Annotated in this window: 51 protein-coding genes and 1 pseudogene (2 of these 52 only partly in view); 18 read left to right on the forward strand and 34 right to left on the reverse strand. The window is 72.5% G+C overall.

The features are described from left to right. A protein-coding gene (locus ACFU3E_RS00875) for an SDR family NAD(P)-dependent oxidoreductase (RefSeq protein WP_384149943.1) crosses the window boundary here: on the reverse strand, positions 1-392 show its 5' portion. 523 nt of this gene lie to the left of the window's left edge; only the first 392 of its 915 coding nucleotides appear in the window; the start codon lies at positions 390-392; its stop codon lies beyond the left edge, outside the window. Between the two features lie 104 nt (positions 393-496). On the opposite strand from ACFU3E_RS00875, the gene ACFU3E_RS00880 reads away from it, so the two are divergent. Further along, on the forward strand, positions 497-1,423 hold the full coding sequence (locus ACFU3E_RS00880; protein ID WP_384149946.1) for a cyclase family protein: 927 nt from the start codon (positions 497-499) through the stop codon (positions 1,421-1,423). Positions 1,424-1,895: 472 nt separating this feature from the next. On the opposite strand, the gene ACFU3E_RS00885 is transcribed toward ACFU3E_RS00880, so the two are convergent. The 4 genes from ACFU3E_RS00885 to ACFU3E_RS00900 form a co-directional block, all read right to left on the reverse strand. Then, the gene (locus ACFU3E_RS00885) at positions 1,896-2,375 is read right to left on the reverse strand and encodes an ATP-binding protein (protein WP_384150597.1); all 480 of its coding nucleotides are present in this window, start codon (positions 2,373-2,375) and stop codon (positions 1,896-1,898) included. A 443-nt stretch (positions 2,376-2,818) separates the two neighbouring features. Continuing rightward, entirely contained in the window at positions 2,819-3,640 is an 822-nt protein-coding gene (locus tag ACFU3E_RS00890; RefSeq protein WP_384150600.1) for an acyl-CoA dehydrogenase family protein, read from the reverse strand. A 441-nt stretch (positions 3,641-4,081) separates the two neighbouring features. Further along, positions 4,082-5,215: an acyl-CoA dehydrogenase gene (locus ACFU3E_RS00895; protein WP_384149949.1), complete on the reverse strand. Its 1,134-nt coding sequence runs from the start codon at positions 5,213-5,215 to the stop codon at positions 4,082-4,084. Then, positions 5,215-6,411 carry an amidohydrolase family protein gene (locus ACFU3E_RS00900; protein WP_384149952.1) on the reverse strand — a complete coding sequence of 399 codons (1,197 nt, stop codon included), beginning with the start codon at positions 6,409-6,411 and terminating at the stop codon, positions 5,215-5,217. The genes ACFU3E_RS00895 and ACFU3E_RS00900 overlap by 1 nt, the downstream gene beginning before the upstream one ends. An 89-nt stretch (positions 6,412-6,500) precedes the next feature. On the opposite strand from ACFU3E_RS00900, the gene ACFU3E_RS00905 reads away from it, so the two are divergent. Continuing rightward, positions 6,501-8,009, forward strand: a complete 1,509-nt coding sequence (locus tag ACFU3E_RS00905; protein WP_384149955.1) for a class I adenylate-forming enzyme family protein — start codon at positions 6,501-6,503, stop codon at positions 8,007-8,009. Here the strand turns inward: ACFU3E_RS00905 and ACFU3E_RS00910 are convergent. Together ACFU3E_RS00910 and ACFU3E_RS00915 are read right to left on the reverse strand one after the other, a co-directional pair. After that, complete coding sequence (locus tag ACFU3E_RS00910; protein WP_384149958.1) at positions 7,988-8,500, reverse strand: EF-hand domain-containing protein; 513 nt, start codon at positions 8,498-8,500, stop codon at positions 7,988-7,990. The two genes, ACFU3E_RS00905 and ACFU3E_RS00910, sit on opposite strands and share 22 nt — an antisense overlap. Before the next feature lie 168 nt (positions 8,501-8,668). Then, positions 8,669-9,049 carry an STAS domain-containing protein gene (locus ACFU3E_RS00915; RefSeq protein ID WP_030849533.1) on the reverse strand — a complete coding sequence of 127 codons (381 nt, stop codon included), beginning with the start codon at positions 9,047-9,049 and terminating at the stop codon, positions 8,669-8,671. Positions 9,050-9,413: 364 nt separating this feature from the next. Here ACFU3E_RS00915 and ACFU3E_RS00920 point away from each other — a divergent pair, with 364 nt between their 5' ends. Beyond that, the gene (locus ACFU3E_RS00920) at positions 9,414-9,995 is read left to right on the forward strand and encodes a sigma-70 family RNA polymerase sigma factor (RefSeq protein WP_384149963.1); all 582 of its coding nucleotides are present in this window, start codon (positions 9,414-9,416) and stop codon (positions 9,993-9,995) included. Then, a complete protein-coding gene (locus tag ACFU3E_RS00925) occupies positions 9,992-11,422 on the forward strand; it encodes a zf-HC2 domain-containing protein (protein ID WP_384149966.1) in 1,431 nt (476 codons plus the stop codon). Before ACFU3E_RS00920 ends, ACFU3E_RS00925 begins: the two co-directional genes overlap by 4 nt. 103 nt (positions 11,423-11,525) lie before the next feature. On the opposite strand, the gene purU is transcribed toward ACFU3E_RS00925, so the two are convergent. Beyond that, positions 11,526-12,407 (reverse strand): formyltetrahydrofolate deformylase, encoded by an 882-nt coding sequence (gene purU / locus ACFU3E_RS00930; RefSeq protein WP_384149969.1) that lies wholly within the window; start codon positions 12,405-12,407, stop codon positions 11,526-11,528. Between the two features lie 46 nt (positions 12,408-12,453). Then, positions 12,454-12,954, reverse strand: a complete 501-nt coding sequence (locus ACFU3E_RS00935) for a hypothetical protein (RefSeq protein WP_384149972.1) — start codon at positions 12,952-12,954, stop codon at positions 12,454-12,456. Positions 12,955-13,071: 117 nt separating this feature from the next. Between ACFU3E_RS00935 and ACFU3E_RS00940 the strand changes: the two genes are divergently transcribed. Then, positions 13,072-14,382 (forward strand): ABC transporter substrate-binding protein, encoded by a 1,311-nt coding sequence (locus ACFU3E_RS00940; protein WP_384149975.1) that lies wholly within the window; start codon positions 13,072-13,074, stop codon positions 14,380-14,382. A 46-nt stretch (positions 14,383-14,428) separates the two neighbouring features. On the opposite strand, the gene ACFU3E_RS00945 is transcribed toward ACFU3E_RS00940, so the two are convergent. Both ACFU3E_RS00945 and ACFU3E_RS00950 read right to left on the reverse strand, forming a co-directional pair. Next, complete coding sequence (locus tag ACFU3E_RS00945; RefSeq protein ID WP_384149978.1) at positions 14,429-16,243, reverse strand: hypothetical protein; 1,815 nt, start codon at positions 16,241-16,243, stop codon at positions 14,429-14,431. A 201-nt stretch (positions 16,244-16,444) separates the two neighbouring features. Then, positions 16,445-17,830: a transcriptional regulator gene (locus tag ACFU3E_RS00950; protein WP_384149981.1), complete on the reverse strand. Its 1,386-nt coding sequence runs from the start codon at positions 17,828-17,830 to the stop codon at positions 16,445-16,447. A 431-nt stretch (positions 17,831-18,261) separates the two neighbouring features. On the opposite strand from ACFU3E_RS00950, the gene ACFU3E_RS00955 reads away from it, so the two are divergent. The 3 genes from ACFU3E_RS00955 (at position 18,262) to ACFU3E_RS00965 (ending at position 21,441) form a co-directional block, all read left to right on the forward strand. Next, positions 18,262-18,924, forward strand: a complete 663-nt coding sequence (locus ACFU3E_RS00955; RefSeq protein ID WP_384149984.1) for a bifunctional DNA primase/polymerase — start codon at positions 18,262-18,264, stop codon at positions 18,922-18,924. A gap of 136 nt (positions 18,925-19,060) precedes the next feature. Continuing rightward, complete coding sequence (locus ACFU3E_RS00960; protein ID WP_384149988.1) at positions 19,061-19,852, forward strand: ABC transporter ATP-binding protein; 792 nt, start codon at positions 19,061-19,063, stop codon at positions 19,850-19,852. Then, positions 19,849-21,441 (forward strand): transporter, encoded by a 1,593-nt coding sequence (locus ACFU3E_RS00965; RefSeq protein WP_384149991.1) that lies wholly within the window; start codon positions 19,849-19,851, stop codon positions 21,439-21,441. The genes ACFU3E_RS00960 and ACFU3E_RS00965 overlap by 4 nt, the downstream gene beginning before the upstream one ends. 9 nt (positions 21,442-21,450) lie before the next feature. Here ACFU3E_RS00965 and ACFU3E_RS00970 read toward each other — a convergent pair whose 3' ends face one another. Then, positions 21,451-22,350, reverse strand: a complete 900-nt coding sequence (locus ACFU3E_RS00970) for an alpha/beta fold hydrolase (RefSeq protein WP_384149994.1) — start codon at positions 22,348-22,350, stop codon at positions 21,451-21,453. Between the two features lie 575 nt (positions 22,351-22,925). Then, a complete protein-coding gene (locus ACFU3E_RS00975; RefSeq protein ID WP_020276329.1) occupies positions 22,926-23,618 on the reverse strand; it encodes a metal-dependent transcriptional regulator in 693 nt (230 codons plus the stop codon). 271 nt (positions 23,619-23,889) lie between these two features. On the opposite strand from ACFU3E_RS00975, the gene ACFU3E_RS00980 reads away from it, so the two are divergent. Beyond that, positions 23,890-24,645 (forward strand): SIS domain-containing protein, encoded by a 756-nt coding sequence (locus ACFU3E_RS00980; RefSeq protein WP_384149997.1) that lies wholly within the window; start codon positions 23,890-23,892, stop codon positions 24,643-24,645. A 17-nt stretch (positions 24,646-24,662) separates the two neighbouring features. On the opposite strand, the gene ACFU3E_RS00985 is transcribed toward ACFU3E_RS00980, so the two are convergent. Next, entirely contained in the window at positions 24,663-26,120 is a 1,458-nt protein-coding gene (locus ACFU3E_RS00985; RefSeq protein ID WP_384150000.1) for a PAS domain-containing protein, read from the reverse strand. A 128-nt stretch (positions 26,121-26,248) separates the two neighbouring features. Beyond that, positions 26,249-26,665 (reverse strand): RidA family protein, encoded by a 417-nt coding sequence (locus ACFU3E_RS00990; RefSeq protein ID WP_384150003.1) that lies wholly within the window; start codon positions 26,663-26,665, stop codon positions 26,249-26,251. 416 nt (positions 26,666-27,081) lie between these two features. Here ACFU3E_RS00990 and ACFU3E_RS00995 point away from each other — a divergent pair, with 416 nt between their 5' ends. Further along, positions 27,082-27,492, forward strand: a complete 411-nt coding sequence (locus ACFU3E_RS00995) for a diadenosine tetraphosphate hydrolase (RefSeq protein WP_384150603.1) — start codon at positions 27,082-27,084, stop codon at positions 27,490-27,492. 51 nt (positions 27,493-27,543) lie between these two features. Here ACFU3E_RS00995 and ACFU3E_RS01000 read toward each other — a convergent pair whose 3' ends face one another. Next, a complete protein-coding gene (locus ACFU3E_RS01000; protein WP_384150006.1) occupies positions 27,544-28,644 on the reverse strand; it encodes a citrate synthase 2 in 1,101 nt (366 codons plus the stop codon). 285 nt (positions 28,645-28,929) lie between these two features. Here ACFU3E_RS01000 and pdxH point away from each other — a divergent pair, with 285 nt between their 5' ends. Then, positions 28,930-29,598, forward strand: coding sequence for a pyridoxamine 5'-phosphate oxidase (pdxH, locus tag ACFU3E_RS01005; RefSeq protein WP_384150009.1), 669 nt, complete (start codon positions 28,930-28,932; stop codon positions 29,596-29,598). A gap of 15 nt (positions 29,599-29,613) precedes the next feature. On the opposite strand, the gene ACFU3E_RS01010 is transcribed toward pdxH, so the two are convergent. From ACFU3E_RS01010 to ACFU3E_RS01070, 13 genes and pseudogenes are all read right to left on the reverse strand, one after another. Beyond that, positions 29,614-30,171 carry a hypothetical protein gene (locus ACFU3E_RS01010; protein ID WP_384150012.1) on the reverse strand — a complete coding sequence of 186 codons (558 nt, stop codon included), beginning with the start codon at positions 30,169-30,171 and terminating at the stop codon, positions 29,614-29,616. A gap of 2 nt (positions 30,172-30,173) precedes the next feature. Next, entirely contained in the window at positions 30,174-30,785 is a 612-nt protein-coding gene (locus ACFU3E_RS01015) for a TetR/AcrR family transcriptional regulator (RefSeq protein ID WP_384150015.1), read from the reverse strand. Beyond that, positions 30,773-31,507 (reverse strand): enoyl-CoA hydratase family protein, encoded by a 735-nt coding sequence (locus tag ACFU3E_RS01020; protein WP_384150018.1) that lies wholly within the window; start codon positions 31,505-31,507, stop codon positions 30,773-30,775. Before ACFU3E_RS01020 ends, ACFU3E_RS01015 begins: the two co-directional genes overlap by 13 nt. After that, positions 31,504-33,075, reverse strand: a complete 1,572-nt coding sequence (locus ACFU3E_RS01025) for a 4-coumarate--CoA ligase family protein (protein ID WP_384150021.1) — start codon at positions 33,073-33,075, stop codon at positions 31,504-31,506. Before ACFU3E_RS01025 ends, ACFU3E_RS01020 begins: the two co-directional genes overlap by 4 nt. A 52-nt stretch (positions 33,076-33,127) precedes the next feature. Beyond that, positions 33,128-34,249: an acyl-CoA dehydrogenase family protein gene (locus ACFU3E_RS01030; protein WP_384150024.1), complete on the reverse strand. Its 1,122-nt coding sequence runs from the start codon at positions 34,247-34,249 to the stop codon at positions 33,128-33,130. A gap of 55 nt (positions 34,250-34,304) precedes the next feature. Beyond that, positions 34,305-36,149 carry an acetyl/propionyl/methylcrotonyl-CoA carboxylase subunit alpha gene (locus ACFU3E_RS01035; protein WP_384150027.1) on the reverse strand — a complete coding sequence of 615 codons (1,845 nt, stop codon included), beginning with the start codon at positions 36,147-36,149 and terminating at the stop codon, positions 34,305-34,307. 11 nt (positions 36,150-36,160) lie between these two features. After that, the gene (locus ACFU3E_RS01040; RefSeq protein WP_384150030.1) at positions 36,161-37,759 is read right to left on the reverse strand and encodes an acyl-CoA carboxylase subunit beta; all 1,599 of its coding nucleotides are present in this window, start codon (positions 37,757-37,759) and stop codon (positions 36,161-36,163) included. After that, positions 37,756-39,423 (reverse strand): acyclic terpene utilization AtuA family protein, encoded by a 1,668-nt coding sequence (locus ACFU3E_RS01045; protein ID WP_384150033.1) that lies wholly within the window; start codon positions 39,421-39,423, stop codon positions 37,756-37,758. The genes ACFU3E_RS01040 and ACFU3E_RS01045 overlap by 4 nt, the downstream gene beginning before the upstream one ends. Continuing rightward, positions 39,420-40,214, reverse strand: coding sequence for a TIGR03084 family metal-binding protein (locus ACFU3E_RS01050; protein ID WP_384150036.1), 795 nt, complete (start codon positions 40,212-40,214; stop codon positions 39,420-39,422). Before ACFU3E_RS01050 ends, ACFU3E_RS01045 begins: the two co-directional genes overlap by 4 nt. 155 nt (positions 40,215-40,369) lie before the next feature. Then, positions 40,370-40,913, reverse strand: a pseudogene (locus ACFU3E_RS01055) (DinB family protein). Between the two features lie 256 nt (positions 40,914-41,169). Next, on the reverse strand, positions 41,170-42,129 hold the full coding sequence (locus tag ACFU3E_RS01060) for a DMT family transporter (protein ID WP_384150039.1): 960 nt from the start codon (positions 42,127-42,129) through the stop codon (positions 41,170-41,172). A 162-nt stretch (positions 42,130-42,291) separates the two neighbouring features. Further along, positions 42,292-43,428 carry a lipid II:glycine glycyltransferase FemX gene (locus tag ACFU3E_RS01065; RefSeq protein WP_384150042.1) on the reverse strand — a complete coding sequence of 379 codons (1,137 nt, stop codon included), beginning with the start codon at positions 43,426-43,428 and terminating at the stop codon, positions 42,292-42,294. 120 nt (positions 43,429-43,548) lie between these two features. Continuing rightward, positions 43,549-46,437: an FAD-binding and (Fe-S)-binding domain-containing protein gene (locus tag ACFU3E_RS01070; protein ID WP_384150045.1), complete on the reverse strand. Its 2,889-nt coding sequence runs from the start codon at positions 46,435-46,437 to the stop codon at positions 43,549-43,551. 74 nt (positions 46,438-46,511) lie between these two features. On the opposite strand from ACFU3E_RS01070, the gene serC reads away from it, so the two are divergent. Continuing rightward, entirely contained in the window at positions 46,512-47,630 is a 1,119-nt protein-coding gene (gene serC / locus ACFU3E_RS01075; protein WP_384150048.1) for a phosphoserine transaminase, read from the forward strand. Between the two features lie 60 nt (positions 47,631-47,690). Here serC and ACFU3E_RS01080 read toward each other — a convergent pair whose 3' ends face one another. Then, positions 47,691-48,389 (reverse strand): formylglycine-generating enzyme family protein, encoded by a 699-nt coding sequence (locus tag ACFU3E_RS01080; protein WP_384150051.1) that lies wholly within the window; start codon positions 48,387-48,389, stop codon positions 47,691-47,693. An 11-nt stretch (positions 48,390-48,400) separates the two neighbouring features. Further along, positions 48,401-49,168: a TetR/AcrR family transcriptional regulator gene (locus tag ACFU3E_RS01085; RefSeq protein ID WP_384150054.1), complete on the reverse strand. Its 768-nt coding sequence runs from the start codon at positions 49,166-49,168 to the stop codon at positions 48,401-48,403. A gap of 109 nt (positions 49,169-49,277) precedes the next feature. Here ACFU3E_RS01085 and ACFU3E_RS01090 point away from each other — a divergent pair, with 109 nt between their 5' ends. Further along, positions 49,278-50,237, forward strand: a complete 960-nt coding sequence (locus ACFU3E_RS01090) for an ATP-binding cassette domain-containing protein (RefSeq protein WP_384150057.1) — start codon at positions 49,278-49,280, stop codon at positions 50,235-50,237. Further along, positions 50,234-51,049 (forward strand): ABC transporter permease, encoded by an 816-nt coding sequence (locus ACFU3E_RS01095; RefSeq protein WP_384150060.1) that lies wholly within the window; start codon positions 50,234-50,236, stop codon positions 51,047-51,049. The genes ACFU3E_RS01090 and ACFU3E_RS01095 overlap by 4 nt, the downstream gene beginning before the upstream one ends. A gap of 356 nt (positions 51,050-51,405) precedes the next feature. Here ACFU3E_RS01095 and ACFU3E_RS01100 read toward each other — a convergent pair whose 3' ends face one another. Then, positions 51,406-52,380 carry a WD40 repeat domain-containing protein gene (locus tag ACFU3E_RS01100; protein ID WP_384150063.1) on the reverse strand — a complete coding sequence of 325 codons (975 nt, stop codon included), beginning with the start codon at positions 52,378-52,380 and terminating at the stop codon, positions 51,406-51,408. A gap of 124 nt (positions 52,381-52,504) precedes the next feature. On the opposite strand from ACFU3E_RS01100, the gene ACFU3E_RS01105 reads away from it, so the two are divergent. Together ACFU3E_RS01105 and ACFU3E_RS01110 are read left to right on the forward strand one after the other, a co-directional pair. Continuing rightward, positions 52,505-53,179 (forward strand): GDSL-type esterase/lipase family protein, encoded by a 675-nt coding sequence (locus tag ACFU3E_RS01105; RefSeq protein ID WP_384150066.1) that lies wholly within the window; start codon positions 52,505-52,507, stop codon positions 53,177-53,179. Positions 53,180-53,262: 83 nt separating this feature from the next. Then, the gene (locus tag ACFU3E_RS01110; protein ID WP_384150069.1) at positions 53,263-54,255 is read left to right on the forward strand and encodes an aldo/keto reductase; all 993 of its coding nucleotides are present in this window, start codon (positions 53,263-53,265) and stop codon (positions 54,253-54,255) included. A 186-nt stretch (positions 54,256-54,441) separates the two neighbouring features. Here the strand turns inward: ACFU3E_RS01110 and thpR are convergent, their stop codons facing one another. Then, the gene (gene thpR / locus ACFU3E_RS01115) at positions 54,442-55,014 is read right to left on the reverse strand and encodes an RNA 2',3'-cyclic phosphodiesterase (protein WP_384150072.1); all 573 of its coding nucleotides are present in this window, start codon (positions 55,012-55,014) and stop codon (positions 54,442-54,444) included. Positions 55,015-55,039: 25 nt separating this feature from the next. Between thpR and ACFU3E_RS01120 the strand changes: the two genes are divergently transcribed. Both ACFU3E_RS01120 and ACFU3E_RS01125 read left to right on the forward strand, forming a co-directional pair. Next, positions 55,040-55,561 carry a GNAT family N-acetyltransferase gene (locus tag ACFU3E_RS01120; RefSeq protein WP_384150074.1) on the forward strand — a complete coding sequence of 174 codons (522 nt, stop codon included), beginning with the start codon at positions 55,040-55,042 and terminating at the stop codon, positions 55,559-55,561. A 43-nt stretch (positions 55,562-55,604) separates the two neighbouring features. Further along, entirely contained in the window at positions 55,605-56,057 is a 453-nt protein-coding gene (locus tag ACFU3E_RS01125; RefSeq protein WP_384150077.1) for a Uma2 family endonuclease, read from the forward strand. 7 nt (positions 56,058-56,064) lie between these two features. On the opposite strand, the gene ACFU3E_RS01130 is transcribed toward ACFU3E_RS01125, so the two are convergent. Then, positions 56,065-56,467, reverse strand: partial view of an MFS transporter gene (locus ACFU3E_RS01130; RefSeq protein ID WP_384150080.1) — the 3' portion only. It continues 971 nt past the right edge of the window; only the last 403 of its 1,374 coding nucleotides appear in the window; its start codon lies off the right edge, out of view; the stop codon is at positions 56,065-56,067.

Raw genomic sequence — 56,467 nt, forward strand, 5'->3', positions numbered from 1 at the left:
ACCGTGAACGTGCCCTTGAGGTGCGTCGCGACGACCGGGTCCCACTCCTCCTCGGCCATGTTGAACAGCATCCGCTCGCGCAGGATCCCGGCCACGCAGACCACACCGTCCAGGCGCCCGTACGACGCCAGCGCCACGTCGACCACCCGCTGTCCGCCCGCCATGGTGGAGATGTCGTCGGCGACGGCCACGGCCTCCCCGCCCGCCGCCTCGATCTCCTTGACCACGGCCTGGGCGATCTCACTGGCCGGTGAGGCACCGTCGACCGAGACTCCGTAGTCGTTGACGACGACCTTCGCCCCCTCGGCCGCCGCCGCGAGCGCGACCGCCCGGCCGATGCCCCGCCCGGCGCCCGTGACGGCGACGACCTTGCCTGCCAAGAAGTTCCCCACGCCCGGCCCCTTCCCGTCCCACGGTTTCTGACGGACCGTTAGATTATCGGTTCCCGAATTCTACGGCCCGTCAGATACGGGAAGACAAGCCCCGGGGAGGACCCATGTCGCTGCCGGACGCGTTCCAGGACATCGCCAAGCGCGTGAACAACTGGGGACGTTGGGGATCCGGCGACGAGATCGGCACGCTGAACCTGATCACCGACGAGGTCGTCACGGAAGCCGCGGCGACCGTCCGCACCGGCCACCGCGTCCCGCTCGCACTGCCCCTCCAGCAGGACGGCGTGCAGACCGGCGTGATCCCCGGCCGCGTCAACCCCCTGCACACCATGGTGCAGATCAACCAGGAGATCTTCGGCCCGGGCACGGTCGCGTGCAGTGACGACGTCGTGACCATGGGACTCCAGGCGGCCACCCACTGGGACGCCCTGCCCCACGTGTCACACTCGGGCCGGCTCTACAACGGCCGCCCGGCCCACACCGTCACCCCGCACGGCGGCGCCGGGTTCAGCGGCATCGGCACGGTCCGGCACATCGTCTCGCGCGGGGTGCTGCTGGACGTCGCCCGGGCCCGCGGCACGGACCGGCTCGACGGCGGGTACGCCGTGACGCCCGAGGACCTGGACGCCGCCGAGGAGCTGGCCGGGACGCGGGTGCGGGCGGGCGACATCGTGCTCGTCCGGACCGGGCAGATCCAGGCCTTCCTGGCCGGGGACCGGCACGGCTACGCGTATCCGTCGCCGGGGCTGTCGATCCGGACGCCGGAGTGGTTCCACGCGCGCGATGTCGCGGCCGTCGCCAACGACACCCTGACCTTCGAGGTGTTCCCGCCGGAGGTGGAGGACCTCTGGCTGCCGGTGCACGCCCTCCATCTCGTGGAGATGGGCATGCCGCAGGGGCAGAACTGGAATCTCGAAAAGTTGTCCACAGCCTGTGGAGAAGCGGGCCGGTACGCGTTCCTGCTGACGGCGACCCCCGAGCCGTTCACCGGGGCGACCGGCTCTCCGGTGGCACCCGTCGCCGTTCTGTAGGCCGGCGGGCCGCAAGACCCGTCGTCGAACCGGACGTCCGGCAGACCGGCACGGCCGAGCCGCCACCCACTGCAGCTGGATGGCGGCGCCGCGCTGCTCGCCCCGAGCACGGCAGCGCGCGCCGCCACCCGACTCCGGCGCTCCCGCCCCGGCTTCCTGGCCCTGAAGGAAGCCGACGCCGAATCGCGACTCGCACTCGACGAGGGCTGCCGTCCACCGAAGCCCTCGTCGTCCCCTCACGGCGAATCACTGCCCACCAGCGTGAGCACACGGTCACGACGCGTCAACACCGGTTCGGGTAAATGTCACTTCTGCGGCTTTTGCCGCGGGCGCGCACGGAAGCACGTCCCGGCGCATCGCCGCATGCCCCGGCGAAATCTGCCGACCCGCCGTGCATCCACGCTCCGGCCCCGCCGCACAAACCCGCGGCATGTGCCGTGGTACACCACACCCGGCGGGCAGGGCGGCGACGCTACACCGCCTCGTACGCCAGACCCCCGAAAGCCGCCCCGCCGCCGCAGGCCACCGCACCGCCTCCGCACGACGCCGCGAGGTCGGGGGACTTCGCGCACCGGTCCAGTTCGCACCAGATGCGCTTACCGGTGGCCTCGACGCTCCAGCCCCACCGGTCGGCGAGGCCGTCGACGAGCGCAAGGCCCCGGCCGCCGGTCGCGTCGTCGCCGGCGCACCGGGGCACGGGGGCCCGGCCGCTGCGGTCCGCGACCTCGAGGCGGACGGTGGACTCCTCCGTCACCACGTGCGGCAGGGCCAGCCGCAGGACGGCGGGACGGCCGGTGTGCACCACGGCGTTGGTGACGAGTTCGGAGACGAGCAGGATCAGCGTCTCGGCGAGGGGTTCGTCGGCCTGTATGCCGGACCCGGCCAGGCGCGAACGGGCCCACCGCCGGGCTCGCCCCACTTCTGCGGGGTCGGGCCGGATCTCCAGCTGCACTTGAAGCACCTGCACCGCTCACACCATCCGAACCGGCGGACACTTAGGCTCGCGCCTCACGAGGGCCACGATCGTAGCCATTTTCTGCATGGCCAGAACAACGGCCGGGACAGGGATCACGGAACGTGAATCCCTTGTGGGACAGCATGGTTGACGTACAGTCACGTCAACAAGCGCTTCGGGCATATTCCAGCGCGAAGGAGTACCCGTGCGGCATACTGTGCGACGCTCGCCACGGGCAGTCGAACAGGCGGCGCCACGGGGTCGCACTGCGCTCGGAGCCACTCGCATCTCACACAAGGTACCGGAGCGGGCAATCGACTCCAGGCCGTGACGAGTCACGCTGAGGACACAAGCCGATATCAACGCTCCGTGATTCCGGTATGCCACGATCCGCGACATCCCAGGAGGCGCGCACGGCGATACCGCAGCCAGACGGACCGTCAGGCCGATTCGGACGCCAGGGCCACCGCGAGCACTTCCTCACTCTCCGTGACACCACCCGCACGTTGGGTTCGAACCCATGCGCGTTTCAGATGCAGATGGACCTCGGACTCCCAGGTGAAGCCCATGCCACCGTGCACCTGGAGACAGTCGCGGGCGCCGCGCACTGCGGCCTCGTCGGCGAGGATCCGGGCCGCGGCGATGTCGGCCGGGTCGGCGGTGACGGCGGCCGCGTACACCGCGGCGCGGGCCGTCTCCGCCCGGACCAAGATCCCCGCGCACAGATGCGCCACCGCCTGGAAGGCCCCGACGGGCCGTCCGAACTGTTGGCGCGCCCGGGCGTGTTGCGCCGCCAGTTCGCAGACGCGGGTGGCCGTGCCGAGTTGCTCGGCGGCGGTGAGGAGGATCCCGACGGGGTCGGGGGCGGGCCCTCGCGCGGGCACACGGTGCAGGGGCGTCAACGGGTCGAGCGAGCGCAGGGGGACGGCCCCGGCGGCGTCCCCGCGTACGACGTCCGCCTCCGCCAGCCACTCCACGAGCCCGCCGTCCACGGCCGCCACCACCGTCTCCCCGGTGGCCGCGCCCTGTACGGCACCGGCCGCGAGGTGGGTGGCGACGAGCGGCCCGGGCAGCAGCACCCGCCCCGCCTCCTCGAACAGCAACACGGCCTCCGCAAGCCCGAGTCCGACCCCACCGTCCGCTTCCGGCACCCGCAGCGCGAAGAACCCGAGGTCACCGAGGAACCTCCACAGCCCCCGGTCGAGCCGCAGCGGTCCGGCACCACACCCCTCCCCCACACCACCGCCCCCGGCGACACCCACCCGCTCACCCCCGGTACCGCCACCGCCGGAACGACCCGCCACACCGTCACCCGAGCCCGAACCGCCCGCCGCAGAACGGCGCGCCCGCTCACCGGCCGCCTCGGAACGGCCCCTCCGCACACCACCCGTCCCGGGACCGTCCGTCACATCACCGCCCGCACCGTCACCCCTGCCCCGGGAAGGGCGCACCCGTGCAGCGCCGGTACCGCCGCCCTCGCCCCCGGCAGGGCCCGCTCCCTCACGGCCCGTATCCGCGCCGCCCGCTCCGGAACGGCCCCTCCCCCCACCGCCGATGCCGCTCCGTCCCACCCCGGCACCGCCCCCGGCGGCGTCCTCCACCGCCGCCCGCGGGGGCTGCCCGCCGAATCGACGTGCCAGTGCCTCGCGCAACCCGTCCCGCAGTGCCCGCTGGTCGTCCGTCAGGCGGAACCGCACGGCGCCTCACCGTCCCCTGGGCAGGCCGAGGATGCGCTCGGCGATGATGTTGTGCTGGATCTGCGAGGTGCCGGCCGCGATGGTGTACGAGAGGGAGGAGAGCCGGTCGAGGGTCCACGACCGGTCCAGGTCGAGGCAGTCGGGGCCCAGCACCTCGGCGGCGGCGTCGTAGAGCTCCTGGCGGGCGTGCGAGTAGCGGAGCTTGAAGACCGAGCCGCCCGCGCCCGGTACCCCGCCCGAGGCCTCCGCCGCGCTCACGTTCCACTGCGTGAGCCGCCACAGCGCCCGGAACTCGGCGTTGAGCCTGCCCAGCCGGCGCCGCAGTGCCGGGTCGTCCCACCGGCCGTTCTTGCGGGCCTCGACGGCCAGTTCGGCCAGCACGCGCCGGCAGGCGACGACCTCACCGGCGAAGGCCGTGCCCCGTTCGAAGGACAGCGTCACCATGGTCACGCGCCAGCCGTCGTTCTCGTCCCCGACCCGGTTCGCCACCGGGACCCGCACCTCGTCGAGGAACACCTCGGCGAACTCGGCCGACCCGGCGAGCGTGCGCAGCGGCCGTACGGTGATGCCGGGCGCGTCCATGGGCAGGGCGAGCCAGGTGATGCCCCGGTGCCTGGGCGCCGCGGGGTCGGTGCGGACCAACAGCTCGCACCAGTCGGCGACTTCCGCGTGGGAGGTCCAGATCTTGGAGCCGGTCACCACGTAGTCGTCGCCGTCGCGCCACGCGCGCGTGCGCAGCGCCGCGAGGTCGGAGCCGGCCTCCGGTTCGCTGAAGCCCTGGCACCAGACCTCCGCACCGCGCAGGATCGGCGGCAGCCAGCGCGCCCGCTGCTCCGGCGTGCCCTCGGCGGCGATGGTCGGACCGGCGTGCAGCAGGCCCACGAAGTTGGCACCCACGTAGGGCGCGCCCGCCTTCTCGGTCTCCTCCAGGAAGATCAGGCGGACGCTCGGTGTGCGGTCCCAGTGGACGTCGGCGTATCCGGCGTCGTACAGCCGTCGCTGCCAGCCGAGGTCGTACGCCCGCCGCCCGGGCCAGTCGTCGGGGGACGGCCTGGGCGGGAGACCGGGGAGCACCTCCGCGAGCCAGTTCCGCAGCCGGGCCCGGAAGTCCTCCTCCTCGGGCGTGTACGACAGGTCCATCAGCGGTCGAGGTCCAGGTCCAGCATCCGGATGGCGTTGCCCCGCATCAGCTTGTACACCGTCTCGTCGTCGAGGCCCTTGACGTGGTCGAGGGCGACCTCCTTGGTGTGCGGGAAGGTCGAGTCGACGTGCGGGTAGTCGGTCTCGAAGGTGGCGTTGTCCCGGCCCACCACGTCCAGCGACGCCACCCCGTGCTTGTCGCGGAAGAAGCAGCAGAACATCTGCCGGTAGTAGTACGTCGACGGCGGCTCGGGGATCGTGTCGCGCACGCCGCCCCAGGCGCGGTGCTCCTCCCAGACGTCGTCGGCGCGCTCCAGGGCGTACGGGACCCAGCCCATCTGGCCTTCGGAGTAGGCGAGTTTGAGGCGCGGGAACCGCACCAGGACCCCGCTGAAGAGGAAGTCCATCATCGAGGCCATCGCGTTGTTGAAGCTGAGTGAGGCCTGGACGGCGGGCGGCGCGTCCGGGGAGGCGGCCGGCATCTGCGAGGACGAGCCGATGTGCATGTTGACGACCGTCCCGGTCTCCTGGCAGACCGCGAAGAAGGGGTCCCAGTAGCCGGAGTGGATGGACGGCAGCCCGAGGTGGGTGGGGATCTCGGAGAACGTCACCGCCTTCACCCCGCGCGCGGCGTTGCGGCGGATCTCCCCGACCGCCAGGCCCACGTCCCACAGCGGGATCAGGCAGAGCGGGATGAGCCGCCCGCCACTGTCGCCGCACCACTCCTCGACCATCCAGTCGTTGTAGGCGCGCACGCAGGCGAGGGCGACCTCCTTGTCGTGCGCCTCGGCGAAGGTCTGGCCGCAGAACCGCGGGAAGCTGGGGAAGCACAGACTCGCCTCGACGTGGTTGAGGTCCATGTCCTTCAGGCGTTCCTTCGGGTCCCAGCAGCCGGGCCGCATCTCCTCGCGGGTGATGCCCTCCAGGGTCATCTGGTCCCGGTCGAAGCCGACGGCGGCGATGTTGCGCTTGTACGGGAACTTCAGGTCCTCGTAGATCCACCAGTCGGTGGGCTGGCCGTCCGGGTCCATGGTGATCCGGTACGTGCCGCCGATGTAGGCGAGTTCACCGATCCCGGCGGTCAGCGCCTTCGGGCCGCGCTCGCGGTACCTGGCCGGCAGCCAGGTGTCGAACAGGTGGGCGGGCTCGATCACGTGGTCGTCGACGCTGATGATGCGGGGCAGTTCGGTCGCCATGGGTCCCCTCCGCCGGACGGTACTTATCTGATGCAGCGTCAGATAGCATCGCACCTGACGACCCGTCAGCCAAGGAGCAGGGGGAATCCGTGAACGAGACCCCGCACGCCCTGAGTTCGTCCCGCACCCTGTGGGACCTGGTCACCCGCCGTGCCGCCCTCACTCCGGACCGGCCGCTCTTCCTGCAGGACGGCCGCACGCTCACCTTCGGCGCCCTGCGCACGCGCGCCGAGCGGGTCGCGGCGGGGCTGTACGGCCGGGGCGTACGCCCCGGCACGGTGGTCGCCTGGCAGCTGCCCACCCGCATCGAGACCGCCGTACTGTCCTTCGCCCTGGCCCGCCTCGGCGCCGTGCAGACCCCGGTGATCCCCTTCTACCGGGACCGCGAGGTCGGCTTCGCGCTACGGGAGTCGAAGGCGGAGTTCTTCGCGGTGCCGGGCACCTGGCGCGGCTTCGACCACACGGAGATGGCCCGGCGGCTCGGCGCGAAGGGCGTCCTCGAGGCCTACGACGACCTGCCCGACGGCGATCCGTCCCTGTTGCCTCCCCCGCCCCGCGACGGCACCGCCGTGCGCTGGATCTACTGGACGTCCGGCACGACCTCCGACCCCAAGGGCGTGCTGCACACGGACCGTTCGCTGCTGGCGGGCGGCTCCTGCCTGGCGCACGCGCTGCGGCCCTCGGCGGACGACGTCGGGTCGATCGCCTTTCCGTACGCCCACATCGGCGGGCCCGACTACACGGTGATGCTGCTGCTGTACGGCTTCCCGGCGGTGCTGTTCGAGCAGTTCGCGATGCCGGACGCGCTGGAGGCGTACCGCGCGCACGGGGTGACGATGGCGGGCGGGTCGACGGCGTTCTACTCGATGTTCCTGGCGGAGCAGCGCAAGCGGCCGGGAACGCCCGTGGCGCCGGCCCTGCGGCTGCTGGCGGGCGGCGGGGCGCCCAAGCCGCCGGAGCTGTACCACGCCGTCGTGCGGGAGATGGGCGTGCAGCTCACCCACGGGTACGGCATGACCGAGGTCCCGATGATCACCATGGGTTCGCCGGACGACAGCGCCGAGCTGCTGGCGACGACCGAGGGACGGCCGCCGGAGGGCATGGAGATCCGGATCGTGGGCGGGGAGGTGCGGCTTCGCGGGGAGGCCGTGTGCCGGGGCTATCTGGACCCGGGGCAGACGGCGGAGGCCTTCGACGAGGACGGGTTCCTGCGCACCGGCGACCTGGGGCGGCTCACGGAGAGCGGGCACCTGGTCCTCACCGGCCGGCTGAAGGACGTGATCATCCGCAAGGGCGAGAACATCTCGGCCCAGGAGATCGAGGACCTGCTGCACCGGCATCCGGCGGTCGGGGACGTCGCGGTGGTCGGCCTGCCGGACGCGGCGCGCGGCGAGCTGGTGTGCGCGGTGGTGGAACAGCCCCCGGGGGCCGAGAGGCTGACGCTCGCCGCTGCGACCGCCTTCCTGCGCACCGAGGGACTGTCCGTCCACAAGCTGCCGGAGCGGCTGGAGGTGGTGGACGCCCTTCCGCGGGGCGAGACCCTGCGGAAGGTGCTGAAGTACAAGCTCCGCGAGCGCTATTCGGGCACGGTGAAGTAGCGGGCGAAGGCCGGGACGACCTCGGCCTCGCCGACTTTGCCGTCACCGTCCGCGTCGAGCGTGGCGGCGGCCGGGCCCGCGGCGTCCTCGGGGACACCGAGGCACTTCAGGACGCGGGCCGCCTCCTCGACCGTCGCGGCGCCGTCACCGTCGGCGTCGGCGACGTCCAGGGCCGCGTGCAGGAAGGGGCGGGCGATCTCGGCGAACCGGTCGGGGTTGTCGCGCAGGCGCTTGACCGCGCCGTTGACGAACTCCTCGCGCGTGATGCGCTGGTCGCCGTCGCGGTCCGCTATCCCCGCCATGCCCTGCCAGAAGGCCTCGGCGCCGCCGTACAGCGTCTGTCCCTTGTCGGAGCGGGCCTTCACGCCGAACTCCCCGAGCAGCGCCTTGGCCGCCCCGTAGAAGTCCTCGCGGTCGATGTAGCCGTTGCCGTCCTGGTCGAAGGTGGCGAACCGGTCGGCGATCCTGCGCTCGTACTCGCTGCTGACCATGTCTCTTTCGGGCCGCCTTACGTCGGGTGGGGTGCGTCTCGGTCGGAGCGTACGACGGAGGGAGCCGTCCGGGCGCGGAAAAACTCCACTTGTGCCAAGACCGGGGGAATTCTGGGACAACGGCGTGCCGGAACGACGACACTCTGCCTACCGTGCGTCATCGGGCCGTCACGCGGACAGGGGTTCGCCCTCGTCGCCGAGGGCGGCGTCCACGTCGCCGTACACGTCGAACAGCCTGCGCACGCCCAGCGCGCCGAGAACCCGGTTGACGTGGGAGCCGTCGGCCGCGCCCCGGGCGGGCAGCACGAGGCGCAGCCGGCCCTGGCAGGAACGGATCAGACGGCGGGCCGCGATCAGCACGCCGACGCCGCTGGAGTCGCAGAAGAACACCTCGGACAGATCCAGGACGAGACAGTGGTGCCCCTCGGCCACCACGTCGTGCACGCGCTGACGCAGCACCGGTGACGTCACCAGATCCAGCTCGCCCGACACCTGGAGCACGGCCCATTCGCCCTGCTCGCCGCCGGTCACTTTGAAGGTCACCACCACGCCCTTCGATCGCCAAAACGGAAGCAGTCCCTACGCTTCCTTGCAGCGCGGCTGCCCAGCGGCCGTTCCCTGAAACGCAACCCGAAAAACGGATCCCCCGCGGAAGAGGCTTGTTTTAGTCGGCTTCGATCCTGTTCGATCCTCTTCAGTCAGGTCTGATCAGCGGGCAGGGGGGTAGGCGTGAGCCCAAAGGCACCCGGTGCGAGCACCGCCGGCCCTCTACCATCTACGGCCGGTCAGGGGGCGCACATTGCCACAAAGGGGCGTGCGCTACCGGACGTGCCGACTACATTCGAGGAGACGTCGGGCACAGGCTGGACAGAGCACGGGCGCGGACACGAGCGGGGGGGGGGTGAGGGGCCGCATGGCGAGAAAAGACGTACCGCCTCGCTGGGACCGCAAGATGCAGCAGCGGCTCGCCCGCGGAGAAGCAGCGGCCCTCGGTGAGCTCTACGACCGGTTCGCCTCCCTCGTGCACGGCCTCGCCCACCGCGTGCTCGGCGACGAGCGCGCAGCCGACGGCATCACCCGCGAGGTCTTCATCCACGTCTGGGAGCATCCCGACTCCTACGACCCCAAGCAGGGCCCGCTGCGCACCTGGGTCGCCACCCTGACCCACCGGCTGGCGGTGCAGCGGCTGCGCGCCACCGAGACGGCCGCCCTCGCCCGCGGGGGCTCCGGCACCGCGGAGGAACTGGAACACAAGGTGCGCCGCGCCTCGGTCGCCGCCCGCGCCGACTACATCGTCCAGTCCATGCCGGTCCCGCTGCGCTCGGCCCTGGAAGGCGCCTACTTCCAGCGCCGTGACTACCGCCAGACCGCCGCCGACCTCGGCATCACCGAGGACGAGGCCCGCCGCCGCCTGCGCCTGGGCCTGCAACTGCTCTCCACCGCCCACGACACCGAGGCACCGGGCGCACCACCCGGATACGGGGGTGCGGTGTGAACGGGCCGGACCGGTTCGAGGCGTACGGCGGCGACGAGGAGGAGACCAGCCACGAGGAGAAGGGCAGCACCCGGGACGAACACGGCCTCAGCGAGGGAAACGGCGAGGGCGGGGCCGGCCCCGCCACCCCCTCCGGCTCGGGCGGGTCCGACGCGCCGGGGGGACCGGAAGGGCCGGACGCTGCCGGACGCGGTGACGCCCCGCAGCAGGGGTGCCCGCCGCGGATCCCCATGCCCCGGTCCTCCGTCGAGGACAGCGGGCTGCCGCTGCCCGCGCCGGCGGACCTCGGCGTCACGACACCGCCGCCCACCCCGCCCGTCTTCGAGCACCCGGTGCTGAAGGCCCTGCTCGGCGCCTGGGCGCTGGCCGCGTGCTCGGCCGAGGAGGCCACGGCTGTCGAGGAGCACCTCGGCGACTGCGGTTCCTGCGCCGACGAGGCCCGGCGGCTGCGCGAGGCGGTCGGCCTGCTCCAACGCCCCGAGAGCCTCGACCTGGACCCGGGGCTGCGCACCCGCGTTCTGGAGACCTGCCTGGAGCGGCGCCCGCCGCGCATCCCGGTACCGGACTGGGCCGCCGCGTACGACGCCGAGACCGCGCGCCTGGACGCCCTGCTGCAGGACTTCGGTGACGCCGAGTGGCACGCGCCGGTACGGCTGCGCTGGTTCCGGTCCGACGCGTCGACGAGCCGCCGCACCACCGTCGCCGGGGTCATCGCGCATCTGCTCAGCGTCGACGGTCTGGTGGCGGTCGCGCTCGGCCTGGACGACCCGCTGGGCGACGTCCCGTCCCGGCGCCCGACCCCGGCGGGCCGCACCGAGGCGTTCTGGCGCGCCTCCCACTTCCCGCCGACGCGCTCCGTCCGCGCGCCCTGGCGGGAGCAGAGCCACGGCCTGGTGCGCACGGTCTCCTTCACGGGCGGCGCCGCCGGGAGGATGCCGGTGTCGTACGGCGACTTCGAACTGCCCCTGCACGACGCGATGCTCGACCGCGCCTTCGAGTGCTGGGTACACGCGGAGGACATCGCCGACGCGGTCGACTACCCCTACGAGCCGCCCTCGCCGCGCCATCTGCACCGCATGATCGACCTGGCGGCCCGGATGCTGCCGACGGCCCTGGCCCACCGTCGCCGGGCCGGACTGGCCTCCCCCGCCCACCACCGGCATCTGGTCGCGGCGGGCGAACCGGGCCGCAGTCTCCGGCTGGAGATCGAGGGCTCGGGGGGCGGCGAGTGGCTGATCCCGCTGGACTCCCCCGCGGCGAAGGGCTCCGCCGAGCACGAGGTGGCCCATGTGGCCCTGGACGGCGTCGAGTTCTGCCGCCTGGCCGCCGGCCACGTGCCCCCGCAGGAGGCGGCGGCAGGCCAGGTGGGAGACAGGGAGGCGATCAGGGACGTCCTGTTCGCCGCCGCTTCACTGAGCCGGATGTGACCAACCCGGGAACGCGGGGCTGCATCGATGTGCGGCTCCGCCGCGCGGGCGCGACGCGCCACGACCCATCCCGACCCGCCACCCCACGGGACGCACCGGACGCCTAGGCGAAAATCACGGTCCGCCGCCCGTTGAGCAGAATCCGCCGCTCGGCATGCCACTTCACACCCCGGGCCAGCGCCTGGCACTCCACATCGCGCCCGATCGCCACCAGCCCCTCGGGCGTCACGTCGTGCCCGACCCGCTCGACCTCCTGCTCGATGATCGGCCCCTCGTCGAGATCGGCCGTCACGTAGTGAGCCGTCGCACCGATCAGCTTCACACCCCGGGCATGAGCCTGGTGATACGGCTTCGCCCCCTTGAAGCTGGGCAGGAACGAGTGGTGGATGTTGATGATCCGCCCGGAGAGCGCCTTGCACAGGTCGTCCGACAGCACCTGCATGTACCGGGCGAGCACGACCAGTTCGACACCCTCTTCACGCACGATGTCGAGCAGCCGCCCCTCGGCCTCCGCCTTCGTGTCCTTCGTCACCGGAATGTGGTGGAAGGGGATGCCGTACGACCCCACGAGCTCGGCGAAGTCCGTGTGGTTCGACACCACTCCGGCGATCTCCACCGGCAGCGCCCCGGTCCGCGCCCGGAACAGCAGGTCGTTCAGGCAGTGCCCGAACTTGCTGACCATCAGCAGGATGCGCATCTTCTGGTCGGCCCGGTTGATCTGCCAGTCCATCTGGAAGGAGTCACCGATCGCCGCGAAACTCGCCCGCAGCTTCTCCACGGTCACCGGAGCGTCCGCCGAGAAGTGGACCCGCATGAAGAACAGTCCCGTGTCGTGGTCGCCGAACTGCTGGCTGTCCTCGATGTTGCAGCCGGTCATGAACAGATAGCTCGACACGGCGTGCACGATGCCCTTCCTGTCCGGGCAGGAAAGGGTGAGGACGTACTGGTCGGCCGGGGCCGCGGCGCTGGTGGACTGCTCGTTCATGCAGGACAGGTTCCCACAGGGGGCGACACGACCGGCAATCGTCCCGCTAGGCGGACCTGGTCATGAGCCGCAGCACCTCCAGGCTCCGCGGCGGCGTGTCCGGCTCCTCGCCGTCACTCGCCGCGAGCCGCACATGGGCGTCCCGGGCCGACCGGACCGCCTCCGGCCACGCCTCGTGGTCCAGGTACGCGGCGACGGGCGCGTCCGGCCCGACCTGGTGCATGATCCGCAGCACCCGCAGCACCGCGGTGTCGACGAGGGCGGCCTCCTGCGAGTCGCGGAAGATCGTGCCGACGTACTTCTCGGCGGACCAGTGGTCCAGCCAGGTGTCCTCGACCAGCCGGTACACCGCGTCGGTCACGTCGCCGTAGCCGTCCACGCCGGCCAGCCAGACGTCCCGCTGGAACCCGGGATCGGAGAGCATGTGCAGCGCCGAGCGCACGTTGCTGCGCCAGCGCCACCACGGCATGTCGTTGGCAGGCATGCCGCCCATGGTGGATGAGCGACGGCCACGACGGGAAGAGTTCTCCGAAGCTTGCACGGTCATCGATCGTACGTTCCCCTCCACATCGGTCACACCGACCCCCGCAATTCACCTGCGCGTCACCCATTGTCGACCCACGATCACTCATGGGTTAGCCGTGTGACGGAATCGTGCGGAACCATGACCGGCAGGCGACGCACCCGCAGCACATTCCTCCCCGGCCTCCTCACCCGTCACGCCAGAAGCGGCATCCTCTCCGCGGGCACGGCGGTCGCGTGCGCACCGCTCCTCGCCGGATGTGGTGTCGTCCCGGGCGCCACGGGGGATGCCGGGGCCGACACCATCACCGTCATGACCTGGGCCCCGCAGAACACCAAGGCCACCAACAAACCCGGCATGCCCGCCTTCGCCCACGCCTACGCCCGCTGGATCAACGCCGAGGGCGGGATCAACGGCCGCAAGCTCAACGTGCTGACCTGCAACGACCACAACGACAGCGTGGCCGCCGCCAAGTGTGCCCGGCGGGCGGCCAAGGAGAACGTCGTCGCGGTCGTCGGATCCTACAGCCAGTACGCGGACTCCTACTTCCCGTCGCTCGAGGGCGCCGGCATCCCCTACATAGGCGGCTACGGCGCCACCAACGCCGAGTTCACCAGCCCCCTCTCCTACCCCGTCAACGGCGGCCAGCCCGCGCTGCTCGCCGGTCTCGGCAGCGCCCTCGCCGACTGCGGGCCCGTCGCTCTGATCCGGCCCGACACCATCGCGGGCGACCAGCTGCCCCCGCTGCTCGACTCCGGGCTGAAGGCCGGCGGGCACCGGGCCTCGAACGACCAGCGGGCGGCGGAGGACGCCACCGAGTACGACGACCAGGCCGAGCGCGCTCTGCGCACGACGAGGACCGATACGGCGGACCAGGGGTGTGTGGTGCCCGCGCTGGGGGATCGCAGCGGCACCTTCATGGACTCCTTCCGGCGGGCCCGCGAGGACTACCCCGAGGTGCGGACGGCCACCGTGCTGGGCAGCGTCGACCAGACGGTGATCGACGCGACCGGCGGGGCGTCCGGCCCCTACGAGGGCTCGTACATCACCGGCTGGTACCCGGTGGCGAGCGATCCGCGCTGGGACGAGATGAAGCGGGTGATCCGGGAGGAGGCCTTCGGGGACAACCGCATCGACCCCGCGGACGCCGGAGTCCAGACCACGTGGATCGCGTACACGGTGTTCCGGCAGATCGTCGAGTCGCTCGGCGACGGCGAGGTGTCCGCCGACACGGTGACGGAGGCCCTGGACGACGGTCTGAAGGTCACCACGGGCGGGCTCACACCGACGCTGCGGTGGCGGTTCCAGGACAAGCTCGCCGCCGTGGGCTTCCCGCGCCTGGTGAATGCGAACGTGACCCTCCAGGTGGTGCGGGAGGGACGGCTGGTCTCCGCGCGCAAGGGCTTCGTCGACACGACCAGGACGCTGGAGAACGCCGACGTGAACTACTGAGCGCTCCGCTCAGCGGTGCACGTCCGCGCCGGATCTCTCAGGCCTCTCAGAGCTGCGTCGGCTGACGCTCGGTCAGGCCGTACTTCTTCGCGATCCCGTTCCACAGCCCGGCCGCCTTGGCCTTCTCCCTGCTGGCCACGCCACTGGCCCGGTTGCCGGCCTGGGTCTGGTTGGTGGGCTGGGCCTGGCCCTTCTTGCAGCCCTTCTTGCCGGCGGTCTGGTCGGCCCAGACCGCATAGTGGTTGTCGGCCGAGGCGGAGGCCTGCCAGGCCTTGGTGAGGGCGGTGGTCAGCGCGGCGTGGCCGGGCAGCTTGTCCACCTCGATGCCGGAGAGCCGGGTGACCAGCTGGTTGCGCTGCTTCGCCGCCTCACGCAGGTCCTTGGCGGCCTTGGGGAGGTTGTCGCAGCCCTTGACGTCGGCGACCGCGCTGATCACAGTGCTGCGGCTGTCGCCGCTGTCGGCGAGCAGCTTGTCCAGCTCGACCGCCTGGGCCCGGGCCGGGTCGGCGGTCGGGGAGGCGGAGCCGTCGGTCGCGGGCGCGGAGGCGGCCACGGTCTTGTTGTCGCCGCCGTCGTCGTCACCGCCGCCTCCGCCGCCGGCGAGCAGCGCGCCCGCGCCGACGCCGAGGACGGCGATGCCGATGCCGACGGCTGCGATGACGGGGACGCGCGAGCCGGAACGGCCACCGCGCGACCGGCCTCCGGTGGGCGGGGCGTGCGACGGCCCGGGAGCGCCGTACGAGGGCTGGGGCTGCGGCCGGGGCTCCTCGATGCGGGGCATCTGCTGGGTGGCACCGGCCGGGCTCCCGGCGCCCTGCTCACTGCGGAAGAGGTTGTCGAACTCGGCGGGCGGCTGCTTGTCCACGCCGGGCACCGGCGCGATGTACTGCGTCGCCTCGGCGTCCGGATTCGAGGCGGGCGGCAGCGGCGCGGCTCCCGCCCCGGCCCGGGACCCGGTCCCGAGGAACCGCGTCGCCTCGGAGTCCTCGGCGGAGGGCATCTCGGGAGGCAGCGCCCCCGGGCCCACCGGGGGTATGTACTGGGTCGCCCCCTCGTCGGCGGTCGGCGCGACGGGCGGCAGGTACTGCGTGGCCGCGGCGGCCGCGTCCCCCGCGACGGGCGGTATGTACTGGGTCGCGCCCTCGTCGGCGGGCGAGGACTGGGGTGCGCCTCCTCCGGTGAACCCGTACCCACCGGAGGCGGGCGGCAGGCCGCCCCCGTACGCGTCGGAGCCCGGCTGCTGCGGGGCTCCCCCGCCCGGGGTGCCGTACGCGAAGCCACCGTACGGCTGACCGGCCCCCTGCGGATATCCGTACCCGGACCCTCCCTGCGGCTGCGGGGCTCCACCGGGAGAGGTGCCATAGGCGTCAGCGGCCGACGGCAGGCCGGCTCCCGCGGGAGGCCCGTATCCCTGCGGGCCGGGGCCCTCCGGGGGCAGCGGAGTTCCCCCGTCCGCGGCACCGTACGGGGCGTACCCGCCGGCACCCGCGGACGGCTGGGCCGTGCCGTACGGGTCCGGGGGCCGGGTGCCCTCCTGGGGGAGCGCTCCCGAGGACCGGGCGTCCCACGCCTGCGGCTCCGGCTCGCTCCACTGCTGGGGCTGGGACTGCCAGGTCCGGCCCGGCGGCGGGGGCGGGGTCTGCTGCTGGCCGGGGCCCCACGGCTGGCCCCAGGTCTGTCCCTCCGCGGGGGCCGAGGACTGCGGCCCGCCCGTAGAAGACGGGGCGGGCCGGCGGCCGGGGGCGTCACCCGGTCCGCCCGTCGTGCCCGGCAGCAGGGGTTCGCCACCGTCGGAGGGCAGCACGATGCCTTCGCGCGCGGGGCGCGCCGAGGGCTCCTCGCCCTGTCCACTCTGCGTCACCGGGACTCCTACTAATGGGGGACCTTGTGAATCGTCGGGTCACGCTACCGGGTCCCCAGAGCCCCGTGCCACGCAGCACAGGGCCCGGCCTCCTGCCCTGTGAGCGCGGTAACACCACCGGTTCACGGCACGCTGTCCATGCCACCTCCCGCGCGCCGAGCTGCCGTTTCCCGCACGTTCACGCCTCCGCAGACCCTGTGTTCACGCCGCCGCCTGCAGGTCGAGCCGCGCCCCGAACTCCCTTACCACCGCCTCGTCCCGGTACGGATCCAACCGCTGCTGGAAGTCCTCCAGGTACTCGGCGCCCCGGTTGGAGCGCAGTCCCTCCAGCAGTTCCACGGCCTTCATGCCGGTGTGGCACGCCTCCTCGATCTCCCGCTGCTGCACCTGCGCCGTGGCCAACAGCACATAGCCGATGGCCCGGCGGCGCGCCCGCGTCTCGGGATGCCCGGCCAGCGACTCCTGCGCACACCGGGCCGCCGCCTCGGCCTGCCCCAGGTCCCGGTGGCAGTGGGCCAACTCGTCGGCGAGATACGCCTCGTCGAAGTGCGCGATCCACACCGGGTCGTCCCCGGCGGCCGGGTCGGCCGCCTCCAGGGCGCTCACGGCGCGCCCGGCCGAGGACTGGGCGGCGCGCACGTCGCCCATGAGGGCGTGCCCGCGCGCCTCCGCCGCGAGGAACATCGACTCCGCCCGCGGCGACACGCGCCCCCGCGCCCCCTCCTGCGCCGCCCGCGCCAACTGCGCGATCTCCCGCGGGTTTCCGAGCTGGGCGGCGAGATGGCTCATGGAGGCCGCGAGCACGTACCCGCCGTAGCCGCGGTCCCCGGCGGCCTGCGCCAGTCGCAGTGCCTGGATGTAGTAGCGCTGGGCCAGACCGGGCTGACCCGTGTCGACGGCCATGTACCCGGCGAGCTCCGTCAGCCGGGCCACCGCGGCGAACAGGTCCCGCCCCACCGCCTCCCGGTACGACCCCGCCAGCAGCCCCGAGACCACGCTGTTGAGGTAGTGCACGACGACCGGCCGCACATGCCCGCTGCCGTACTGGTGGTCGAGGTCCACCAGCGCCTGCGTCATGGCCTGGACCGCCTGCACGTCGGACTGCCCCACCCGCGGCCCCGCCGAGCGCGACACCTGTGCGTCGGGCGCGGAGATCAGCCAGTCGCGGCTGGGCTCGACCAGCGCGGACGCGGCGACGGAGGAGCCGGACAGGAAGTCCCGGCGCCCCACGTCACTGCGCCACAGCTCGCAGACCTGCTCGATGGCTCCCAGTACCGTGGGCGAGAACTGGAGGCCCACGCCCGAGGCGAGGTTCTTGCCGTTGGCCATGCCGATCTCGTCGATCGTGACCGTACGGCCGAGCTTGCGGCCCAGGGCCTCGGCGATGATCGCCGGGGCCCGGCCCCGTGGCTGCTGTCCGCGCAGCCAGCGCGCCACCGACGTCTTGTCGTAGCGCAGGTCGAGGCCGTGCTCGGCACCGCACATGTTGACCCGGCGGGCCAGGCCGGCGTTGGAGCATGCGGCTTCCTGGATGAGCGCCTGGAGCCGTTCGTTCGGCTGCCTGGCGACGAGCGGCCTTGCGGCCATGGCGTAACCCCCTGCTGTCTGGCGGTGCGCCTGCGGGGCGCCCAGGCCTGTGCCGGGACGGCGACCGTGCTCGGCCCGTCGGGCCTGCACACGCTCGTCGTCCCGGCACAGGCGCGCCCCTTCGGCTCACCGCCGTGTGGCTGCGGCGCCTGCCCACGCACCGAGTTGACGTGTCTTCCGCGGCCGGGCCTTCCACGTCCCGGCGAAAGGATCCGGCCGTGAAGATCAATGCCCCGCCGATCAGGCGAAAATGCGAGGCATGTGAGGATTGCCGGGGTAACGGCTGGTGCCGGCCCCACTCGTGGCTACCCAGCTCCGGCCACGGATCCTCCTGCGCGCCCCCGCACATGCACCCATGCGCCCCGGCCACGGAGGCGATGCCCCTCCCCGCGCACACGGGCGGGGCGTAACCCCTGGTGACGACCAGAGTTGTGTTCATCGTGGAAGAGACGATCGTCGGCACGGAAGCCGCTCAGATCCCGAAGCAGCGCGGGGAATCGCTGCTGGAGACCGCTGTTCGCTACGCCGAGGAGCGCCACTGGGACGTATTCCCCGGTACCTGGCTGGAAGCCGTCGACGGGAGTCAGCGCTGTTCGTGCGATGACACGGCGTGTCCGGCGCCCGGGTCGCACCCGGCGCGTCCGGACTGGGCGACGCAGGCGACGGGCAGTGCGACGGTCGCGCGGCGGATGTGGCAGAAGCAGCCGACCGCGTCGATCCTGCTGCCCACGGGGCGGACGTTCGACGCGATCTCGGTGCCGGAGACGGCCGGGTTCCTGGCGCTGGCGCGGATGGAGCGGATGGAGCTGACGCTCGGGCCGGTGACGCTCACGCCGGATCGGCGGATGGAGTTCTTCGTGCTGCCGGGGGCCGGTGTGAAGGTGCCCGATCTGGTGCGGAAGCTGGGGTGGTCGGTGTCGTCGCTGGATCTGACGGTGCTGGGTGAGGGTGCGTATGTGGCTGCGCCGCCCACGCGGTTCGGGTCCCGGGGGGCTGTGCAGTGGGCCTGCCGGCCGACGCCGGCGAATCGGTGGCTGCCGGACGCGGAGGAGTTGATCTCGCCGTTGGCCTATGCGTGCGGCAGGGATCGGTAGCCGTCGCGTCTGCCTGCTTCGTGTTGTTCGGCGGCTGCGGCTTCGTCGTGGTTGATCGCGCCCACGCGGCGGAGCCGCACGTTGCCACATTCCCGCGCCCCTGAAAGAAGGGCCATCCCCCACCGTAGGGTGCAAGGTGACGGAGGGAGGCGCGGTGGGATCCAGCGCTGTGCGTGTGCAGGGGCTCTGGAAGCGGTTCGGGCAGCAGGTCGCTGTTGCCGGGGTCGATCTCGAGTTGCCCGCGGGCAAGTTCATCGGGCTCGTCGGGCCGAACGGGGCCGGGAAGACCACCACCTTGTCGATGGTGACCGGGCTGCTCAGGCCCGATCACGGGACGGTCGAGGTGGTCGGGCACGACGTGTGGCGGGACCCCGTCGAGGTGAAGGCCCGGATCGGGGTGCTGCCGGAGGGGCTGCGGCTGTTCGAGCGGCTCTCCGGGCGGGAACTGCTGGCGTACAGCGGGCGGTTGCGCGGGCTGCCCGGAGCCGAGGTCGACAAGCGGGCCACGCAGCTCCTCGACGTCCTCGATCTCGCCGGCGCCCAGAACAAGCTGGTCGTCGACTACTCGACCGGCATGCGCAAGAAGATCGGGCTCGCCAGCGCTCTCCTCCACAATCCCGAAGTGCTGTTCCTGGACGAGCCGTTCGAGGGGGTCGACCCCGTCTCCGCCCAGACGATCCGGGGCGTCCTGGAGCGGTACACCGCCTCGGGCGCCACGGTCGTGTTCTCTTCCCACGTCATGGAGCTCGTCGAGTCGCTGTGCGACTGGGTCGCCGTGATGGCCGCCGGGCGGATCCGCGCCACCGGCACGCTCGCCGAGGTGCGCGGCGACGCGCCCTCGCTGCAGCGGGCGTTCCTGGAACTCGTCGGCGCGCAGAGCCGGGACGCCGGGTCCGAACTCGACTGGCTGGGCGGCGGGTCCCGGTGAGCGCCTCCGCGATCACCCCCGTCTTCGTCCGGTTGAAGCTGTCGCTGCTGCGCAACGGACTGCGGCAGTCCGGCGGCCGGAAAGCCGCCTACATCGCGTCGGCCGTCTGCGCGCTGTTGTTCGCCGCACTGCAACTGATCGGCCTGATCGCGCTGCGCGGGCATGCGCACGCCGCGTCGGTGGTCGTGCTGGCGGTGGCGGTGCTGGGGCTCGGGTGGGCGGTGATGCCGCTGTTCTTCCCCAGCGGTGACGAGACCCTCGACCCGACCCGGCTGGTGATGCTGCCGCTGCGGCCCCGGCCGCTGGTGCGGGCGCTGCTCACGGCCTCGCTGGTGGGCATCGGGCCGTTGTTCACGCTGTGCCTGCTGGTCGGTTCCGTGGTCGCGGTCGCGCGGGGCGGGGCGGCGTTCGCCGTCGGGGTCGTCGCCGTCGTCCTGGCGCTGCTGATGTGCGTGGCGCTCGCGCGGGCCGTCGCCGCCGCCAACGTGCGGCTGCTGACCAGCCGCAAGGGCCGGGATCTCGCGGTGCTGAGCGGACTCGTCATCGCGGTCGGGGCGCAGATCGTCAACTTCGGCGCGCAGCGGATCGGAGCGTCGGGGCTGGGCGAACTCGACCCGGCGGCCGAGGTTCTGCGGTGGGTGCCCCCGGCGTCGGCGATCGGGGCCGTGCACGCGGTGGGCGAGGGCTCCTACGGTCTCGCCGTCGCGCAACTGGCGCTGACCGCCGGCGCGCTGGTGGCGCTGCTCGCCCTCTGGTCGCGGCATCTGACCCGGCTGATGACCTCGCCCGACGGCTCCACCCTGCCGAGCGCCGGGTCGGGCGCCCGGGAGCGGTCGTCGACCGGGCTGGGGCGACTGCTGCCGGCGGGCCGTACGGGCACGGTCATGGAGCGCAGCCTGCGGTACGTGTGGCGCGACCCGAAGACCAAGGCCGCCTGGGTGACGTCGCTGGCCATCGGCCTCATCGTGCCGGTGTTCAACGCCTGGCAGGGCACCGGGTCGGTGTATTTCGCGTGCTTCGCCGCCGGGATGCTCGGCATCCAGATGTACAACCAGTTCGGGCAGGACACCTCGGCGTTCTGGATGGTCGCGATGACGATCTCCTCGACGCGTGACGCCTACGTCGAGCTGCGCGCCCGGGCGTACGCCCTGCTGCTGATCACCCTGCCGTACGCCACGCTCGTGACGGTCCTGACGACGGCCATGCTCGGCGACTGGCGGCGGCTGCCCGAGGCGCTGGGGCTGTCCTTCGCGCTGCTCGGCGCGATGCTCGCGACCGGGGCGTGGACGTCCGCCCGCTTCCCCTACTCCATCCCGCAGGAGGGCTACAAGAACGTCGCCCCGGGGCAGACCGGGCTCGCCTGGATCTCCATCTTCGGCGGGATGATGGCGGCCGCCCTGCTGTGCGCGCCCGTCATCGCGCTCACGATCTGGCTGAACGTGAGCGCCGACGGCGGCGGCTGGACGTGGCTGGTGCTGCCGGTGGGCACCGCGTACGGGGCGGTGCTCGCGGCGGCGGGGCTGAAACTGGCCGCTCCGCGGACGGCCCGGCGGCTGCCGGAGATCCTGGCGGCGGTCAGCAAGGGGTGAGGGGCGCGGTCAGTCGTCGTTGAGGGAGTCCAGGAACGGTTCGATGGCGGCGCGCCAGGCCTCCGGCTGGTCGTAGTGCACCAGGTGGCCGGCGTCGGCGACCTCCGCGTACTGGCCGCGGGGCAGGACCCGGACCATCTCCTGGGCCTCGGCGCGGCCCAGCTCGCCGTCCAGGCCGCGCACGACCAGGGCGGGGCAGCGGACCTGGGCCAGCTCCTCCCAGTGCGCGTCGTAGACCCATGTCTCGCGGGAGCGGAGCATCTGCTCCGGTTCGAAGACCGGACGCCAGCCGTCCGGGGACTCGGCCATCACCTCGGCGTAGAACTCGCCCCGGGCCGGGTTGGGCCGCTCCACCCAGGGGTCGTCCTCGCCGAACCACTTGCGGACGTCGGCGAGCGTGGCGAAGGGCAGCGGCCAGGCCTTGAACCACTGGCCCCACTCGCGTTGCGAGGCGGCGCCGAGCGCGGAGGCCCGCATGTCGCAGATGATCAGCCCGCGGACCAGGTCGGGACGCTTGGCGGCGAGCTGCCAGGCCGTCAGCGCACCCATGGCGTGGCCGATGAGGACGACCGGCGCGAGGCCGAGCTGCTCGAGAGCGGCCTCGGCGTCGTCGACGTAGGCGTCGCGTGTGAAGGAGCCCTGCGGGGGTTTGTCACTGCGGCCGTGGCCGCGCTGGTCGAGGGCGACCGCGCGGTAGCGCGCGGAGAGCCAGCGGGCGGTGTACGCCCAGTGCGAGGCGCGGCCCATGAGGCCGTGCAGTAACAGCACGCCCGGCGAGCCCTCCGGCGCGGTGTGCCCGTCGTGCGCCCCCTGCCCGTCCCGCGCCGGGTCGGTCTTGGGCGGGTCGCCGAACTCCCAGGCCGCCAGGCGTACGCCGCCCGTTCCGGTCACGTCGATGCGTCGCGCCATGTCCTGGCACCCCCCAAGCTTCGCGCGGACCGCGGCTCACTCGAGCCGGCCGGTCCTGTGAACCGTGTTCCGCCTGCTGTTCCTTCTGCCCTGCTTGTCGCCGTACCTGTCCGTGCAAGTGTGCCGTGCGCCGCCCGCAGACTATCGAATGCGCATTCGAGAACGGAGTTCTCGCGGGCAACACCCCTCGTTCGAGTGACCACTCCCGGGGATTGCCCGCCGCCACCGAGGGGAGATCTTCAGCGGGGGGCGGACCGCTCGGGGAAACCGGTCCGCGGGGAATGACCCTGAGAGCTCGGGGCTCCGGGTCAGCACAGGGGAGGACAGGCCCCGGCGCCACACGGCGCCGGGGCCCTCCACATCTCCACGGCACATCCTCCCGCCCCCTCCCCGGCCGGGTGACATCGCTGTCGAGCCGCGGCCCAGAGCCCCTCAGGTCATATGCCTCACGCGACAGCGTCGCACGGGAATCGTACGAGCGCTGCCATTCGACGGACTGGATCCCGGATTCGGTCCGGATCACGCCAACGCCACAACAACCTCATGCGTCACGGGAGTTGGCCCGGCCGGACGGATCAGGGCTTGGCGACGAACACGTGGGAGGCCACGTCCGACTCCAGCTCGGCCGCCTCGCCGCCGCTGCCCACCAGCACCCCGCCCGCCGACTCCGTCACGCTCACCACCGAGCCGGGCTGCACGCCCGCCCGCCGCAGCGTGTACATCAGCTGCGCGTCCGTCTGGATCGGCTCGCCGATCCGGCGCACCACGACCGTCTTGCCCTCGGCGCCCGGGGCGAGGCTGGCCAGCGACACCATGCCCTCGTCCAGGAACGGGTCGGCGCCGTCCTTCTCGCCGAGCTCCTCCAGACCCGGGATCGGGTTGCCGTAGGGCGACTCCGTCGGGTGCCGCAGCAGCTCCAGGACGCGGCGCTCCACGGCCTCGCTCATCACGTGCTCCCAGCGGCACGCCTCGGCGTGGACCTGCTCCCACTCCAGGCCGATCACGTCGACGAGCAGGCACTCGGCGAGGCGGTGCTTGCGCATCACGCGCGTGGCCAGCCGGCGGCCCTCGTCGGTCAGCTCCAGATGCCGGTCGCTGGCGACGGACACCAGGCCGTCGCGCTCCATCCGCGCCACGGTCTGGCTGACGGTCGGCCCGCTCTGGTCCAGCCGCTCGGCGATACGGGCGCGCATGGGGACCACACCCTCTTCCTCCAGCTCGAGGATGGTGCGGAGATACATCTCCGTGGTGTCGATCAGTCCGGACATACGTGCCCCTCGAATGAGATCTGCCGGAGGCTGGACGGCTCACCGGCCTGTGCGCTGGCCCTGCACTTAATTCTGCCGGATACCACCGACAACCGTGCCGCGGGAGGGAAAGCCGGGGATTACCCGGCCGTGCGCAAGGGTACGGACTTTCCTTCCGCGAGCCTCCCGGCGCCCGGCGCACGGCGTCCACGGCCGTATTGACACCGCACTGGTCCAGACCGCACGGTGATGCGCGACACAAGCCGCCGAGGCCAGCCCGAAGGGACCCCGCATGAGCGACCGCGCACCCGCCGGCCAGTTCATCGACGCCGCGATCGGCCTGCTGCGGCGGGTCCGCGACGAGGAGGCCGACAGCATCGCGGCGGCCGGGACGCTCCTCGCCGACACCGTCGCGGGCGGGGGCCGGCTCTTCGCCTTCGGCGCCGGGCACTCCTCCCTCGCCGCGCAGGACCTCGTCTACCGCGCCGGCGGTCTCGCGCTGATGAACCTGCTCGCCGTGCCGGGTGTCGTCGGCGTCGACGTCATGCCCGCACCGCTCGGCTCCGCCCTGGAACGCGTCGACGGCCTCGCGAGCGCCGTCCTCGACAGCTCCCCGCTCCGCGCGGGCGACGCCCTGCTGATCATCTCCCTGTCGGGGCGCAACGCCCTGCCCGTGGAGATGGCCATGAACGCGCGCGCCCTGGGCGTGAAGGTCATCGGCGTGACCTCGGTGGCCTACGCCTCGGAGACGAAGTCCCGGCACGCCTCCGGGACGTATCTGAAGGACCACTGCGACCTCGTCCTCGACTCGAAGATCGCGGTCGGCGACGCGGAACTCGCCCACGACGACATCCCGGCCCCCTTCGCCCCCGCCTCCACGGTCGTCACCTCGGCCCTCCTCCAGGCCGTCATGGCGACGGCGGCCACCACCCTCGCCGACCGCGGCATCGAGCCGCCCCTGCTGCGCTCCGGGAACGTCGACGGCGGCCACGACTGGAACGCCAGGGTGATGGAGCGGTACCGCGACCGGATCTTCTACCGGCACTGAGGGGACCGGGGCGGGCGTCACTCCTCCTGCGACGACCCGGCCAGATCCAGTGCCGCAGCGATCCGTACCGCCACGTCCTCGGCGTACATCGCGTCGGACCGCTCGAAGGCACTGCGGCCCGCGCCCCGCAGGAACGTCACGACGCCCAGGGTCCGGCCCCGGCTGCGCAGCACCGCGCACAGGGCGTGGACCGCGTCCGGGGGCCACTGACGGGCCAGGGCCCACTCGCGGGCCGCCTCGGCCGGGGCGGCGCCCGCGCTCGCGCGCAGGGCCCCCACCCGCTCCACACACTGCAGCGCCGGATGCCCCTCGGCGTAGCGGACGGGCAGGCCCGCACGGCCGGCCAGCTTGCTCGGGCCCGGCGCTCCGGAGGGCGTGGCGGCGATCCGGACCAGCCGGACGGGCCCCTCGGCCTCCGTGTCACAGAGCGCGCCGCCGACGACCCGGTCGATCAGCGCGTGGTCGGCGAAACCGGCCAGGGCGAAGTCCAGGTGGACCGTCGCCGCCTCCGCCGGATCCTCGCACTCGGCCGCGGCACGCGAAGCCCGGTGCAGCTGCTGCGTACGGAACCGCAGCAGGGACGCCTCCTGCTCGGCCTGCTTGGCCTCCGTCACGTCCTGGAACAGCCAGCCCACACCCAGCGGAACCGGCTCCTCCGCGAGCGGCGAGGCCAGCCGCAGGAAGCCGCTGCGCCAGCACCGCCGCTTCTCGCCCTCCGAGGCGCGCACACTCACCCACACCTCGGCGGGCGCGGGCGGCGCGCCCTCCGCCAGCACATGCTGCAGCGCGCTCTCCAGCTCCTCCACGCCCTGCGACAGCAGCTCGCCGAGCGGCCGTCCCAGCACCGACCTGCGGCCCGTGCCCAGCGCCCGGGCCGCGTGCGCGTTCACCACGGCCGGCCGCAGGTCCACGTCCACCAGCACGACACCCCAGCTGGCGTCCTCGAACAGCGCCTCGCTCAGCGCGATCGACCGCTCCAGATCGATCTGCGCGTGCACCTCGCTGAAGGCGCAGTACACCCCCGCCGGCTTTCCGTCGGGCCCGCGCACCACCGCCGACTGCGTCCGCACGAGCACCCGCCCGCCGTCCTTCGTCAGCAGAGCGAACTCGTGCACCTGCCGCCCCGGCGCGTGCATGGAGGACAGCAGCCGCCCCTCGACCTCCTCGGCGTCCGCACTGCGTACGGCCCACCCGGCCAGCCCGCGCCGCCCCACGGCCTCGTCCGCGCTCCAGCCGAGAATCCGCTCGGCCTCACGGTTCCAGTGCGTGACGACCCCGTCGGCGTCGAACGCGCACAGCGCCGCGTCCATGCCGTCCAGCAACGCGGCAAGCAGATCCGAACCATCCGGACTCTCCCGCTCGGGCTCGTCCGGCCCCAGCTCGTCGGTGGTCCCACTACGCCGGGAAGCACTCACCTGGACCCCCTGCAGGCTGCGTCCGCACGTACGGCACGTCGGTTCGCTCCTTGCAATCATTCAACTCGAACGTGATCCAGCGCACACCGAGTTCCCACAACATTGAAGGAATCGTTGTACGGCGGCAATCCCCACGTCAACGCCCCGGAGGCCGCCCCGCCGGACACAACACCGACCGACCGGCGCCCTCAGTCGATCAACGGCAGGGCCCCATCGCCGCTCCCCCGCCGCGCGTACACCTCGATCTCGATCTTCATACGGGGGTCCGCCAGCCCGCACACCATCATCGTCGCGGCCGGACGCACCTCACCGAAGCACGCGCGCAGCACCGGCCAGCACGGCTCGAAGTCCTCCCGCTCCGGCAGCAGGTAACGCACCCGCACGACGTCCGCGAACGAAGAACCGGCCTCCTCCAGCGCGGCCCCGATGTTCCGCAGACACTGCTCGGCCTGCTCCACCACGTCCTCGGAGATCGTCATGTCCGCGTAGTCGAACCCGGTCGTCCCCGACACGTGCACCCAGTCCCCGTCCACGACCGCCCGGGCATACCCGATCCGCTCCTCGAACACCGAACCGCTGAGAATCGCCTGCCGCCGCTCCGTCATGCGCCGAACGCTAGGCAGGGGATCGTTCATACGTCCAATACGAGACGAGGCACGCCCTGAGGTCTCGGAAAAACAGTTGAGCCGCCCGCAGCGGGCTGCTTAGGGTGGCAAGCACTTCAGAAGGGAGGTGGTTCGGCAGATGTATGCATACCGGACGGAAGAGGTGGCTGCGGGCTAGCAGCCCGACACCACATTCAGTGCGGTGCCGAGCCGGCGCGTGAGCGACGTGCAGCCGGCCCAATCTCAAGCAGTCACCCGACCCGCGAGTCGCCGGTACGTCCGGCCGGCTCCTCCTCAGGAGGAACCAGACTCGCGGGTCGCCTGCCTTCTTCTGCGCTTTCCGGGGGGCGACGGCGGTGGATGCGTGGCGCGACGACCGGATCGGCAGCGCCCTGCGGGGTGAGAACCCGACCGTGATGCGGAGGCTGGACTCCGGGTTCGCGGTGATCGGCGATGTGCAGTTTCTGCCCGGCTACTCGGTGCTGCTGACCGAGGATCCCGCGGTGCAGCGGCTGTCCGGGCTGCCGCGGAGCGGGCGGCTGGCCTTCCTGGCCGACATGGACCGGCTGGGGGAAGCCGTCGAGCGGGTCTGCCGACGGGTGGGGCCGGGGTTTCGGCGGGTCAATCTGGAGATCCTCGGGAACGCCGACGGTTTCCTGCACGCGCATGTGTGGCCGCGGTACGACTGGGAGCCGGCGGAGCTCGTGCAGCGGCCCGTGTGGCTCTATCCGCGGGAGAGGTGGGGCGAGGAGCGGTATGCGCTCGGGCCTCGTCACGACCGGCTGCGGGAGGCCATCGGCGAGGAGCTGGACCGGCTCGCGGGGTGAGGCACGCGGACGGCCTCACCCCGGGTCGGGTGAGGCCGTGCGGGGGGCGAGTCAGTGGGCGATGCCCTCGTAGCCCTCGATCTCTCGGGGGTCGCGGGTGCCCGGGCCCACATAGCGGGCCGAGGGGCGGACCAGGCGGCCCGTGCGCTTCTGCTCCAGGATGTGGGCCGACCAGCCGGCCGTGCGGGCGCAGGTGAACATGGACGTGAACATGTGGGCCGGGACCTCGGCGAAGTCCAGGACGATGGCCGCCCAGAACTCGACGTTCGTGGCGAGGACGCGGTCGGGACGGCGGGCGTGGAGTTCCGCGAGGGCGGCCTTCTCCAGGGCCTCGGCGACCTCGAAGCGGGGGGCTCCCAGTTCGCGGGCCGTGCGGCGCAGGACCCTGGCCCTCGGGTCCTCGGCGCGGTAGACGCGGTGGCCGAAGCCCATGAGGCGCTCGCCCTTGTCGAGGGTCTGCCTGACGTAGGCCTCGGCGTCGCCCGTGCGCTCGATCTCCTCGATCATGTGCAGGACACGGGAGGGGGCGCCGCCGTGCAGCGGGCCGGACATCGCGCCCACCGCGCCGGAGAGCGCCGCTGCCACGTCCGCGCCGGTCGAGGCGATGACCCTCGCCGTGAACGTGGACGCGTTCATGCCGTGCTCCGCGGCGCTCGTCCAGTACGCGTCGACCGCCGCCACGTGCTTGGGGTCCGGCTCGCCGCGCCAGCGGATCATGAAGCGTTCGACGACGGACTGGGCCTTGTCGATCTCGCGCTGCGGGACCATCGGCAGGCCCTGGCCGCGGGCGGACTGGGCGACGTAGGACAGCGCCATGACGGCCGCTCGGGCCAGGTCCGCGCGGGCCTGCTCGCCGTCGATGTCGAGGAGGGGCTTCAGACCCCAGACGGGCGCCAGCATGGCCAGGGCGGACTGCACGTCCACGCGGATGTCGCCGGAGTGCACCGGGATGGGGAAGGGCTCGGCGGGCGGCAGGCCGGGGTTGAAGGCGCCGTCGACGAGCAGGCCCCAGACGTTGCCGAAGGAGACGTGGCCGACGAGGTCCTCGATGTCGACGCCCCGGTACCGGAGTGCGCCGCCCTCCTTATCCGGTTCGGCGATCTCCGTCTCGAACGCGACGACTCCCTCGAGCCCGGGTACGAAGTCGGACATCAGGCGGCTCCTCGTGATGTAAGCGACAGATGGTGTGATGTGGGGTGGGGCGAACGAACCATGTGTCAGTCAGCTGGCGAAGCGGGCGGCCGTCCGGGGGATCCACGGTCGTCCACGCGACTCGCGGTCCTGGCACGGTCTCCCCTGTGATGCCCCGAACGGCTGGCGGTCACCCAACCGCAACGGCACGGAAACGATATCCCCGAGTGCCACGCTTGGGGAGGGTTCACGGCACTCAGTGCCACGCAGTGACGAAGGACACCGTCCATACGGCAAGATGACCGGGTGACCGACCGCGACGACGTCCCCATCGATCTGGCCTCGATGCGCAAGCAGTACCGGGCCGAGGGGCTCTCCGAGACCGAGCTGGCCGCCACGCCCGTCGAGCAGTTCGCGCGCTGGTTCAAACAGGCCGCGACGGACGGCGGGCTGTTCGAACCGAACGCCATGATCGTCTCGACGGCCGACGCCGAGGGACGGACGAGCTCCCGCACGGTGCTGCTCAAGCACTTCGACGAGCAGGGCTTCGTCTTCTACACGAACTACGACTCCCGCAAGGCCCATGACCTGGCGGAGAACCCGTACGTCTCGCTGCTGTTCCCGTGGCACCCCATGGCCCGGCAGGTCATCGTGAGCGGGGTCGCCCGGCGCACCGGGCGGGACGAGACGGCGGCGTACTTCCGCACCCGCCCGCACGGCTCGCAGCTGGGGGCGTGGGCCAGCGCCCAGTCCTCGGTGGTCTCCACCCGCGCCGACATCGACGGCGCCTACGCCGAGCTGGCCGCCCGCTACCCGGAGGGCGAGCAGGTGCCGGTGCCCCCGAACTGGGGCGGTTTCCGGGTGGCCCCGCAGACGGTGGAGTTCTGGCAGGGCCGCGAGAACCGGCTGCACGACCGGTTGCGGTACGTGGAGCGGCCGGACGGCAGCTGGCGCGTGGAGCGGCTCAGCCCCTGAGGTCTTCTCCGGGGCTCAGATCCGTCCCCACACGTAGGCCGTGCGGTGGCCGTCGAGCAGGGCGGCCAGGCGGGTGCGGAAGTCCTCGGTGAGGTCGGGCCAGTTCCAGAACTCGAACCCGAGGTGGCCGAAGGCCAGGGGGCACTCGTCCCAGGACCAGTCCGGGACGGCGACGGACGCGGTGCAGGCGGGGCAGGGGACGGAGGCGCTCCCGGTCTCGTACCAGGCCTGCATCGCGGTGCTGAAGCGCGGCCACACGTCGTCGTCCAGCGCGGTGACCGTACGGCAGTGAGGGCAGACGGCCGCCCCCGGCATGTCCGCGCCGCTGGTGAAGCCCGTGCGGGCCGTGTGGACGGCGAGGCCGTCCCAGGGCTCATGGTCCCAGTCGCCGGTCACGGCCCGTTCCCAGTGGGGGCCGGGGGGATGGCCGGGTGGCTGTCCGGGGACGCACCGCGTGCGGCCGGCGAGGACGACGCCCTGCGCCACGAGCCACTCCACGACCCGGTGCGCCAGGGGTTCGGCGTCCGCCGCGCCGGCGTCGAGGTCGACGATCGTCTGGAACCGGTCCCCCATGGTCAGCCCAGTGTCTCCTCGAGCAGCCCGGCCCACTGGGCCACCACCCGTTGCCGGCGGGCCGCGTCGTCCGTGAGGAGGTTGGCGAGGCCCAGGCCGCGGGCCATGTCGAGGAGGCCCTGGACCGTTTCCCGGACGCCGGGGACTGATTCGTCGGCGGCGAGGAGGTCGACGGCTATGCGGTGGGTCTCGCGGCCGACGCGGGATTCCAGCTCGGTGACGCGGGGCCGGAGCTGCTCCTCGTTGGAGGCGGCGACCCACAGGTGGAGGGCGGCGCGGAACAACGGCCCCGTGTAGAGGTCGACCAGGGCGGCGACGACGGCGTGACGGTCTCCGGCCGCGCCCTCGGGGAACAGGGCGCGCAGGGCCGTGGAGCGTTCTTCGGCGACGTACTCGACGGCGGCCGTGAAGAGGTCCTCGCGGGTCGGGAAGTGGTGCTGGGCGGCGCCGCGGGAGACACCGGCGCGCTCGGCGACCACGGAGACCGTGGATCCCGCCCAGCCGTGTTCGGCGAGGCAGGACACGGCGGCTTCGAGGAGCCGCTGCCGGGTGGCCCGGCTGCGGTCCTGCTTGGGGACTCTCTCCGCACGGTCGACCGTGCTCACACCACCCATGCCGGATCCCGTCGTTCGAGGAAGGCCGTCATCCCCTCGCGGGCGTGCGGAGAGGAGAACAACCGGGCCGAGAGCGCGGTCAGGTCGGCAGCGTCCCGGTCGAAGGCTTCCAGCACCCTAGCCGTGAGCAGCCGTTTCGTCTCGGCCAGGGCGTCGGGGGCGGACCTGCGCAGGCCGTCCAGGATGGGGGCCAGGGCCGTGTCGACGTCGTCGGCGCAGGTGGTGACCAGGCCCGTCGCTCTCGCTTCCGCCGCGTCGAAGCGTTCGCCCGTCAGGTAGTGGCGGGCCAGGGCGCGGGGGTTCGTGCGGGGCAGGAGCGGGAGGGAGATGACCGCGGGGGCGACCCCGATGCGGACCTCCGTGAAGGCGAAGGTGGCGTCCGTGGCGGCGGCCGCGATGTCGCAGGCGGCCAGGAGGCCGAGGCCGCCCGCGCGGACGTGGCCGGTGACCCGGGCGACGACCGGTTTGGGCAGCTCGATGATCTGCCGCAGCAGGGCGACCAGCGCCTCGGGCGGTGGCGGATCCTTGAGGTCGGCGCCCGCGCTGAACGTGTTGCCGGTGTGGGTGAGGACGATCGCGCGGACGCCGGTGTCCTCGCCGGCGTCGGCGAGCGCGTCGGCCAGCTCGCCGACCAGGGCCGCCGACAGGGCGTTGCGGTTCCCGGGTGAGTCGAGGGACAGGGTTTCCACGGCACGCGCGCGGGTGCGGGCGATCAGCGTCATGTGCTCTCCCGGAGCTGTCGGCGGAGGATCTTGCCGGAGGCCGCGCGGGGGACGCCGACGATGAAGGTGACGTGGCGGATCCGCTTGTAGGGGGCCACGCGCTCGGCGACGTACATCATGATCTCCGCCTCGGTGAGGTCCGCGGCGGACGGCTGGCGGACCACGTACGCGTGCGGGACCTCGTTGCCGTCGGCGTCGTACGCGCCGACGACGGCGGCGTCGGCGATGCCCGGGTGGGTGAGGAGCAGGGCCTCCAGCTCGGCGGGGGCCACCTGGAAGCCCTTGTACTTGATGAGTTCCTTGACCCGGTCGACGACGAACAGCCAGCCTCCCCCACCGTCCACGTGTCCCACGTCGCCGGTGTGCAGCCAGCCGTCGGCGTCGATCATCGCGGCGGTGGCGTCGGGGCGGCCGAGGTAGCCCTTCATGATCTGGGGGCCGCGGATGAGGATCTCGCCGGATTCGCCGGCGGGGAGGTCCTTGCCGGGGTCGTCGAGGGAGACGATGCGCATCTCGGTGCCGGCGATGAGCTTGCCGACGGTTCCGGGCGGGGCCTTGCTCAGGGCGTCCAGGGGGACGACGTGCGTGCCGGGTGACAGTTCCGTCATGCCGTAGGCCTGGCCGACGGGCGGCAGGCCGAGCCGCTCGGAGCAGGCGGCGGCGAGGCGGGCGTCCAGGGGCGCGGCGGCGCTGATGACGTAGTCCAGGGACGACAGGTCGTACTGGGCGACGGCCGGGTGCTTGGCGAGGGCCAGGACGATCGGCGGGGCCACGTACAGGGCCGTGATGCGGTGGTCCTGGATGGCGGCGAGGAACTGCTCCAGGTCGAAGCGGGGCAGGACGACGACGGTGGCGCCCTGTCGCAGGGGCGCGTTCATCAGGGCGGTCAGGCCGTAGATGTGGAAGAAGGGCAGCACCGCCAGGACGCGGTCCCCCGGGCCCGCGGGGACCGCCGGGTGGAGCTGGGCGAGGTTGGTGGCGATCTGCCGGTGCGTGAGCATCACGCCCTTGGGGATGCCGGTGGTGCCGGAGGAGTACGGCAGGGCCGCGATGTCCTCGGCGGGATCGATGGCGACCTGTGGCTCGGGGGCCGCGGAGGCCAGCATGTCGATGAGGGAGCGGTGGCCGCTCGCGCTGTCGCACACGAAGATCTCGCGTACGCCGCCCGCGAGTTCGGCGGCCCGGCGGGCGACGTCCAGGAGCGGTGACACGGTGACGATCCAGCGGGCCGCCGAGTCCCGTAGCTGCTTGGCGAACTCGTCGGCGGTGGCGAGCGGGTGCACGGTGGTGACGGTGGCACCCGCGCGCGTGGCCGCGTAGAAGGCGGTCGGGAAGGCGATGGTGTTGGGGCTGTGCAGGGCGAGGACGTCGCCCTTGCGGACACCGGCCTCGGCGAGGGCGGCGGCGACGCGCCGGTGGAACCGGTCCACCTGCTCGTAGGAGAGGGTGGTGCCGTCGGTGCCGTCGATCAGCGCCGGGATGTCGCCGAACTCGGCGGCCCGGGCCAGGACCGCTTCGTGGATGGGCAGTTCGACGGGCGGGACGTCTGCGTACTCGCTGCGGAACATGGCTGGTTCCTCCTCGCGCGCGGGCCGTCCGAGGGGTTCTTGTGAGGACCCCTCAGTACGACTTGGGCAGGCCGAGAGTCTGGTGGGAGACGTAGTTGAGAATCATCTCCCGGCTCACCGGGGCAATACGAGCCACGCGCGCGGCCGTGATCAGTGAGGCGAGGCCGAACTCGCGCGTGAGGCCGTTGCCGCCGAGGGTGTGCACGGCCTGGTCGACCGCCTTCACGCAGGCTTCCCCGGCTGCGTACTTGGCCATGTTGGCGGCTTCTCCGGCTCCCGTGTCGTCGCCCGCGTCGTAGAGGGCGGCGGCCTTCTGCATCATCAGGCGGGCGAGTTCGAGGTCGATGTGCGCCTGGGCGAGGGGGTGGGCGATGGCCTGGTGGGCGCCGATGGGGGCGTTCCAGACGGTGCGGTCGCGGGCGTACTCGACGGCCTTCGCGAGGGCGTAGCGGCCCATGCCGATCGCGAAGGCGGCCGTCATGATGCGTTCGGGGTTGAGGCCGGCGAAGAGCTGGAGGAGTCCCGCGTCCTCGTCGCCGACCAGGGCTTCGGCGGGCAGTCGTACGTCGTCCAGGACCAGTTCGAACTGCTTCTCCGCGGCGTTCAGTTCCATGTCGATGGGGCGGCGGGTGAAGCCGGGGGCGTCGCGCGGGACGACGAAGAGGCAGGGCTTGAGGCGGCCGGTGCGGGCGTCTTCGGTGCGGCCGACGATGAGGGTCGCGTCCGCGATGTCCACGCCGGAGATGAAGACCTTGCGGCCGGTGAGGAGCCAGTCGGCTCCGTCTTTGCGTGCCGTGGTGGTGATGCGGTGACTGTTGGATCCCGCGTCGGGTTCCGTGATGCCGAAGGCCATGAGGCGGGTGCCGTCGGCCAGACCGGGGAGCCACTGCTGTTTCTGGGTGTCCGTGCCGAAGCGGGATATCACCGTGCCGCAGATGGCGGGGGACACCACCATCATGAGGAGCGGGCAGCCCGCGGCGCCGAGCTCTTCGAGGACGAGGGAGAGTTCGGAGACACCTCCCCCTCCGCCGCCGTACTCCTCCGGGAGGTTGACGCCTATGTAGCCCAGTTTGGCGGCTTCCGACCAGAGTTGTGCGGGGTCAAAGGGACGGCCGTGGTGTTTGCCGAGTGCGGAGACGGCTTCTCGCAGGGCCTTGTGGTCGTGGGTGTCCATGGGGGTCCTTTCGCGTGCGGGCTCGTCGTGGCGTGTCGCGCAGTTCCCTGCGCCCCTAGGGGGTCTCTGTCACAACTGCCAGCAGTGAGCCCGGCTCGACCTGTTGCCCGGGTGCGACGCACAGGTCGGCCAGCGTTCCCGTCACCGGCGCTGTGATCTTGTGCTGCATCTTCATCGCCTCCAGCCAGAGGAGGGGGTCTCCCGCCTTGACGGGTGTTCCTGCGGTCAGGCCTTCGGCCACGCGGACGACCGTGCCGGGCATGGGAGCCAGGAGGGAGCCGGGGGCGTGCTGGGTGGTGGGGTCGGGGAAGCGGGGCAGGGCGGTCAGGGCGGTGGTGTTGACGTAGACCTGATCGCCGTAGCGGGTGACCTGGTACTTCCGCTCCACCCCGGCCACATCGAGGACGACCAGCCCCTCGTCGGCGTGCACCACCCGCACCCCGTCCGCCTCCAGGCCGTTCCTTGTGTGCCGGTAACGGGCCTCGTGCTCCTCGCCCGCCATCAGGTACCGCTTGCTCTGCGGCTGGGACGGTACGTTGCGCCAGCCGCCGAAGCGGGAGCGCCCCTGGGCGTCGGCGAGGGCCGCCGCCAGCGGGGCGTACGGGTCGGGGGACGCCTCGGTCAGGTCCGGCAGGTGGCGGTCGAAGAAGCCGGTGTCCATGCGGGCCGCGGTGAACTCCGGGTGGCGCAGGGAGCGGACCAGGAGGTCGCGGTTGGTGACGGGGCCGTGGATCACGGCGCGTTCCAGGGCGGCGGCGAGCCTGCGGACGGCTTCCGTGCGGGTGGGGGCGTGCGCCACGACCTTGGCGAGCATGGGGTCGTAGTGGACGCCGATCTCGTCGCCGTCCGTGTACCCCGTGTCCAGGCGGACCGGGGCGGGGACGGAGAGGCGGTGCAGGGTGCCCGTCTGCGGGGACCAGTCGCGGGCGGGGTCCTCGGCGTACAGGCGGGCTTCCACGGCGTGGCCACGCGCGCGTGGCGGGTCGTTCTCGAGGGGGTGGCCCTCGGCGATCCGGATCTGCTCCGCCACCAGGTCGACGCCGAAGACCGCCTCCGTGACGGGGTGTTCGACCTGGAGGCGGGTGTTCATCTCCAGGAAGTGCGCCCTGCCGTCGGCGACGAGGAACTCGACCGTTCCGGCGCCCACGTAGTCCACGGCCCGGGCGGCCCGTACGGCGAGGGCGCGGACCTCCTCGTCGAGCGCGGCGGACAGGCCGGGCGCCGGGGCCTCCTCGATCACCTTCTGGTGGCGGCGCTGCAGGGAGCAGTCGCGGGTGCCGAGGGCCCGGACGGTGCCGTGGGTGTCGGCGAGGATCTGCACCTCGACGTGGCGGCCGTTCTCCACATACGGCTCGACGAAGACCTCGCCGTCGCCGAAGGCGCTCGCGGCCTCGGCGCGTGCGGCGGCCAGCTCGGCGTCCAGGTCCGCCAGGTGCCGTACCACGCGCATGCCCCGGCCGCCGCCGCCCGCCGCCGCCTTCACCAGCACGGGCAGGTCGGCCTCGGTGACCCCGGTGAGGGGTTGGACGCCCATGAGCTGCTTGGCGCGGGTCTTGGACGCCATCGCCTCGATGGCCTGAGGGGGCGGGCCGATCCAGCGCAGGCCCGCGTCCAGGACGGCCCGGGCGAAGCCGGCGTTCTCGGAGAGGAAGCCGTAGCCGGGGTGCACGGCGTCCGCGCCGGCCGCGACCGCGGCCTTCACGATCAGGTCGCCGCGCAGATAGGTGTCGGCGGGCGCCTCCCCCGGAAGTCGTACGCTCACGTCGGCCACTCGCGCGTGGAGGGCGTGCGCGTCGGCGTCCGAGTGCACGGCGACGGTGCGGATGCCCAGGTCGCGGCAGGTGCGGAAGACTCGGCACGCGATCTCGCCCCGGTTGGCGACCAGCAGAGAAGCGATCACGGAAAGGTCCCTCACATCCGGAAGACGCCGAAGCCGCCGCGCGCGCCTTCGAAGGGGGCGGTATGGATCGCGGACAGGCACAGACCGAGGACGGTGCGGGTGTCGCGCGGGTCGATGACGCCGTCGTCGTACAGCCGCCCGGACAGGAACATCGGCAGCGACTCGGACTCGATCTGCTGCTCCACCATGGCGCGCAGCGCCGCGTCCGCCTCCTCGTCGTAGGGCTGCCCCTTGGCGGCGGCCGACTGGCGGGCGACGATCGACAGCACGCCCGCGAGCTGCTGCGGGCCCATGACGGCCGACTTGGCGCTGGGCCAGGCGAAGAGGAAGCGGGGGTCGTAGGCCCGGCCGCACATGCCGTAGTGGCCGGCGCCGTAGGAGGCGCCCATCAGCACGGACAGATGCGGGACCTTCGAGTTGCTGACGGCGTTGATCATCATCGCGCCGTGCTTGATGATGCCGCCCTGCTCGTACTCCTTGCCGACCATGTAGCCGGTGGTGTTGTGCAGGAAGAGCAGGGGGATGTCGCGCTGGTTGGCGAGCTGGATGAACTGGGCGGCCTTCTGGGACTCCTCGCTGAACAGGACCCCCTGGGCGTTGGCGAGGATGCCGACCGGACAGCCGTGCAGGGCGGCCCAGCCGGTCGTCAGGCTGGCCCCGTACAGCGGCTTGAACTCGTCGAAGTCGGAGGCGTCGACGATCCGGGCGATGACCTCGCGCGGGTCGAAGGGGCTCTTCAGGTCGCCGGGGACGATGCCGAGGAGTTCGTCGGCGGCGTACCTGGGCGGCTCGGCCGGGCCCGGATCGCCGTACGCCTTGCGGTGGTTGAGGCGGGCGACCACGCGGCGGGCCTGCCGGAGCGCGTCCTGCTCGTCGACGGCGAAGTAGTCGGCGAGGCCCGACACGCGGGCGTGCATCCCGGCGCCGCCCAGGGACTCGTCGTCGCTCTCCTCCCCGGTCGCCATCTTCACCAGCGGCGGACCGCCGAGGAACACCTTCGCCCGCTCCTTGACCATGATCACGTGGTCGGACATGCCGGGGATGTAGGCGCCGCCCGCGGTGGAGTTGCCGAAGACGACGGCGACGGTGGGGATGCCGGCGGCGGACAGCCGGGTGAGGTCGCGGAAGATGGCGCCGCCGGGGATGAAGATCTCCTTCTGCGACGGCAGATCGGCGCCGCCGGACTCCACCAGGCTGATGCAGGGCAGCCGGTTGGCGAGGGCGATGTCGTTGGCGCGCAGGGCCTTCTTCAGCGACCAGGGGTTGCTCGCTCCGCCGCGCACGGTCGGGTCGTTGGCGGTGATCAGGCACTCCACGCCCTCGACGACGCCGATGCCGGTGACGAGGGACGCGCCGACGGTGTGGTCACTGCCCCAGGCGGCCAGCGGGGACAGCTCCAGGAAGGGTGTGTCGGGGTCGAGGAGCAGTTCGACGCGCTCGCGGGCGAGGAGCTTGCCGCGTCCCCGGTGCCGTTCGACGTACTTCGCGCCGCCGCCCGCGAGGGCCTTGGCGTGCTCGGCGTCGAGTGCGGCGAGCTTGGCGAGCATGGCCTCGCGGTTGGCCAGGTGGTCGGGGCTCTGGGGGTCGAGCGCGGAGGTCAGGACGGTCACAGGAGGGCCTCCGGCAGGTCCAGGTGGCGGGAGCGCAGCCATTCACCGAGGGCCTTGGCCTGCGGGTCGAAACGGTGCTGGGCGGCGACGCCGGCGCCGAGGATCCCCTCGACGACGAAGTTGAGGGCGCGCAGGTTCGGCAGCGCGTGCCGTACGACGGTCAGCTCGCGGCTCTCGGGGATCAGCTCCCGGAACCGGTCGACGGTGAGTTCGTGCGCGAGCCACCGCCAGGCGTCGTCCGTGCGCGCCCACACCCCGACGTTGGCGTCGCCGCCCTTGTCGCCGCTGCGGGCGCCGGCGACGAGGCCGAGAGGGGCCCTGGTGACCGGCCCGGGCGGCAGCGGCTCGGGGAGCGCAGGCTCCGGAACGTCGTCGAGTACGAGGGTGCCGGGGGGCGGCGGCACCGGAACCCGGTCTCCGTCGTGGAGGACCGCCCCATGGCCGACGTCACCCTGGGGGACGTACACCTCCTCGAACACCCCATAGGGCGAGCCCTTGCCCGGTGGGGCCGCCACATGGAAGCCGGGGTAACTGGCCAGCGCCAGCTCCACGGCCGCCCCGCTCAGCGCCCGCCCGACGGCCTCCTGGTCGGGGTCCCGTACGACGAGCCGCAGCGACGCGCTCGCCAGCTCCTCGCCCGGGGCGTCGGGGCGGTCGGTGCGGGCCAGTTCCCAGCGCACGTCGGCGACGTCGCCGAGGGCGGGTTCCATCTGTTCCCGCACCAGGGCGGCCTTGGCCTCGATGTCGAGGCCGGTGAGCACGAAGACGACCTCGTTGCGGAAGCCGCCGAGCCGGTTGAGCCCGACCTTGAGGGTGGGCGGCGGTGCCTCTCCGCGCACGCCCTCGATCCGCACCCGGTCGGGCCCGTCCTGGCGCAGCCGTACGGTGTCCAGCCGGGCGGTGACGTCCGGCCCCGGGTACCGGGCACCGGCCGTCTCGTACAGCAGCTGCGCGGTGACCGTGCCGACGTCGACGAAGCCACCGGTGCCGGGGTGCTTGGTGATGACGCAGCTGCCGTCCTCGTGCAGTTCGGCGAGCGGGAAGCCGGGGCGGCGGACGTCACCGTCCCGGAAGAAGGCGTAGTTGCCGCCGGTGGCCTGCGCCCCGCACTCCAGGACGTGCCCCGCGACCACGGCACCCGCGAGCCGGTCGTGGTCCTGCGGGGCCCATCCGAAGTGGGCGGCGGCGGGCCCGGTGACCAGGGCGGCGTCCGTCACCCGCCCGGTGACGACGACGTCGGCGCCCGCCCGCAGGCACTCCGCGATGCCGAAGCCGCCGAGGTAGGCGTGGGCGGCGAGGCTGCCGGGGTAGGCGGCGGTGAGGTCGTCGCCCGCCACCTGGGCGACGCGTACGGGGATGCCCAGCCGGTCGGCCAACTGCCGTACGGCGTGCGCGAGTCCGGCCGGATTGAGCCCGCCCGCGTTGGTGACGACCTTGACGCCCCGCTCGTGCGCGAGCCCCAGGCAGTCCTCCAGCTGCCGCAGGAACGTGCGGGCGTATCCGGCGGTGGGGTCCTTGAGGCGGTCCCGGCCGAGGATGAGCATGGTCAGCTCGGCGAGGTAGTCGCCGGTGAGGACGTCGAGTTCGCCGCCGGTGAGCATCTCGCGCATCGCGTCGAAGCGGTCGCCGTAGAAGCCGGAGGCGTTGCCTATGCGGAGGGTCACGAGGCCGGCTCCTTCGGCGGGCGCCCGCCGCCCGGCGGTCCCGCGAAGGCCTGCGCGATGTCCAGCCAGCGGTCGGCGTCGGGGCCGTCGGCGTGCAGGGCGAGTTCGGTGCGGTGGGCGCGCCGGGTCGCCAGGAGGCAGAAGTCGAGGGCGGGACCGGTGACCCGCTGAGCAGCGTTTTCGGGGCCGTACGTCCACAGGCCGCCGGAAGGAGCGCGCAGTTCGACGCGGAACGGGTCGGCGGGCGGGGTCAGGCCGCGCACGCCGTAGGCGAAGTCCCGGGTCCGTACCCCGAGCCAGGCCACATGCCGCAGCCGGCCGGTGGGCGGGCGCACCACGCCCAGGGCGTCGGCCACGTCCTGCCCATGGGCCCAGGTCTCCATCAGGCGTGCCGTCGCCATGGAGGCGGCCGACATGGGCGGTCCGTACCAGGGGAAACGGGCCTTGGGCGGGGCGGCCCGCAGGGCTTCCTCCAGTGCCGTACGGCCGCCGCGCCACCGCGCGAGCAGCTCGTCGGGCGGGAGTTCCGCGCCCTCCTCGGCGCCCTCGTCGACGAAGGAGCCCGGCGCGGCGAGGGCCTTCTCGACCAGCGCCCGGAAGCCGCCGGCGTCGGTGACGGCGAGCAGGGCCGAGCGGTCCGTCCAGGCGAGATGGGCGATCTGGTGGGCCACGGTCCAGCCGGGCGCGGGGGTCGCGAGCGACCAGCGCTGCGGGGGCGACCCGGCCACGAGGCGGTCGAGTTCCTCGCTCTCCTCGCGCAGATCGTCGATCACGGACAGCGGATCGGACACGGGGCGCTCCCCTCGGGGCACGGCGGTGTGCGGGGTGGTGCGGCGTGCTGAGGAGCATGGCAGCGAGCCCAGAAACAATCAAGCGTGCTTGCATGAAAATGTGCGATGGCTGAACGTGCTGGTGCGCCAGGGCCCCTGCGGTGCAGGGCGGGGGCTCAGCCGGCGTCGCCCGCCTCGCGCGCCGCGCGTTCCAGCCGGTGCCGGTGGGCCTCCCACCACACCCGATCACCCGGGGGCATGTTGTCCCTGCCCCGGGTCATCCCGGCCGCACCGTCGATGAGTTCGCGCACGATGTCGGCGTGGCCGGCGTGCCGGCTGGTGTCGGCGATCACGCGGACCAGGAGGTGGTGCAGCGTGGCCTCGCGCCGCCCCTCGGGCCACCAGGGGACATGGCCGGTCGCGTCCAGCGGCGCCGTCGCGATCGTGCCGTTCGCGTGCTCCCACGCCCTGCGGTACAGCCCGGTGATCTCCTCGCGGGACTCGTCCGGTGCGGCCCACATGTCGGCGTTGGGCTCGGCGTCCTCGGTGTACCACCAGGACGGCGGGGCCGTGGTGAAGAACGGCCGGCCGAACGTGTCGCCGAAGTACCCCAGCTCCACCCCGGCGGCGTGCCTTGACCAGCCCCAGCAGGTTCGTGCCGGTCGGTGTCAGCGGGCGGCGGACGTCGTACTCCGAGAGCCCGTCGAGCTTCCACAGCAGGGCGTCGCGAGCCTCCTGGAGTTGACTTGCACCTCGGGCTGAAGCCCGAGGATTCTGGCCTTCTCGACTTGTTGCTGTGCCGCTACGCCGCAACCATCGAATTCGCTTCACCACCGAGCTGAAGCCCGATGCACTGCGAATGAACCCCGGTAGCGCAGGAGGTCCGGCTTCGGATCCGGTGCGGTCATGCCGCGCAGTCTTCCACCGGGCACTGACATTGATGCTGATACTCGGGTCCAACCGCCCGTCCCGCTCCCTACCCCTCCAGGCCCGTGCTCTCCAGCGCCGCCCTCTTCTTGCGGCCGCCGCCCACCTGGGTGCGTACCGCTCCCATGCTCGCCGCGACGACGAGGGCGATCGCGGCGGCCTCAGCGGCGCTGAGGACCTGGTCGAGGATGAGGAAGCCGGCCGTCGCGGCGATGGCCGGTTCGAGGCTCATCAGGATCGCGAACGTGGAGGCGGGCAGGCGGCGCAGGGCGAGGAGTTCGAGCGTGTAGGGCAGCACCGAGGAGAGCAGGGCCACCGCCGCGCCCAGGCTCAGCGTCACCGGGTCGAGCAGCTTCGTGCCCGACTCGGCGATACCCAGGGGCAGGAACAGCACCGCCCCCACCGCCATGGCCAACGCCAGCCCGTCCGCCTGCGGGAAGCGGCGGCCCGTGCGGGCGCTGAAGACGATGTAGGCCGCCCACATGGCTCCGGCACCCAGGGCGAAGGCCGCTCCGGTGGGGTCGAGGCCGCTGAAGCCTCCCCCGCCCAGGAGGAAGACACCGGCGAGGGCGAGCGCCGCCCAGACGACGTTGATCGCGCGGCGGGAGGCGAAGACCGAGAGGGCGAGCGGGCCGAGGACCTCCAGCGTGACCGCGGGACCCAGCGGGATACGGGCGACGGCCTGGTAGAAGAGGCCGTTCATCGCGGCCATGGTGATGCCGAAGACGACGACCGTGCCCCAGTCGGTACGCGAGTGACCGCGCAGCCGCGGACGGCAGACCAGCAGCAGTACGACCGCCGCGACCAGCAGGCGCAGCGCCACGACCCCGAGGGCACCGGCCCTGGGCATCAGCGTCACCGCCAGGGCGCCGCCGAACTGCACGGAGATGCCGCCCGCGAGCACCAGGCCCACGGGCCCGAGGGAGCCGAGCCGGCCCGGGCCTGCGGCCGGCGCGGTGGCGTCGGCGGTCGCGGACGGGGGTGAGGTGGCGGTCTCCGGCGTGGTCACGGGCGGTCCTGTGTTCGGGGGCGGGTGTCCGGGGGTGCTGCGGGTGTGCGGTGCGTACAACCGGATGCACTCAGCGTACAGCCCGATGCACTGCGCAGTCCAGGGTAATGGACTCCGTCAGGTGCGTGAACCCCTTTTGCCTCTGTCTCGGGCTGTGAGACGTCAGCGGCGGGCGAGGTACAGGTTCAGCGCCTTGTAGAGCAGCCGGTTGAGCGAGTGGTCCCACTCGCCGAGGTACTCGACGGCCTCACCGCCGGTGCCGACCTTGAAGCGCAGCAGGCCCAGCAGGTCGCTGGACTCCTCCAGGGTGTCGGTGATGCCGCGCAGGTCGTAGACGGCGGCGCCGAGTTCGTGCGCGTCGGTCATCATGCGCCACTGCACGGCGCTGCTCGGCTGGACCTCGCGGCGGCGGCCGGTGGAGGCGCCGTAGGAGTACCAGACGTGGTCGCCGACGGTCAGCATGGTGGCGGCGGCGAGCACCTCGCCGTCGTGGTAGGCGAGGTAGAGCCGCATCCGGTCCGGGTGCTCGGCGGTGAGCGCGCTCCACATGCGCTGGAAGTAGGGCAGCGGGCGCGGGAGGAAACCGTCCCGCTCGGCCGTCTCGCTGTACAGCTCGTGGAAGGCCGGCAGGTCCTCCAGATCGCCGCGGACGACCTTCACCCCGGCCTTCTCCGCCTTCTTGATGTTGCGCCGCCACTGCTGGTTCAGGCCGTTGTGGATGTCCTCCAGCGAGCGTCCGGCGAACGGCACCTGGAAGACGTACCGGGGCTGGCCCGGGGCGAAGCCGTCCTCGCCGCCGGATGCGGTCCGCCGCCAGCCCATGCGGCGCAGACTGTCCGCGACCTGCCCGGCGCGCGGTTCGTACGACGTCGCCCGCACGTCGCGCAGCCTCCGCGCCGCCGGGTCCGCGATCGCCGCCTTGACCGCCTCGGCGCTCCAGCGGCGCACCACGACCGGCGGGCCCATCCGCACCGCGAAGGCGCCCCGCCGTCTCAGGTGCGCGAGCATCGGCTCCAGCAGCCGTTCGAGGCCGGGCTCGTGCCAGTCGAGGAGCGGCCCCTCGGGCAGGTACGCGAGGTAGCGCGGCAGCCCGGGCACCCGCGGCCCGGGCAGCGGGCGCAGCAGCACCAGCCCCACGCCGACGAGCTGCCCACCGTCGTCGAACCAGCCGAGGCTCTCCGCCCGCCAGTCGGGCTTCACCTCCCCCCAGGAGGGGACCTGGGTGTGGCTGGCGGAGGGGCGGGCCGTGACGAACGCGAGGTGCTCGTCACGGGTGATCGGCTGGACGCGGACGCTCATGCGCGGGCTCCTTCGAGCAGCGGCCCTCGACGGGCAGTGGCTGGTCCCGCGAGCCTAGGAGCGGCGCCGGTCCTCCCCGGCTCAGACACTCGGGTCCGACCGTCCCGTGGCCCGAACGCCTCACCCGCCCTCGCGCCGCCGGTCCTCGTCCAGCGCCCCGGCCAGTACCTCCGCCAGGTGCCGGCCCCGCACGCCCGCCAGCTGCTCCAGCTGGGTCCGGCAGGAGAAGCCGTCCGCCAGGACCACCGTGTCCTCCGGGGCGTCCCGCACGGACGGCAGGAGCTGTTCCTCCGCGCAGGCGGTGGACACCTCGTAGTGGCCCTTCTCGAAACCGAAGTCGCCCGCGAGACCGCAGCAGCCGCCGCTCAGTTCGCCGGTGAGCAGAGCGGATCGACGCAGCCGGCGGTCGGCTGCGTCGCCCAGCACCGCGTGCTGGTGGCAGTGGGTCTGCCCGGCCACCGGGCGGTCCAGGCGTGGCGGCGTCCAGTCAGGGGCGTGGCGCTCCAGAGCCTCCGCGAAGGTGAGGACCCGGGCGGCGAGGCGGGCCGCGCGCGGGTCGTCGTGCAGCAGTTCGGGGACGTCCGTGCGGAGCGCCGCGGCGCAGCTCGGCTCCAGGACCACGACCGGGGCGCCGGTCTCCAGCACCGGTTCCATCAGGTCGAGCGTGCGGCGCATGACCGCCCGGGCGCGGTCCAGTTGCCCCGTCGACACGTACGTCAGCCCGCAGCAGACCCGCCCCCGGCCCCGCAGCAGGGACAGCGGGTCGAGGGCGACCGTCCTGCCGTCGCCGACGGGCGGCTTCGCCAGATGCACGGTCGGCGGCAGCGCCACCCGCAGCCCGGCCGCCTCCAGGACCCGTACGGCGGCTTGTCCGACGGCGGGCGAGAGGTGCTCGGTGAAGGTGTCGGGCCACAGCACGACGAGATCGCCGCGCCCGGCGGCAGCCCCCTCCCCCCGCCGCCGCTCCCACCACCGGCTGAACGTCCGTGCCGCCACCCGTGGGATCTCCCGCTCGGGCGCGATCCCGCCCAGCCGTTTCGCCGCCCACGCGAAGGGCCGTACCGCGGACAGCGCGTTGACCAGCCACGCCGTGCGCGTACGCGACACCGCCCGGAGCCACACCGGCAGCCGGCCCATCGCGTAGTGCGCGGCCGGCCGGCGCCGCCCGGCGTAGTGCCGGTGCAGGAACTCCGCCTTGTACGTGGCCATGTCGACCCCGACCGGGCAGTCCGACCGGCAGCCCTTGCACGACAGGCACAGGTCCAGCGCGTCCCGGACCTCGGTCGAGCGCCAGCCGTCCGTCACCACCTCACCGGCGAGCATCTCGTGCAGCAGCCGGGCCCGCCCGCGCGTGGAGTGCTCCTCCGCACCGGTGGCCCGGAACGACGGGCACATGACCGCGGAGCCGGACACCGACGCCGTACGGCACTTGGCGACGCCCACGCAGCGCCGCACCGCCGCCGAGAAGTCGCCGCCGTCGGCGGGGTAGCCGAAGGCCACGTCGACCGGTTCACGGGGCAGGACGGAGAAGCGGAGGCCGGCGTCCAGGGGCGCGGGGCGTACGAGCATCCCGGGGTTGAGCAGATCGTCCGGGTCCCACACGCCCTTCACGCGCTCGAACAGGCCCACCATCTCCGGGCCGTACATCCTCGGCAGCAGTTCCGCCCGCGCCTGCCCGTCCCCGTGTTCCCCGGACAGCGACCCGCCGTGCACCACCACCAGCTCCGCGAGCTCCTCCGAGAAGCGGCGGAAACGCGCGACTCCGGCCGCCGTCAGCAGGTCGAAGTCGATGCGGACGTGGATACAGCCGTCCCCGAAGTGCCCGTACGGCGTGCCGCGCAGCCCGTGCGCCGCCAACAGTGCCCGGAAGTCCCGCAGATACGCCCCGAGCCGGGCGGGCGGCACCGCGCAGTCCTCCCAGCCCGGCCACGCCTCGGTGCCGTCCGGCATGCGGGTCGCCGTGCCGCTCGCGTCCTCCCTGATCCGCCACAGCGCGCGCTGCCCCGCCGGGTCCGTGACGACCAGCGCGTCCACCACATCGGCGGCCCGCACGATCGCCTCCGCACGCGCGCGTGCCTGAGCCGCCGACTCCCCGCCGGTCTCCACGAACAGCCACGCCCCGCCCCGCGGCAGCGCGGCCGTCGACGGCACCAGGTCCGCCGCCATGCCCTCCACCGTCAGCGGGCCGAGCGGCAGCAGCCCGGCCGCCGCCTGTGCCGCCGCGCTCTCGTCGGCGTACGCCAGCACGGCCAGGGCACGCGCGCGTGGCGCCTCGACCAGGCGTACGACCGCCTCCGTCAGCACGCCGAGCGTGCCCTCCGAGCCGCAGAAGGAGCGGGCCACGTCGGCACCGTGCTCGGGCAGCAGGGCGTCCAGCGCGTATCCGGAGATGCGGCGGGGCAGCTCCGGGAAGCCGGTGCGCAACCGGGCCAGTTCCCCCTCCACCAGCGCCCGCAGCCCCTCCGGCGCCCCGGCCCAGCCCTGTCCGAGCCGCAGTCGCTCGCCGCGCGCGGTGACGACGTCCAGGTCCCGCACGCTGTCGGCGGTCGTCCCCCACGCCACCGAGTGCGAGCCGCACGAGTTGTTGCCGATCATGCCGCCGAGCGTGCACCGGCTGTGGGTGGAGGGATCGGGGCCGAAGCGGAGCCCGTGCGGGGCGGCGGCGTCCTGGAGGCGGTCGAGCACCAGCCCCGGCTGCACCACGGCCGTACGCGCCTCGGGATCCAGGGCGACCAGCCGGTTCATGTGCCGGGTGAAGTCCAGGACGACACCGGTGCCGGTGGCCTGGCCGGCGATGGACGTGCCCCCGCCGCGTGCGACGACCGGCACACCGTGCTCCCGGCAGACCGCCAGCACGGCGGCCACGTCGTCGGCGTCGACCGGGGCCACGACCCCGCGAGGGACCCGCCGGTAGTTGGACGCGTCCATGGTGACCAGCGCGCGGGAGGTGACATCGAACCCGACCTCGCCGCGGACGGCCCCGCGAAGCTCCGCCTCAAGTTTCGCCATGACCCCACTCAACACCGTCTCACCCGACGGACGACGTTTCGCCCGCGTTTCCGGAAACGGCTACGCTCACCTGCGTGGCTGAGATCCGGATTCCCTCTGACATCAAGCCCGCGGACGGACGTTTCGGCGCGGGTCCCTCCAAGGTGCGGACGGAGGCGCTGGACGCCCTCGCCGCGACCGGCACCTCTCTCATGGGCACCTCCCACCGCCAGGCTCCGGTCAAGAACCTGGTCGGCAAGGTGCGCGAAGGCATCAGTGAGCTGTTCCAGCTCCCCGACGGCTACGAGGTGATCCTCGGCAACGGCGGCTCCACCGCGTTCTGGGACGTCGCGACGCACGGCCTGATCGAGAACAGGTCGCAGCACCTCAGCTTCGGCGAGTTCTCCTCCAAGTTCGCCAAGGCCGCGAAGCTCGCGCCGTGGCTCGCCGAGCCGGACGTCATCTCCGCCGACCCGGGCACGCACCCCGAGGCGGTCGCCCAGGCGGGCGTGGACGTCTACGCGTTCACCCACAACGAGACCTCGACCGGTGTCGCCATGCCGATCAAGCGCGTGGCCGGTGCCGACGAGGGCGCCCTGGTGCTCGTGGACGCCACCTCCGGCGCTGGCGGCCTGCCCGTCGACGTCCGCGAGACCGACGTCTACTACTTCGCCCCGCAGAAGTCCTTCGCCTCCGACGGCGGCCTGTGGATCGGCGTCTTCTCCCCGGCCGCGATCGAGCGCGCCGAGCGGATCCACGCCTCCGGCCGCCACGTCCCGGAGTTCTTCTCGCTGCCGACGGCGATCGACAACTCCCGCAAGAACCAGACGTACAACACCCCGGCCCTCGCCACCCTCTTCCTGCTGAACCAGCAGCTGGAGTGGATCAACGGCCAGGGCGGCCTGGACTGGTCGGTCCGGCGCACCGCCACCTCCGCCCGCACCCTGTACGGCTGGGCCGAGGACATCAAGTACGCCAACCCGTTCGTCACCGACCCGGCCAAGCGCTCGCAGGTCATCGGCACGATCGACTTCACGGACGAGGTCGACGCCGCCGCCGTCGCCAAGGTGCTGCGCGCCAACGGCATCGTCGACACCGAGCCCTACCGCAAGCTCGGCCGCAACCAGCTGCGCGTGGCGATGTTCCCGGCGATCGACCCGGCGGACGTCGAGGCGCTCACCAAGTGCGTCGACTACGTGATCGAGAAGCTCTGACCTTCGCGGGTCCATGAGTGTCGAGGGCGCCCCGCTCGTGCGGGGCGCCCTCTCTCGTGCTCAGGCCGGCCCGGTGCCCCCGGCACCCGGCGTCGAGCGCGCCACCCTGAACCCCACGTCGTCGATCCGGAACGTGGGATGGCTCCGGCGGCGCACCGAGGCCCGGCAGCTCCAGTGCTCGTCGGACCAGCCGCCGCCCCGCAGGACGCGGTAGCTGCCGTAGACCTCGGCGTCGTAGAGGTCCCAGCACCAGTCCCAGACGTTGCCCAGCATGTCGTACAGGCCCCACGCGTTGGGCTGCCGGCCGCCCACGGGGTGGAGGGCGTCCGCCGCGTTGCCGCGGTACCAGGCGATGTCGTCGAGCGGGCCGTAGCGCGGGCCGGTGCTGCCGGCGCGGCAGGCGTGTTCCCACTCGGCCTCGGCCGGCAGCCGGTAGCCGTCGGCGGCGGTGTCCCACTCGGCTTCCCCGGTGCCGGGCCGCACCTCGTACGCGGGGGTCAGGCCCTCGCGCCGGGACAGGGTGTTGCAGAACCGGATCGCGTCCCACCAGGACACGCCCTCGACGGGCAGCCGGTCACCCCGGGCCGTGCTCGGACGCTCGCCGGTGACCTCGGCGTACCACGCCTGCGTGACCGGGAACGCCGCCAGGCGAAACGGTGCGACCTCGACCGTCCAGCTGCGCTGCGTCCGCCGGTCCGACAGGGTCACCCGGCCGGGCGGGACGGTCGTCATCGTGTGTGCCACAGCCCCCGTGTTCATGGCATGTGAGCCTATCGGCGGCCTCGTTGCGCCACGAGTACGTCCAACCCGTCCAGGATGCGCTGCAATCCGAACTCGAAGTGGTCGAACTCCGCGCCGAAGGCGTCCTCGGCGAGGGACGCCATCACCGGGTAGCGGCCCGAGGCCATGGCCTTCTCCAGGGCCGGCACCTGCGCCTGCCAGAACTCGGCGTCCGTCAGACCCGTCCGGCGCTCCGCCTCCTGCTCGTAGAGCTGCGTGCGCGCGGCCCCGACGACGTATCCGTCGATCATGATGATCGCGGAGACCAGTTCGGGGTCGGTCAGCCCCATCGGGCGGATAAGGGTGAGGACCCTCTCCATCCCTTCGAGGGCGCTGGGGCCGAGGATCGGGCGGGTCTGGTTGACCTGGAGCAGCCAGGGGTGGCGGCGGTAGAGGGCGAGGGTGGCGCGGGCCAGTGCCTCCAGGGCCGCCCGCCAGCCGCCGTCGCCGAGGTCGGCCGGGTTCTCCGAGGGGCGCTGCACCCGGTCCAGCATGAGGTCGAGCAGCTCGCCCTTGCCGGGCACGTACCGGTACAGCGACATGGTGCCGGTGCCGAGCTCGGTCGCGACGCGGCGCATGGAGAGCCCCTCCAGACCCTCGGCGTCCGCCACCTGGATGGCCGCTTCCACGATCCGGTCCAGCGTCAGGGTCGGCTTGGGGCCGCGCGTGGGGCGGCGGCCGGTGTCCCACAGCAGTTCGAGGGTGCGGGCGATGTCGCCGCTGCCGCTGGTCTCCGTACCGCCCGTGCCACTCGTCATGGAACCCAGCTTAGGTCCCCGCCGAAAAACTGGGTACGGCGTACGCGCAATCGGGTACGATGTACCCAGTTCAGTGCCGAGGTGGCACGGGCGCACGGGAGGGGACGGCATGGACGGATACGCGGTGCGGGCCGAGGCGCTGGAGAAGAGGTACGGCGAGAAACGCGCCCTCGACGGCTTCGACCTGGAGGTGCGCGAGGGCACGGTGCACGGCCTGCTCGGGCCGAACGGGGCGGGCAAGACCACCGCCGTGCGCATCCTGTCCACGTTGCTCCGGCTGGACGGGGGCGGTGCGACGGTCGCCGGGCTGGACGTCGTCCGGCAGGCACGCGAGGTGCGGGCCCGGATCGGCCTCACCGGCCAGTACGCGGCGGTCGACGAGGTGCTCACCGGCCGGCAGAACCTGGAGATGTTCGGCCGCCTGTTCCACCTGGGCGGCAAGCGGGCCGGGCTCCGGGCCACCGAGCTGCTGGAGCAGTTCGGCCTGACCGACGCCGCCGACCGGGGGGTGGGCAAGTACAGCGGCGGCATGCGGCGCCGGCTCGACCTCGCGGCGTCCATGATCCTGGCCCCGGCCGTCCTCTTCCTCGACGAGCCGACGACCGGCCTCGACCCCCGCAGCCGGGGCGAAGTGTGGGACTCCGTACGGGCCTTGGTGGCGAGCGGCACCACCGTCCTGCTGACCACGCAGTACCTGGAGGAGGCCGACAAGCTCGCCTCGCGCATCACCGTCATCGACCAGGGGCGGGCCATCGCCGACGACACCCCGGACGGGCTGAAGAACCTGGTCGGCGGCGACCGCATCGAGGTCGTGGTCGCCGAGCGGTCCGAGATCCCGCGGGCAGTGAAGGTGGTCGCCCGGGTCACGGACGGCGAACCCGAGGCGGACGAGACCGAGTTGCGGGTGCACGCGCCGGTCACCGACCGGGTCACGGCACTCACCGAAGTGGCGCGGACCCTCCAGGACGAGGGCGTCCGGGTCGAGGACATCGGGCTGCGCAGGCCGAGCCTCGACGACGTGTTCCTGCGCCTGACCGGACACCGGACCGAGAAGGAGGCAGCGGCGTGAGCGCCCTCGACCTGAGCACCCCGAGCACGCGGGGCGGTGCGTACTGGCTGCTCGCCGACTGCTGGAACATCGTCCGCCGCGGCCTGACCCACTACCAGCGCCAGCCCGTCAACATCGCCTGGCAGTTGGGCTTCCCGATCCTGTCCGTGCTGATGTACGGCTATGTCTTCGGCAGCGCGATGAAGGTGCCGGGCGGGAACTACAAGGACTTCCTGATGCCGGGCATGTTCGTGATGACCATGGCGTTCGGCTTCATCAACACCGCCACGGTCGTGGTGTACGACTCCACCAAGGGCGTCGTCGACCGCTTCCGCTCGATGCCGATGGCGTCCTCGGCCGTGGTGGCCGGGCGCGGGATCACCGATCTGATCATCGCCTGTGCCGAGTTGACCATCATGATGCTCACCGCGCTGGCCATGGGATGGCGCCCGGACGGCGGCTTCGGCTTCCTCGCCGCGTTCGGGCTGCTGCTCTGGCTGCGGTTCGCGCTGATCTGGATCGGCGTGTGGCTCGGCCTGCTCGTGCCCAACCCGGAGGCCGCGGGCGGCCTGTTCGCGGTCGCCTTCCCGCTGACGATGGTCTCCAGCGTCTTCGTCGCGCCGCAGCAGATGCCCGAGTGGCTGGGCTGGTTGGCGGTCTGGAACCCGATCTCGTCCACGGCGGCGGCGACCCGCGAGCTGTTCGGCAGGCCGGTCACCGGCGACACCTGGGTCGAGCAGCACGCGCTGCTGATGGCCGGGGTGTGGCCGGTGATCCTGACGGCGATCTTCCTGCCGCTGGCCGTACGGCGCTTCAGGAAGCTGAGCCGATAGCGGTCGCGGTGGTTGCGCACCTCCCAGAGTCTTGACGTGCTCATGTTGCGTCAGTTCTCTGGGGGTACGCGGTGTTATGGGAGCGCTCTCATGATGTTCCGGGTGCCATGCCTCCCGCAGAGGAAGCAGCCCCCACGTGTTCCGCGCTCTGCGCAGAGCGCTGTGTGTCGCCGCGGCGCTCCTGCTACCGCTGGCGGGCGTGCAGTCGGCACGAGCCGATGTCGCCGCGGAGGCCGCCGGCGGCGGCTACTGGCACACCAGCGGCCTGCAGATCCTGGACGCGGCCGGACAGCCCGTCCGTATCGCCGGCATCAACTGGTTCGGTGACACCGCCGACGCCGCCCTGCGGCTGACCGCTACCTCCGCCGCCTCATCCCCCGCAGACCCAGCACGACGACCAGGACGACACCCGCGGCGATCGCCCCCGTCTTGAGGTTGCCGCCCAGGCCGTCTCCCCCGCCGTCGGACGCGGCCGAACTCCCGCTGCCGGACGAGGAGTCGGATTCCCCACCCCCCGGCGCGTCCTGCGGCTCCACAGGGCTGTCCGCCCCTTCGGCGCCGTACATCAGCTTCTTGCCGTCCGCGGTGTAGGTGACGGACTCGCCCTGGCCCAGGAACGGCACGCCGAGCCGTTCCTTGCGCTTGATCTTCCCGCCGTTCCAGTCGTACGCGATCGCGCCGAAGTAGCTGCGTACGACGAGGTGTTCACCGTCCGGGGAGAGCGTGGCGTCGGTGGCCTCCAGGTCGGGGACGGCCGCGATCGGCCGGAAGACGTTCGAGCCGGAGGAGGAGAGCCGGGCCGGGCCCTCGTACAGATGCCCGCCCTTCTCGTTCTTGTCGACGATGTAGACGCGGCCGGTCTTCGGGTGCACCACGAGGGACTCGGCGTTCCGCGCACCGTCGGAGTACTTCACGACGTACTGCGTGGCCCGGATGGTCTGGTCGCGCAGGTTCTTCGGCTCGGGCAGCCGGTAGATCCAGACGTACGGCCAGCTGCCGCCGAGGTTGTCACCGATGTCGCCGACGTAGATCTGGTCGTCCGGCCCGATCGAGATGGCCTCGACGTCGCGCGGACTGCCCACGCCGGACAGGGTGATCGTGGCGACCGTCTCGCCCGTCGCGCTGTCGACGGCGTAGAGGTACGCCCCGTCGTCGCTGTCGTTGTGCGTCCAGTAGACGCCGGGGTGCTGCCGCGAGGCCGCCAGGCCGCTGGACTCGGTGATGCGCGGGTCCCTGATCGTGAACTTCTCGTCGCCGTCGGCGGCGGAGGCGGGCACGGCGAGGGCGCCCGTGAGGAGGGCCGCGGCGAGAAGGGCGAACGGTCTGCGCATGCCCCAAGCCTGCCATCCCGCTCCGCGGTTCACCGGCGTAACGGATCAAGGGCCCGACGGCCTGGCCGAGGTGCGTGTCCCGACTCACACTCCGTCGGCCATCGAGATCGTTCATCATGAGCGGATGCTCAGGTTCATGCCCGTCGGTGACTCCATGACGATCGGAAGCACGGGCGAACACACATGGCGCTACCGGCTGTGGCAGCACCTGTGCCGTTCCTGCGGCAGCCCCTTCACCCTCGTCGGCCCGCGCGAGACGCTCTACGACCAGCTCGCCGAAGCCCCGGTGTCGTACGCGTACGCCGACCCGGACTTCCCGCGTGCCCACCTGGCCGGCTGGGGCGAGGGCTGGCTGCACATGGCGCCGCTGATCGGCGATGCGGTGCGGTCGTGCCGCGCGGACGTGCTCCTGGTCTCCCTGGGCCTGATCGACCTGGGCTTCTACACGAACGCGGAGCAGACCGCCGAGAACGTCCGGGCCTTCGCGGCGGAGGCGCGGGCGGCGAACCGCCGGGTGGGGATGGTGTGGCTGCCGGTGACCCCGAACGTGCGCGCCCAGTCGGACGCGGCATTCGCAGGCGAGGTCGCCCGCTTCAACGAACTGCTCGCCAAGACCGCCGCGGACCTCGACGAGCCCGGCTCCCCCGTCCTCCTGGCCACGCCCCCGCCGTCGTACGACGTCGCCACCGACACCTACGACGGCACCCACCCCAACGCGAGCGGCGAGCACAAGATCGCGGCGGCCTTCGCGGAGGCGATGCACCAGGGCTGGGACCTGGCCGGCCCGTACGAGAAGTAGCTCGGCCCCACCGGCAGGCGAGCCCGGCTTCTCCCAGGTTTGTGCTTGCCTGGAGCGCACTTCAAGACGTTGGCTTGGGGACCATGAAGTACACGCAGCTCGGACGCACGGGACTCAAGGTCAGCCGGCTCGTCCTCGGCACCATGAACTTCGGCCCGCAGACCGACGAGGCCGACAGCCACGCCATCATGGACGCGGCGCTGGACGCGGGCATCAACCTCTTCGACACGGCCAACGTCTATGGATGGGGCGAGAACAAGGGCCGTACCGAGAGCATCATCGGCAACTGGTTCGCGAAGGGCGAGGGACGGCGCGACAAGGTCGTCCTCGCCACGAAGGTCTACGGAAACATGGCCGCCGACGGCCCGGCCTGGCCCAACCACGACAAGCTCTCCGCGGTCAACATCCGGCGGGCCGTGGACGCCAGCCTCAAGCGGCTCCAGACGGACCACATCGACGTCTACCAGTTCCACCACGTCGACCGGGACACCCCCTTCGAGGAGATCTGGCAGGCGATCGACGTCCTGGTCCAGCAGGGCAAGATCCTCTACGTCGGGTCGTCGAACTTCCCCGGCTACAAGATCGCCCAGGCCAACGAGATCGCCGCCCGGCGCGGCGGAACCATCGGGCTGGTCAGCGAGCAGTGCCTGTACAACCTCGCCGAGCGGCGCGCCGAGATGGAGGTCGTTCCGGCCGCGCAGGAGTACGGCCTGGGCGTCATCCCCTGGTCGCCGCTGCACGGCGGCCTGCTGGGCGGTGTGCTCAAGAAGGAGGTCGAGGGCCGCCGCCGCGCCTCCGGCCGCGCGGCCGACGCGCTCGCCGACGCCGGCACCCGCGCGCAGGTCCAGTCCTACGAGGACCTGCTCGACAAGCACGGCATCGAGCCCGGCGAGGCCGCCCTGGCCTGGCTGCTCACCCGCCCCGGCGTGACCGGCCCGATCGTCGGTCCGCGCACCGCCGGGCAGCTCGCCTCGGCCGTTCGCGCGTCCGAGCTGGAGCTCTCCGAGGAGCTCCTGACCGGCCTCGACGAGATCTTCCCCGGCCCGGGCACGAGCCCGGAGGCCTTCGCCTGGTAGTGCCCGGCGGGACGCGGGGAACCGCGAGATCGGCCACCCACCGGCCCGCAGCCGGAGAGCAGCCGTCCGCGGTTCCCCCCGGCCCCCTACCTGCCGAGCACGGAAGCCAGGGCGACGACGAGGAACATCAGCACGAGCACACCGGCCATGATCCGGTTGCGGGTTTTCGGGTCCACGGCACCGAGCCTAACCGGCGCCCCCGAGTGCCCAGCGCCCGACCGCCTCGTACCGGGGCTGCTCCCCCGGGACTCCCGACGTCGGGAGATCGCTCCGCACCAGGCAGAGCTCCTGCACGGTCCAGGTGCGGCCGGTGAATCCCCCGAGCACCTCCAGACAGGCCCGCACGTCCCGTGCCTCCCGGCTCCGCGCCACGGTCAGATGCGCCTTGTACCGCCGGTGCTCCCCCATCGCCACCCCCGCCTTCCGCGCCGCCGCCTCGGCCCGCTCGGCCAGCAGCCGCAGGGTCGCCAGGTCCCCCTCGGCCCCGGCCCACAGCGCCTTCCCGTGCCCGAACTGCCCCCCGCCCCGCACGGCCAGGGCAAACGGCTCGGTGCGGCGCGCGGCCCGCTCCAGCCGCTCCGACAGCACGGGGACGAGACCGTCGTCGACCTCGCCGTAGAAGGCGAGCGTGAAGTGCCAGCCGGGCCGGCCGGTCCAGCGCATGCCGTCGGCGCCGGGCTGCTTGCGCAACTCGTCGACCACGACGCCGAGTTCACGGCACACCTCGTCCGGGGGCAGCACGGCCGCGAAGAGTCTCATGGGTCCAGCCTGGCACCATGAGACCATGCGGATCACCATCCGGGACGGCGGGCCCGACGACATTCCCGCGATACTCGGCATGCTCGACAGCTGTGTGGAGTGGCTGGTCTCACAGGGGCGCACGGGGCAGTGGGGGACGCGGCCCCTGTCGCAGAGCCCCAGGACGGTGGAGTCGGTCGGCCGGTACATGGCGGAGGGCAGCGTGTTCATGGCCGACGTCGACGGCGTCCCCGCCGGCACCCTCACCCTCACCGACTCGGCGGGCGCCTACCTGTCCCACCTCCCGCAGCCCCGCGAACCCGAGCGCTACATCCACTGGCTGGCCTCCGACCGCCGCTTCGAGGGACACGGCGTGGGCAGCGCCCTGCTCGCCCACGCCGCCGACGAGACCCGCCGCGCCGGGATCTCCCTCCTGCGCGTCGACTGCTACGCCGGGGGCGACGGCAAACTCGTCCGCTACTACGAGGCCCACGGCTTCACCCGGACCGAGGCCTTCACGGTCGGCGAGAACGAATGGCCGGGGCAGTTGCTGGCCCGGAGGGTGTAGGCGGTCTCCGGCCCCGGGCGTCTCCAGGTCACCGTGCGTATCGTTGTACTGCGCGGCCGGGCCCATCCGCGGGTTCGTCGCGGACATCTATGACCGGTTGCGCGCGAAGTATCCGCGCAAGCGCGTGAAGTCCGACGTCCGTGTCGACTACCCGGGCCATCTCAACGGCTTCGCCTCCGACGTCACGGTGATGGCGGAGGGCGCGGCCACGAACGCCAAGGGGCTGTGGCGCTACGAGGACGTCGAGTTCGTCGCCGAGGTGATCTCCAGGAAGACCGCCGCGAACGACTACGGCCCCAAGAAGGACGCGTACGCCGCCGCCGGCGTGCCGGTGTACCTGATCGTCGATCCGTACACCGGCCGCTGGCATCTGCACACCAAGCCCAAGGACGGCGAGTACCGGGGCGAGCTGAGCCTGGACTTCGGGGACGAGATCGACCTGACGGGCACCATGGTCGGCCTCGTCCTGGAGACCGGCGAATTCCCCCGGGACTGACGCCGCGCTACGCCGCCGGGGCCAACTGCTCCTGCTCCCGGGGCACGAACCGCACCCGGGGATGCCCGCCGTGCCAGCCGACCGAGAGGCGCAGGTTGCCGACCCGGGCCAGGATCAGGCCGATCACCGCCGCGGCGAGCACCGCCACCGCGCCGCCGGACGCGAGGCCGGCCCGGGCGCCGTAGGTGTCGGTGATCCAGCCGACGATCGGGGCGCCGACCGGCGAGCCGCCGAGGAAGACCATCATGTAGAGGGCCATGACGCGGCCGCGCATGGCCGGGTCCGTGGACATCTGGATGCTGGTGTTCGTCGTGACGTTGACGGTCATGCCGAACAGGCCCAGCGGGACCATGAGCAGGGCGAACATCCACAGCGTGGGGGTCGTCGCCGCCAGGATCTCCAGCGCGCCG

Source organism: Streptomyces sp. NPDC057424, assembly GCF_042803315.1.
Lineage (GTDB): Bacteria > Actinomycetota > Actinomycetes > Streptomycetales > Streptomycetaceae > Streptomyces.

What these genes read in the sequence shown, in the direction of transcription:
- ACFU3E_RS00995 (WP_384150603.1), top strand. Translation starts at nt 27,082, where the DNA reads ATGCGGAGGCTGGACTCCGGGTTCGCGGTGATCGGCGATGTGCAGTTT.
- ACFU3E_RS01110 (WP_384150069.1), top strand. Translation starts at nt 53,263, where the DNA reads ATGAAGTACACGCAGCTCGGACGCACGGGACTCAAGGTCAGCCGGCTC.
- ACFU3E_RS01090 (WP_384150057.1), top strand. Translation starts at nt 49,278, where the DNA reads ATGGACGGATACGCGGTGCGGGCCGAGGCGCTGGAGAAGAGGTACGGC.
- ACFU3E_RS00940 (WP_384149975.1), top strand. Translation starts at nt 13,072, where the DNA reads ATGACCGGCAGGCGACGCACCCGCAGCACATTCCTCCCCGGCCTCCTC.
- ACFU3E_RS00975 (WP_020276329.1), bottom strand. Translation starts at nt 23,618, where the DNA reads ATGTCCGGACTGATCGACACCACGGAGATGTATCTCCGCACCATCCTC.
- ACFU3E_RS01070 (WP_384150045.1), bottom strand. Translation starts at nt 46,437, where the DNA reads ATGGCGAAACTTGAGGCGGAGCTTCGCGGGGCCGTCCGCGGCGAGGTC.
- ACFU3E_RS00985 (WP_384150000.1), bottom strand. Translation starts at nt 26,120, where the DNA reads ATGATTGCAAGGAGCGAACCGACGTGCCGTACGTGCGGACGCAGCCTG.
- ACFU3E_RS00920 (WP_384149963.1), top strand. Translation starts at nt 9,414, where the DNA reads ATGGCGAGAAAAGACGTACCGCCTCGCTGGGACCGCAAGATGCAGCAG.
- ACFU3E_RS00880 (WP_384149946.1), top strand. Translation starts at nt 497, where the DNA reads ATGTCGCTGCCGGACGCGTTCCAGGACATCGCCAAGCGCGTGAACAAC.
- ACFU3E_RS01065 (WP_384150042.1), bottom strand. Translation starts at nt 43,428, where the DNA reads ATGAGCGTCCGCGTCCAGCCGATCACCCGTGACGAGCACCTCGCGTTC.
- ACFU3E_RS00950 (WP_384149981.1), bottom strand. Translation starts at nt 17,830, where the DNA reads ATGGCCGCAAGGCCGCTCGTCGCCAGGCAGCCGAACGAACGGCTCCAG.
- ACFU3E_RS01105 (WP_384150066.1), top strand. Translation starts at nt 52,505, where the DNA reads ATGCTCAGGTTCATGCCCGTCGGTGACTCCATGACGATCGGAAGCACG.
- ACFU3E_RS00910 (WP_384149958.1), bottom strand. Translation starts at nt 8,500, where the DNA reads ATGGTCAGCAGCGAGTACGAGCGCAGGATCGCCGACCGGTTCGCCACC.
- ACFU3E_RS00970 (WP_384149994.1), bottom strand. Translation starts at nt 22,350, where the DNA reads ATGGCGCGACGCATCGACGTGACCGGAACGGGCGGCGTACGCCTGGCG.
- ACFU3E_RS00895 (WP_384149949.1), bottom strand. Translation starts at nt 5,215, where the DNA reads ATGGACCTGTCGTACACGCCCGAGGAGGAGGACTTCCGGGCCCGGCTG.
- ACFU3E_RS01025 (WP_384150021.1), bottom strand. Translation starts at nt 33,075, where the DNA reads ATGTTCCGCAGCGAGTACGCAGACGTCCCGCCCGTCGAACTGCCCATC.
- ACFU3E_RS01020 (WP_384150018.1), bottom strand. Translation starts at nt 31,507, where the DNA reads ATGACGCTGATCGCCCGCACCCGCGCGCGTGCCGTGGAAACCCTGTCC.
- ACFU3E_RS01100 (WP_384150063.1), bottom strand. Translation starts at nt 52,380, where the DNA reads ATGCGCAGACCGTTCGCCCTTCTCGCCGCGGCCCTCCTCACGGGCGCC.
- ACFU3E_RS00990 (WP_384150003.1), bottom strand. Translation starts at nt 26,665, where the DNA reads ATGACGGAGCGGCGGCAGGCGATTCTCAGCGGTTCGGTGTTCGAGGAG.
- ACFU3E_RS00935 (WP_384149972.1), bottom strand. Translation starts at nt 12,954, where the DNA reads ATGACCGTGCAAGCTTCGGAGAACTCTTCCCGTCGTGGCCGTCGCTCA.
- thpR (WP_384150072.1), bottom strand. Translation starts at nt 55,014, where the DNA reads ATGAGACTCTTCGCGGCCGTGCTGCCCCCGGACGAGGTGTGCCGTGAA.
- ACFU3E_RS00980 (WP_384149997.1), top strand. Translation starts at nt 23,890, where the DNA reads ATGAGCGACCGCGCACCCGCCGGCCAGTTCATCGACGCCGCGATCGGC.
- purU (WP_384149969.1), bottom strand. Translation starts at nt 12,407, where the DNA reads ATGAACGAGCAGTCCACCAGCGCCGCGGCCCCGGCCGACCAGTACGTC.
- ACFU3E_RS01015 (WP_384150015.1), bottom strand. Translation starts at nt 30,785, where the DNA reads ATGGGTGGTGTGAGCACGGTCGACCGTGCGGAGAGAGTCCCCAAGCAG.
- ACFU3E_RS01120 (WP_384150074.1), top strand. Translation starts at nt 55,040, where the DNA reads ATGCGGATCACCATCCGGGACGGCGGGCCCGACGACATTCCCGCGATA.
- ACFU3E_RS01030 (WP_384150024.1), bottom strand. Translation starts at nt 34,249, where the DNA reads ATGGACACCCACGACCACAAGGCCCTGCGAGAAGCCGTCTCCGCACTC.
- ACFU3E_RS00900 (WP_384149952.1), bottom strand. Translation starts at nt 6,411, where the DNA reads ATGGCGACCGAACTGCCCCGCATCATCAGCGTCGACGACCACGTGATC.
- ACFU3E_RS01000 (WP_384150006.1), bottom strand. Translation starts at nt 28,644, where the DNA reads ATGTCCGACTTCGTACCCGGGCTCGAGGGAGTCGTCGCGTTCGAGACG.
- ACFU3E_RS01080 (WP_384150051.1), bottom strand. Translation starts at nt 48,389, where the DNA reads ATGAACACGGGGGCTGTGGCACACACGATGACGACCGTCCCGCCCGGC.
- ACFU3E_RS01010 (WP_384150012.1), bottom strand. Translation starts at nt 30,171, where the DNA reads ATGGGGGACCGGTTCCAGACGATCGTCGACCTCGACGCCGGCGCGGCG.
- ACFU3E_RS01085 (WP_384150054.1), bottom strand. Translation starts at nt 49,168, where the DNA reads ATGACGAGTGGCACGGGCGGTACGGAGACCAGCGGCAGCGGCGACATC.